The sequence below is a fragment of the Flavobacterium sp. ACAM 123 genome (assembly GCF_000264055.1).
Taxonomy (GTDB): Bacteria; Bacteroidota; Bacteroidia; order Flavobacteriales; family Flavobacteriaceae; genus Flavobacterium.
Map to the genome: position 1 here is coordinate 1 of NZ_AJXL01000025.1, position 41,633 is coordinate 41,633.

Here is a 41,633-nt window from a genome sequence, read left to right on the forward strand (position 1 = left end):
TTNTTTTTTTATCTGCATTTTAAAGTCTAAGTCTTATGAAAAGCTTTTTTGTTGAAAAATATTAATATCCCTACACCTGTAGAGATCGCCATATCAGCGATGTTAAAAACCGCATTAAAAAAAGTAAAATCTCTACCGCCCCAAAGAGGCAGCCAATCAGGCAAATTTCCATGCCAAAATGGAAAATAAAACATATCGACTACTTTGCCGTGAAAATAAGTACCATAAGGTTGTTCTGAAAACAATGTGGCCAATTGAGAATGGCTATCGTCAAAAATAACACCGTAAAAAACAGAGTCTATTATGTTACCGACAGCTCCTGCAAGTATTAATGCGATAGCTACAACTAAGTAATTTGAACTGTGTTTTTTTTCTACTGAATCCCACAACCAATAACCAATTCCGCCTACAGCAACCAGTCTAAATAGCGTTAGAAACAATTTGCCATAAGTCCCTGGAATTTCAGTACCCCATGCCATTCCTTCATTTTCAATGAATAGTACTTTAAACCATTTGAAAACTTCTACTTCCTCCCCTAATACGAAATTAGTTTTAATGTATATTTTCGAAACTTGATCAACGATTAATATAATGAAGATAAGTAGATACGATTTTCGTAATGACATTTTATAAATTTTAAGTGGGGCAAAAGTAGTTAAATTCTAAAAAATAAATTCCAAATCCCAATAATTTTACAAGTTATTATTGGAATTTGGAATTTTACTATTAGAAATTTAAATTTCTTATCGTTGCGAGTTTTTAGCTTCTATACTCATTGTTGCATGAGGGACAATTTTTAATCGCTCTTTGCTAATTAACTTCCCCGTAACTCTGCACAAGCCGTATGTTTTATTCTCTACACGGAATAGTGCGTTTTTTAAATCCCGAATAAACTTCTCCTGACGGATCGCTAATTGTGAGTTCGCTTCTTTAGACATCGATTCACTGCCTTCCTCAAATGCTTTAAATGTAGGTGATGTGTCGTCAGTTCCGTTATTCAAATCATTCATGTAAGCACTCTTAATCAAGTCTAAGTCTAATTGCGCTTTTTGTATTTTATTCAAAATTATTTGTTTGAACTCTGCCAAATCAGCGTCAGAGTATCTTGTTGGTGCCTCTACCATAATCTATTTGTTTGTAATTACTATTTTTGTTTTTATCTCGTCAAATTCTATTTCAGTACCGTCATGGATATTATCTACAAAAACCAATTCTTCTGTTAGTGTTTCTGATTTAATATATTCCACATTCCCTTTTACTGCCTCTTCCAGAGTATCATTTTTTTGCAAATGTACTTTGATTTTATCCGTCACTTCAAAACCCGACTCCTTTCTAATATTTTGAATTCTGTTGACTAATTCCCTTGCAATTCCTTCTTTTTTCAATTCCAGAGAAATAACAATGTCAAGTGCAACCGTTATTCCGTTTGAATTAGCAACCAAGAATCCTTCAATATCTTGGGACGAAATTTCTACATCTTCTGTTTTTAAAGTTATGCTTTTTCCAGCAATAACCACTTCTATACTACCATCGCTTTCCAACTGATTGATTTTATCAGCAGAAAAACCCTGTATCTCTTTGGAAATCAAACCCATATCTTTTCCAAAACGAGGTCCTAATGCTTTAAAATTAGGTTTAATTTGCTTCACTAAGACTCCAGAAGCATCATCTAAAAACAAGATTTCTTTAACGTTTACCTCTGCCTTTATAAGATCAGAAACGGCTTCAATTTCAAGCCTCTGTTTCTCGTCAAGGACTGGAATCATTACCTTTTGCAAAGGCTGACGCACCTTAATCATTTCCTTTTTACGGAGTGATAAAACTAATGACGAAATGGTTTGTGCCTTCTGCATTTTACTCTCTAACAATTTATTAACAAAGTTTTCAACGTGTTTTGGAAACTCTGCCAAATGTACACTGTCGAATTTTTCTGTTTGCGTTGTTAACGTTAAGTCTCTGTAAAGCTTATCCATAAAGAAAGGTGCAATAGGCGCCCCTAATTTACTTATCGTTAATAGGCAGGTGTATAATGTTTGGTAAGCTGCAATTTTATCCTGTGCATATTCTCCTTTCCAAAAACGTCTTCTGCACAAACGAACGTACCAGTTACTTAAATTTTCCTGTACGAAATCAGAAATGGCACGAGCTGCTTTTGTAGGCTCATAATCGGCGTAGAAACTATCTACGTCCTTTATTAACGTATTCAATTCTGAAATAATCCATTGATCAATCTCAGGTCGCTCCTTTAATGGAATTTCAGCTTCTTCATATTTAAATCCGTCGATGTTTGCATACAAGCTAAAGAACGAATAAGTATTGTATAAGGTACCAAAGAATTTTCTGCGAACCTCAGCGATTCCTTCAAGGTCAAATTTTAAATTATCCCAAGGATTTGCATTTGATATCATGTACCATCTTGTGGCATCCGGTCCGTATTCTGCTAGTGTTTCAAAAGGGTCTGCTGCATTTCCTAAGCGCTTAGACATTTTTTGTCCGTTTTTGTCTAAGACTAATCCATTCGAAACTACATTTTTATAGGCTACTTTGTCAAAAACTAAAGTTGCAATTGCATGTAGCGTATAAAACCATCCACGGGTTTGATCCACGCCTTCAGCAATGAAATCAGCTGGAAAATCTTTATTCGCGTCAATTTTCTCCTTATTCTCAAAAGGATAGTGCCATTGTGCATATGGCATCGACCCACTGTCAAACCAAACATCAATCAAATCTGCCTCCCGCTTCATTGATTTGCCCGAAGCAGATACCAAAGTGATTTCATCAACTACATTTTTATGCAAATCAACTAAATCATAGTTGTCTTCGTCCATGTTTCCAATTTCGAATCCTTTAAAAGGGTTTTCTTTTTGGAATCCAGCCTGAATTGATTTTTCTATTTCGTTGTATAATTCTCCTATCGAACCTATTAAAATCTCCTCCTTTTTGTCTTCTGTTCTCCAGATTGGCAAAGGGATTCCCCAAAATCTAGAACGCGATAAATTCCAGTCATTGGCATTTTTTATCCAGTTTCCAAAACGTCCTTCTCCAGTCGATTTTGGTTTCCAGTTAATGGTTTCGTTTAAGTCAAACATTCTGTCTCTAACCTCAGTGATTTTTATAAACCAAGAGTCAAGCGGATAGTATAAAATTGGTTTGTCTGTTCTCCAACAATGTGGATAACTATGGACATATTTCTCTACTTTAAAGGCTTTGTTTTCTTCTTTTAATCGAATGGCGATCTCAACATCAACGGAGCGCTCTGGCGCTTCGCCATCATTATAATATTCATTTTTTACATATTTACCAGCATACTCTCCTACATGTGAGGTAAACCTCCCTTGTAAATCGACTAAGGGAACCGGTGTGCCGTATTCATCAAGAACTAACATTGGCGGAATCTCAGGTACTGCTTCTTTGGCTACTTTGGCATCATCTGCACCAAAAGTAGGCGAGGTATGCACAATTCCTGTTCCATCCTCAATGGTAACAAAATCTCCTGCAATTACTCTAAAAGCATTTTCAGCATTTTGATACGGAAGTACCAATGGCATTAATTGTTCGTATTTGATTCCAACTAAATCGGCTCCTTTACATTCAGCAATGACTTGGTATGGAATTTTCTTGTCTCCTTCTTTGAAATTTTCAAAATCCGCTAAATCTTTACTTTCATAAAATCCTTTCCCGAATTGTTTCGCAACTAGATTTTTAGCCAAAACGACATTTGTATTTTTGAAAGTATATTGATTGAATGTTTTTACTAAAACATAATCGATTCTTGGACCTACTGTCAAAGCTGTATTAGACGGTAATGTCCAAGGAGTTGTTGTCCACGCTAAAAAATGGAAAACACCTCTCATCGAACCTTCACCATGAAAAAGAGGATAACTCAACTTAAAAGCTTTTTCAATAGTGTTATCTAATGTTTCACCATTAGGATAATGTAGTGCTTTAAATTGTGCAACAACAGTGGTGTCAGTCACATCCCTATAGCTTCCAGGTTGATTCACTTCATGAGAAGATAATCCTGTTCCTGCTTTTGGAGAATATGGTTGAATGGTGTAGCCTTTGTACATCAAATCTTTATTATAGATCTGTTTGAGCAACCACCAAACCGTTTCCATATATTTAGGCTTATACGTCACATATGGATCTTCCATATCAACCCAATAGCCCATTTTTTCGGTTAAATCATTCCATACATCAGTATAACGCATTACGGTTTTTTTACAAGCCTCGTTATATTCTTCGATGGAAATAGTCTTCCCTATGTCTTCTTTTGTAATCCCTAGTTCTTTCTCGGTGCCTAACTCAATAGGTAACCCGTGTGTATCCCAACCCGCTTTACGCTTCACTTGGAATCCTTTTTGTGTTTTATATCTACAAAAAATATCTTTAATAGCACGTGCCATTACATGGTGAATTCCCGGTAATCCATTTGCCGAAGGCGGACCTTCAAAAAACACGAATGGTGGGTTTCCTTCACGAGTGGTTACACTTTGTTCAAATATGTTTTCTTTTTTCCAAAAATCTAGTACTTCTGATGCTACGGTTGGTAAGTCAAGTCCTTTGTATTCAGTAAATTTTGTGCTCATTTTATTCTTTTCTTTAATCGATGTGCGAAAGTAAGGAATTTTGAATTATTGTACACTAATTTCATTAATTTTCACAAATCTTAGTTTTTAAATTACGACTAATCTCTCTAATTATTTACAAATTTAAAGCTTGAATCTCTATTTTTCGTCCCCTTCTAATTCGAAGAAATCATTCACAGATTTTCCAAACAACTTTGATAGTTTTAGTGCTAATACTGTTGATGGCACAAAGCGATTGGTTTCAATTGAATTGATTGTTTGTCTAGACACTCCTATTTTCTGCGCAAGTTCCTCTTGGGTAATATTTAAAATGGCGCGTTCTACTTTTAGTCTATTCTTCATTGTAGGATTTTTTTAATCTCCTAAAAACTAAAATTTGAATTATTAGTAAAAGACCAATAACAGCAAGATCTTTACTACCACTATACTCCTGTTCTATTGAGGACTTAAAAAAGAAGATATAATTAAAAAACGGTGTTATTAAATGAACTAGTACTGTCGCTATAACAGCATAGTTATACGATTGCATACGGATTTTCGCAATTAACTCATCTTCAATTTTTTCCTTCGATATTGAAATGACTAGCAGACCCAAAACCACAGTAGTAGAAGCTAATCTGTGAAACAAATAGTAGTATTTTGTATTTTCCAAAAAGGCTGCATTCATCACGATTGAAATAAATGAAATGATAACCAATACCAAACCAACAATTTTAAATTTATTAGGGAGTTGATAACCTGTAAATTTATTAACTTTTTCTATATCTACTTGTGCGTCTGATTTTTGTTTCATAAAGTAAAAAAATTAAAGCTTACTTTCCTTAAAGAATAGTAAACTTGATTAAAAGACAAATATACTTTACTTTTAAACACAAAAACAATTTTTTGAAAAGAATTTCAGCTTTATGAAAAAATCTCTTTTAAAACATCCAACGATTTAGGTTTCTTAAAGCCATCAAGATGATGCATATAATAATTAATCAGGATTTTCAATACCAGCTGTCTTTCGATAACGTGGAAGACTTTTTGATCGGTATCAAATCGTAAAGCGATGAGTTTTTTAAACAAATTGGTTTCATGCTCACTTAAAGAGCTAATCGCCTGAAAGGGAGTAAAAACACCTTCGATCATTTCGAAAAAAGGCATATCCATATCAGAGGTGTCAGGGTAGAATCCTAAATATTTTGTGGTCTCCAGCATTAGAATCAAATGAAAATTAGCCATTTCATCATGATTATCAAGCCAAAGCAAGGCCGCTTCCAAAAAGTCAAAAAGCGATTCGTTATTTTCCTCTTCACGTATTGAATGATGCAAAACTTCAGAAACAAACATCACAATCGTACTCTTATAAATATCGGAATGTATCGAATGAAAAGGAGTACTGATTTTTATTTCTTTAAAGTTCTCCAATGTGCCTTTATTCTTATGCACGGCCTCTATTTCTAGGATCGTTAAGGGTTGGAAATAAGCTATTTTCTGATTGGATTTTCGTCCCGAAAAAGCATCCCGAACAAAATAGGACTTTAATCCATGCGATTGGGTAAAGCATTTTACAATCAGACTTTTTTCCTGAAATTTTATCGACGAAAGAACGATCGCTTTTGTTTTTACCAACATTTAAATTTGGAATTTAATAATTATAATTTAACGGATAATCATTACTTTTTTAACTTTGGTTTCCACTCCGTCCTGTGCCGATATAAAAATCATATATACTCCCGAAGCCACCTTATATTTTCCAAAAGCAGTCGTATCCCACTCTAATGTGCCTCCTTCTGAAATAGCTTCGTACACTAAATTTCCCGCAATATCGGTGATTTTCACATTAGCTCTATTGATTAATCCTGCAATTTTTACCGTTCCGTCATATTCAGGCCGAACTGGATTTGGATAAATATAAGCACTATCTAGATCCTCACTAGCTTTTGTTGCGATTCCTTTAAACGAAAGCAATCCCTTAGTTGTGGCTATAAAGACTTCACCAGTTGTACTGTTTATATCAATGTCATTAATAACATTACTGGGCAAAGGAGAGTTGTTGATTGTAAAATGATATTTGGTCTCCTGTCCATTTGATGAGACTAAAAAAACACCTGAATCAGCTGTACCTATCCATTTATTATTAGCTCCATCAACTGCAATGTCAGTAATAAATTGCTCGTATAATAATTCTTGCGCTAGGTTATCCTCTAAAATAATTACAGGATTAGTCGTTAGCTGATCCCCTGTCTGGAAACTTCCCACATTAGACAATATACGTAGGCCTTTAGTAGTCCCAATCCAGAGTTGGTTTCGATTATCCACAGCTAAAGCTCTAACATCTGAAGCAGGTAAATTTCCAGTATCGGTTCCTACTGTGATTTTTTTAAAAGCACTCCCGCTTTCGTTAAAACCAATAACACCGTCTCTATTTGTTGCCATCCATTTCGTACTATTTTTATCAATGACCATTCTGCCAAAGCTATTATCTTCACTCGCGTCTATTATATTGTCCGTCGAAAAACGCTGCCACTGCCCATCTGTTTTAAAGACTTTTAATCCGTTTTTTACTAAACTATTATTTACCCAAAAATTTCCTGCTTTATCAAATGCGGCACCATTTATTCGCACATCAATATAACTTGGACCTAAAAAGCTAATTGACTCTAATCCACTATTTTTTTGATTAAACAAAAAGACAGGAATATCATTCTCAATTTTCAACAAACCCGAAAAAAAAGAACAAGCATAAACTTCATCTTCATTATTGGGATTTACGGTAATCCTAGACAATGCTTTAGCTCCTAAAACCTCCTCGTAAGGAATGTTGAGCCAACCGGAAGAACTAAATTTACTGATTCCGAATGCTGTAGGGCCACGACCTGGTATGTATTCATAGGGATTGTAACCTACCGAATAGCCGCCGTAAACTAACCAGAGATTACTCGAGGTCGACTGTAATGCAAACACACTATTTTTTGAAGGTCCCATAGGCGTCGTATTTTCAAAAACAGAAACCGTGGCGATCGTGGTGGTTAGTAAACCGTTTTCTTTTGTACCAATGTAAATTATATCGTCAATACTAGTGGCGCAAGTAAAAACAGGGCTGTAATCCGGAATTTGATTATTGTTTATTTGACGTACTAAACTCAATTGCCTATTGTATACGTAGACACTGCCAGCAGTAGTTATCATTAAATAAGCCCCACTTGTCCGAGTGTCGAGAGTAGGTTGAGACAATGTCGCAAACCCTGTGAAAGAATTCGTGCTTGCGTTGTATTTATTCAGATTTCCCGAATCGCTAACTGCAATAAGTTCTGCACCAAAGGCCTCTACTCCCGACCAACTTCCAGTAGCAACCGACCTCCACTGCTTGTAGTCATTTAAATTTTTACTTGAAATGGAAGCGCTACGAACGCCGTTGTTTGTAGCAGCATAAATAAATCCGTTATGAATGGCCGTTTGCCTGACACTTATTTCTGCACCGGTGTCGCCAATGAAATAAGTATCGCCAAAAAGCATACTCTCTAAATTAAATTGCACAATCCCAAAGTCACAGGAAACATATACAATATCCTCAAACTCCATGAAATGATTTACTTTTTTCTTGTTTGCCGGAAGCTGTTTATTGATAATATCAACTACTTTCAACATGGTGCCATCAGCCTCATTAATCACAATTATAAGTCCGTTTTCATAACCGACGAGTGTTTTATTAAAAACAGTGTTGTAGTAAATAGAACTAATCGTTTGACCGGAAAGCCCATCGACCGTATTGGTTGTTACGATTTGATTGTCAATCGTGTTTTTAGAAAACAAAGCATTTTCTGAGGCAACAAAAATTGCTGTAGAAGAGGCTGAAATATCTTTAATTTCATTATATGAAAAATAGCCTTGCCACGACAAATCTTTTTGGGAGAAACCCATTTGTGTGAGTAGTAAAAGTAGAAAGCTATAAAATATTCTTTTCATTGTGGAGGATACTTATGATTCACAAATATAACACAAACCTAAGCATTCGGTTTTTGTTCTAATCAAAAAAATGCCTTCTGTCCAATCCCGAAGTATCGAGATCACAGAAGGCATTTAATTTATTTAAAAAAAGATTTATACCACTCCTTGAGCAAGCATAGCGTCAGCCACTTTAACGAAACCAGCAATATTTGCTCCTTTCACGTAGTCAATATATCCATTTGCATCAGAACCGTATTTCACACAGGAAGAATGAATATTAAGCATGATTTCTTTTAGTTTTTGATCTACCTCTTCAGAAGTCCAGCTCAATCGCAATGAGTTTTGAGACATTTCTAAACCTGAGGTTGCAACACCACCAGCATTTGCCGCTTTTCCTGGAGCAAATAATAATTTAGCATTTTGAAAAACTAAAACAGCATCCGGTGTTGTAGGCATATTAGCTCCTTCAGCCACACAAACACATCCGTTTGCTACCAAAGTTTTAGCTTCCTTTTCGTTCAATTCGTTTTGTGTCGCACAAGGTAATGCAATATCACATTTCACTTCCCAAGGACGTTTTCCAGCAATATATTTAGCGTTTGGATATTTCTTAACATACTCGCTAATTCTTCCTCTTAATTCATTTTTAAGCTCCATTACAAAAGCTAATTTCTCAGCATCAATCCCTTCGGCATCGTAGATGTAACCTGCAGAATCTGACATAGTAACTACTTTACCACCTAATTGAGTCGCTTTTTCAGAAGAATATTGAGCAACGTTTCCAGAACCGGAAACAACAACTGTTTTACCTTCAAAACTACTTCCCTTAGTTTCTAACATACTTTGCGCGAAATACACGTTTCCGTAACCTGTAGCCTCAGGTCTTATTAACGAACCTCCATAAGAAAGTCCCTTACCCGTTAAGATTCCTGTAAATTCATTTCTCAGTCTTTTATATTGACCAAACATAAATCCAACTTCTCTTCCTCCAACACCGATATCCCCAGCAGGTACATCTGTATTTGCACCAATGTGCCTAGACAACTCAGTCATGAAACTTTGGCAAAAACGCATTACTTCATTATCTGATTTACCTTTAGGATCAAAATCAGCCCCCCCTTTTCCACCGCCCATTGGCAACGTGGTTAAGCTATTTTTAAAAGTTTGCTCGAATGCTAAAAATTTTAGAATACTTAAATTTACAGAAGGGTGAAAACGAAGTCCTCCTTTATATGGTCCGATAGCCGAATTCATTTGTATGCGATATCCTCTATTAACTTGAGTAGCTCCTTTATCATCAATCCAAGCTACACGAAACGTAATGATTCGGTCAGACTCAACCATTCTTTCCAAAAGCATTTTGTTTTGGTATTTTTTATTTTCTTCAATGAAAGGAATTACTGTTTCAGCAACTTCTAAAACTGCCTGTAAGAATTCTGGCTCGTTTGGGTTTCTTTTAGTAACCTCTTCAATAAAAGTAGTAATACTTTGTGACATGATTATTAGATTATTAACGTTTAAGAAAACGTTTTCGTTAGTGAGCGCAAATATACGAGTTCTTAGAATATTTCTTAATAATATTTTACTATATCTTAGCGAATTATCTTTTTACCAATAATTCCTTAAAAAAATAGGATCTGAAGTTGTGCTTTATTCCAAAACGTTGTACTTTTCATAAGCAATTTAGCTTTTAATTATCTATCTTTAAATTTATTTTTAATGGATGAATGATGTTTTTTCTATATTTGCAAAGACTTGAAATTTTAACAAAAAATGCTCAAATACTTCTCTATCTTTTTGTTTGTCTTAATGGGTTTTTCATTTAGTGCAAATGCGCAATTCGGATTTTCGCATGAAGTAGGGGTTATAGCCGGACCTGTGGCTTTCCAATCTGACTATGGACAGCGATACAATTTCGATACAAATGCAGGAAATACGGGAATGGGAATCGGGATAATTCATTATATCAATTTTTCCTATAAAGCAGAATGCAACTGCTATACTCGTGATACTTACTTTAATGATCACTTCAAGCTAAGAAGCGAACTTTCTTATAACAAAACCGACTTAGAGCATCTGGGAGAATGGGTAGCCCCTGAACGTACAAGTTTTGGCGCAAAGCAATTGAGGGCAATGAAAGGAAGTACAGCCGTGACCAATATAGGAATGCAATTAGAGTATTTCCCTTTCAGCATCCGTGATTTTACTGCAAGAACAGGTAGTTTAGGACCATTTATAAGCCTGGGAGGTCAATTCAGCTACTACAATGCCAAAGCCTATTCCACCTTAGGCCCTTTGGGTACACCACTAACTACATTTCCAAAATATTTAACTCCTACGGATAATCGCCCTTATGGGTTTTCCACTGAGGGGGGCACAGTATGGTCAATTGTTACTAGTGTAGGAACCCGTTATAAATTAAGCCCATTAAGGGATTTAATGATTGATTTGAGATTTCAATATTTTTTTTCCAATTGGGTAGATGGTTTAAATCCAAATCCAGCGATTTACAAAGAAAACAAGGCCAACGACTGGTTAGTCTGGCTTAATTTTGGTTATATCTACTACCTACAATAGCACTAAAAATTTTATAGAAAAAAGCCTAATTCTACGATTTAGAATTGGGCTTTTTAATGTAATATCACTCTCAAAGAAAGAGACTAAGCCATTTAAGCTAACGCTCGTTTTAGATCGTCTATCAGATCTTCTGCATCTTCGATACCTACGCTCAATCGAACTAAATCATCCGTAATTCCAATTTCTTTTCTTTTATCTTCTGGAATCGATGCATGCGCCATCATTACGGAGTAATTTGCCAGTGACTCTACTCCCCCTAAAGATTCTGCTAGGGTGAATAGTTTTATTTTTTCAAGAAAATCGATTGCATCTTCTTTTTTACCGGATACGAAATTGAAAGAAACCATTCCTCCAAAGCCACGCATTTGCTTTTTAGCAATTTCATGAAAGGGGTCACTTGACAATCCTGGAAAATATACGGTTTTAACTTTTGGATGATTGTTCAAAAATTCAGCTATTTTTTCTCCATTTTCGCAATGTCGTTGCATTCTTAAATGCAATGTTTTTATTCCTCTCAGCACTAAAAAACTATCCATAGGTCCCAATATCGCTCCAGTAGCAAATTGTTGAAAATGCATTTGTTTACCTAGTTCTGCATCTTTCATAATCAAAGCACCTGCCATCACATCAGAATGTCCTGCAAGGTATTTTGTTGCTGAATGCATTACGATATCTGCGCCTAAATCTAATGGATTTTGCAAGTAAGGTGTTGCAAAAGTATTGTCAACGGCAAAAAGCACTTTATGCAATTTTGTGATTTTAGCAATTGCTTCAATATCTACCAATTTCATCATAGGATTTGTTGGTGTTTCTACCCAAACTAGTTTCGTTTTTTCACTAAGCAATGACTTGAATTTTTCCATGTCATTCATATCTATAAAATGGAATAGTATACCTGAATCTTTATAAATTCTTGTAAACAACCTGTAAGTCCCTCCATACAAGTCATCCATAGCAATAACTTCATCACCTGGTTTCAATCCCCGCATCAAACAATCTGTTGCCGCTAACCCAGATGAAAACGCTAATCCTCTTGAGCCATTCTCAATACTCGCCAATGCATTTTCTAAAGCTGTTCTTGTGGGGTTTGCAGTTCTGCTGTATTCATAATCCCCCATAGGATGACCAGGGCTTATTTGTGCATACGTAGTTGTTTGATAGATGGGTGGCATTACAGCCCCAGTGCTTGGATCTGGATGCTGACCACCGTGTATTGTTTTAGTATTGAATTTCATTTGGTTTCCGTTTTTAATGCTTTTACAAACTTACCCATTAATTTATTCTAAGAAAGGAACAAGTTCCTACCTTTGTATTTAATTAACACTTTTTTGAGATGAAAAATTATATCCTTTTTGCCTCTTGTTCTTTCTATTGGCACGTTGTGAAAAAGAACTCGTTTTTGAAAATCAGTCTTTTGAAAAAAAACAAGCTTGAACTGTAAGGATAATTGTCCTTCAATACGTGTTCGAATTCCTATTGCTAAAGGCGTCCCAATAGTATCCGACAGCATCAATAAAAAAGTGTTTTCTGTTTTGAAAGAGATCGTATACTTTGGAGAAAAACCTTATACCTCGAACGATTTTGCGGAGCTAGTCAATTCATTCATTGATTCGTACGAAAAACTGCAAAAAGACTTTCCAAAAGATTCCTTTGGCTGGGAAGCCAAAATTGACGGCGAAATAAAATACCTGTCTGAGAACATTATCAATATAGAAATCAAACATTACACTTACACTGGTGGGGCTCATGGCTATCAAGGACAACGCTCTTTACTATTTGACCCAAACACAGGTAAAACGATTTTACAACATCAATTATTTAAGGATATAAATACATTTAGAGTTTTCGCTGAAAAAAAATTCAGAAGTAAATATAAAATCCCAGAAAACGAATCGATTAATGCAACAGGATTGCTATTTGAAAACGACACCTTTCATTTGCTTCAAAACCTGTTTTATACTGATAAAGGATTACTTTTATTTTACAATTCCTACGAAGCTGCCTCATATGCTGATGGAACAAAAGAGTTATTACTATCGTATAAAGAGATAAGTGACTATTTGTTGATTAAATAGTTATTAGAGATTTATATCTAAAGCATATGTCAGATACCATTTTTTCTCTATTAATTGGAATCTATATTCTGAACTAAATCCAGAATTTTCTAAAGAACATTTCTCAACAAACGACGTTCCTGTTTTCTTCCATTCGGTTTTAAATTCTAATGTGTCAATGTCGTAAATTTTAGTTTTTAATAGTATCCAATTTACTTTTGTCCACTTATTTTTTTCGAAACCATCTCTGTTTTGGCCTTCTAAAGGAAATTTAATCCGAGATATTTGAAACAAACTATCTGAATGAAATTGGTTGTAAAACACTTCAAAATTTTCTACAACAACAGCTGACTTTTGAATGTTCTTTAACTTTTCACTTCTCTTACAATTTATTAAAAAAAATAAAAGACGATACTAAAATCAGTACTCTACTGGGCGTTTTATTCATATCTCACATTAATTTTGACACGTTTATGAGCTACGATTGCAAGCTTTGTCAAAGTTTTGAACTTTGACAAAGCTGTTATAAAAGAAATTGTTCGGTTTTATAACAACCTAAATTTATAAAATACCACAAATCGCGTAGCCCTGATAGCAGCGAAAACCCTTTTGCACTCCACCCTATTTTTTTATGGTAGAAAAGAGCGACCGGAAGAAGCTCCTTTTATAGCTTAGAAAAAAGGGGAGAAGGGCAAGAGGTTGTAGTGGAAAGCGGGATTAGCTGCTCATAGAAATCAACCTAAACAAGCTTGCGGATACTCATTATAACCCCAATGTGCATCCCTTCGTGAAAGTCATTAAAAGCAATCGCATCTAAAGCGCTTTTTAGTACAATCCCTGCAGATGTTGGATATTCTTGATAATTAGTGAAAATTTTATTTTCTAAATCGGTTTCAGTCTGGTTGATGGTTTCCACAAGTAATGTTTGGATTTCATCGACTTCGGCTTGAGTTGCAATATGTTCTGGCTTGGTTCCTTTTTTATATTTCTCGACCATTTCGTTTGAAATCATCATAGGTACTCCTGATAAATTGTAAACTAACATCTGTTGAACGACAATGATATGGGCAATATTCCAAATTAAGTTATTGTTGTATCCTTCGGGAATTTTATTCAACTGGTCTAGGGTATATCCCGCCAGCATTTGAGATACTATTTTTCTACTTGTTCTGGTAATGTCTAATGTTTGTTGCATTTTTCTAATTTTTTGAATAAAAATAATCATTTTCCGTCTCAAATGAATTTTCTTTGCACAAAGAAAATGCAGTTTATTATGAACAAAATATATTACATCGCTTCCTGCGATACTTGTAGAAAAATTATAAAATCGTTACCAAAAGGAAGTGACCTTGTGTTTCGTGACATCAAACAAGATCCACTTACAGCTGAGGAACTAGAGGAAATGTACCAACTTTCAGGAAGTTATGAAGCCTTGTTCAGTAAAAAAGCCCAATTGTATAAGTCTATGAATTTAAAAGACAAGTCCTTGACCGAAGAAGACTATCAAAAATATATTTTAGAGCATTATACTTTTTTGAGCCGACCTGTTTTTGTCATTAACAATGGCGTTTATGTTGGCGGAACCCAACAAAACATGCTTCAAGTCATGAAAGCATTGGCTAATGTCTAAAAGGAATGTTGCACTGTTTGGTGCGACCATTGTTTCCGTAATATACGGAATCACTTTTACCATAGCAAAGGATGTAATGCCAGAGTACATCGATGCTTATGGTTTTATTTTGTTAAGGGTGAGCGGCGCCATGCTTTTGTTTTGGCTGTCTTGGTTGTTTATGCCAAAGGAAAAAATAGCGCTACACGATTTTCCGCGAATTATTGCTGCGGCATTCTTTGGTGTCGCCTTTAACATGCTTACCTTTTTTAAAGGTTTAAGCCTTACTTCTCCCATCTCGGCATCCGTAATTATGGTGACCACCCCGATGATTGTATTAATCCTTTCGGCGATTATCCTGAAAGAGCGTATGCGCAAACGCATGGTCGCTGGTATTATCCTAGGACTTACAGGGACGGCGTTTCTTATATTATACGGCCGGTCAATAGGCAGCGCCACAAATGCGAGTATCGGTAATATGCTGGTTTTAATAAATGCAATTTCCTATGGTTTTTATTTGATAATCGTCAAGAAATTAATGGATAAATACAATGCCTTCACCTTTGTGAAATGGATCTATTTATTCGGGTTTTTGATGGTATTACCTTTTGGCTGGGGCCAATTTGAGGCCGCTAATTGGGCATTGGTGCCAACATTAATTTATTGGAAAATAGGCTTTGTAGTGGTCATCTCCACTTTTATTACCTATTTACTAAATTTGCTCACCATGAAAGAATTAAAACCAACAACAGTTGCCGTTTTTATTTATCTCCAACCCGTATTTGCTACGGTATTTGCTATTGGGTTAGGCAAAGATGAATTGAATCTAGTAAAAATACTGTCGGCAATTTTGATATTTGTCGGTGTCTATTTAGTGACATCCTCCCCCCAGCGCGTTAAAAAGGAGAAATAGACTAGATGTAAAAAAATGGTCAGCAATAATTTCTACATCTTATTAATAAAAATGAAACTGCCTTCTACTAAGACATAAAATGTTTACATTTCCCGCTTTCCCTCCTTCGCGGGTTAGGGGCTTTTTTTTACTACCTTTGCACTCTTTTAGAAAATTATATGATACAATCAATGACCGGCTTTGGTAAAGCAACTATTCAATTACCAACCAAGAAAATAACAGTAGAAGTTAAATCTTTAAACAGTAAAGGTTTGGATTTGAATGTGCGAATGCCTTCGCTGTACCGCGAGATGGAATTGGGTTTGCGGACTCAAATTGCTTCAACACTAGAACGAGGAAAAGTAGATTTTTCTATTTTTATAGAAAGTACCGCTGAGCAAACTTCAACAAGAGTGAATGTGCCGATTGTAAAAGCCTATATGGATCAACTCAAAGAAATTTGTAACGAAGGATACGAAACCGAATTAATGAAAATGGCAATCAGAATGCCAGATGCATTAAAAATTGAACGTGACGAAATTGATGAAAACGACTGGATTCAAATTCAAACCGTTATCGAAGAGGCGCTGCAAAACATCCTGACTTTTAGAAAAGATGAAGGGCTGTCTTTAGAAAAAGAATTTCAATTGCGTATTGGAAACATTCGTCAGTACATGACTGACACTTTAGCATTGGATTCAGAACGCGTTAAGGCAATAAAAGATCGCTTACAAACGGCTATTGGGGAGTTAAAAGTAAATGTAGATGAAAATCGCTTTGAACAAGAATTAATCTATTATTTAGAAAAGTTGGACATCACCGAAGAAAAAGTACGTTTAACAAATCACCTAGATTACTTCTTGGAGACGCTAAATGGAGCAGTAGCTAACGGCAGAAAATTAGGTTTTATTACCCAAGAAATGGGTCGTGAAATTAATACCATGGGATCTAAATCCAATCATGCACAAATGCAAAAGTTAGTCGTTCAAATGAAAGACGAATTAGAAAAGATTAAAGAACAGGTTTTGAACGTGTTATAGCTTATTAGCCCTCAAAGGGGGAATTAAAAAATAAAAAAATGAGCAAAGGAGGAAAGTTAATCGTGTTTTCAGCACCTTCGGGATCTGGTAAAACAACGATAGTCAGACATCTATTAAGCCAAGGAGATTTGAATCTAGAATTTTCTATTTCAGCAGCTTCTCGAGAATCAAGAGGCGAAGAAGCACATGGAAAAGATTATTACTTCATTTCAACTGAAGAATTCAAACAACATATCAAGAATGACGACTTTCTAGAATGGGAAGAAGTGTACAGAGACAATTTCTACGGAACTTTAAAAAGCGAAGTAGACCGTATCTGGGCCAAAGGAAAAAATGTGATTTTTGATATTGACGTTGCAGGTGGCTTACGAATCAAGTCTAAATTTCAGGATGAAACATTGGCCGTTTTTGTAAAACCACCTAGTATTGATGAGTTAAAAATTCGTTTAAAAAAACGCTCCACCGAAAGTGAAGACAAGATCAATATGCGCATTGCAAAAGCATCGGTAGAACTCGCAACTGCCCCACAATTTGACGTAATTATTAAAAATTACGATTTAGATACTGCTTTGGAAGAAGCGCATCAATTGGTGAAGGATTTTGTAGCCAAATAGTTGTTTTAGTGACTAGTCCTAAGTCCCTAGTAATTCTTAGAACGTTAAATAAAAAGAAAACTTATGAGCGGAGTTAAATCGTACAAGGAATTACTTATTTGGCAAAAAGGTATTAAAATAGTTCTGTTAGTTTATAAGCTGACAAAGTATTTTCCAGACGATGAAAAATACGCATTGACGAGTCAGCTGAAAAGAGCCAGCGTTTCAATCCCGTCCAATATTGCAGAAGGTTTTGGACGACAAACCGATAAATCATTTAATCATTTTTTAAATATTGCAAGAGGCTCCTTAAACGAAATAGAAACTCAATTAATTATCGCAAAAGAATTAGAATTTGTTAATAATGATAAGCTATTTAATGAGATTGTTTTCTTAATCGAAGAAGAAAGTAAGATGATTAATGCCTTTGCGAGAAATTTAAAATAATTTTAAAGAGTTAGTCTTAAGCGAATTGATATTATTTAGAGGAGATCTCCACTAAGGACTAATTACTAAGGACTATGGATCAATTACTAAGAACTTAAAAAAATGAAAATAGGACTCTATTTCGGGACATTCAACCCCATTCATGTTGGGCACCTAATCATTGCCAATCACATGGCTGAAAATGCAAACTTAGATCAGGTTTGGTTAGTTGTAACCCCACATAACCCTTTCAAGAAAAAAAGTAGCTTGCTTGACGACTACCATCGTCTGCAAATGGCCCACCTCGCTACTGAAAATTTTCCAAAATTAAAACCCTCCGATATTGAGTTCAAATTAACGCAACCCAATTATACGGTAACTACCTTAGTTCACTTAGAAGAGAAATACCCCAATCATGAATTTTCGTTGATTATGGGAGAAGACAACTTAAAGTCTTTATATAAATGGAAAAATTACGAAGTTATTTTACAAAATCACGCCGTCTATGTATATCCAAGACTCGCCGCGAAGCAACAACCGGGCGAAGTAATTTCATCTGAATCGGAAAGTTTAGATTTAAAAAAAATCCAAGACTTAGGGCCAAAAGTACATTTAATTGATGCTCCAATAGTCGAAATTTCTTCTACTTTTATTCGAAAAAACATTAAAGAAGGAAAAAACATTCAGCCCCTTTTACCTACTAAGGTCTGGGAATATATTGATCATAATAATTTTTACAAGAAATAATCACTCCAGTACAATTTTCAGTTCCGCTACTATCTCTTGAAAAGCGCTAATAAGATTGTCATTTTTGCCCGATAATAAAAAAACCTCCGTAGTAGGCATCTGCTTGCTGTCCCAAACTATTTGGAGTTTTTTATCCTGAATAAATGGCTTAGCGTTACAATTCCACACTACCGCCACGCCTGTTTTTTTCGAAAGTGCTTCTAACATTTCGTACTCAGAAGGAATAATAAAATTAGAAATCATCGAAGGCCTCTTTTTATTAAAAACGTGCAACCAAAACAATTTTACATGCGGAATACCTGAATCATGATTGTACCATTTTTGCTTGTTTAACCAATGTTCCACATCCGTCAACTCTTTGGCTTTAATTTTGGACTTTACTGCTGAGGCATCAATATTAGATGATCCAACGATAATTTGTTTAATATACCCCACCTTCTTCTGGATCGTATCAAATGTGTCAAACTTTTTAGTTACGACCGCAAAATTTAGTTTTTTGTTGTCAACTAATTCAAAAAGCATTTCGTTTTCATGAAAACTAAAATCGATATAATCAAATTTTGATAGTAAGGAAGTGCCGATACTACTGAACAAGTGCTTCGAAATTCCTACAGAAATTAAACTGTTCGTATTCAACGCCTTAGCTCTAAAACCGTTCTCCACGTTTTCCAGTCGGTCTAATGCTTCTATAATTAAATTATTGAGTAACTTAGCATATTCCGTTGGCTCGACGCCTTTAGATTTCCTATTAAACAATTTATAACCAACATGTGCCTCCAGCATTGATATCTGCTGGCTGACTGCTGGCTGACTGATAAACAACTCTTTAGCCGCTAATGAAAAGTTACCGTTTTTATAAACGGATTTAAACGTTCTGTACCATTCTAAATTTACCATGATATAAATATATTTATTGCAAACATAATTTAAATTATTTTTAGTAATACCATATTCGCCTTATCTTTGAATAAAGAAATTAAAACATGAAGAAAATAGCATTATTTGCAATTATAGCATTAACCGCAGGTTGCATCGATGCAACCGCACAAAATAAAAAAGACATGAAAAAAGTATTATTCGTTCTAACTAGTCACTCAGAACTAGGGAACACTGGAGAAAAAACAGGATTTTGGATAGAAGAATTTGCAGCTCCATATTATGAGTTAGCAGACAAGGGAGTGATCATTGATATTGCAACTCCAAAGGGAGGTCAACCACCTATTGACCCAAAAAGCGCAGATCCATCTGCAGCGACAGAAGACACAAAAAGATTTGACAAAGACACTGAATTACAGGCTAAATTGAAAAACACACACAAACTAGTTGATGTTAAAGAGACAGACTATGACGCTGTATTTTATCCAGGGGGCCACGGACCATTATGGGATTTAGCGACAGACAAAAACTCGATTGATTTAATTGCGGCTTTTTATACTAACGATAAACCAGTTGCATTTGTTTGTCATTCACCAGGAGCGCTTAAAAATGTAAAAGTGAACGGCGAATTCTTAGTAAAAGGAAAGAAACTCACCGGTTTTTCTAATACGGAAGAAGCAGCAGTAGGTTTAACAGATGTTGTTCCATTTTTATTAGAAGATGCTTTACAAGCAAACGGAGCTACCTATTCTTCAATAGAAGATTGGCATCCTTATGCAGTACAAGATGGTTTATTGATTACAGGTCAAAATCCAGCTTCGTCTAAATTAGTTGCTGAAAAACTATTACACCAATTAAATACACAAAAGTAAAATGTTAAATTTTGAATTATATAACCCTACGAATCTTGTATTCGGAAAGGGACAAATAGAAAAACTAGGAGATCTTGTACCAAAAGGAGCTAAGATATTATTAGCCTACGGAGGCGGCAGTATATTTAAAAACGGGATTCACGAACAAGTAATCAATAACCTTAAAGGACACGAAATTGTCGAGTTTAGCGGAATTGAAGCTAATCCACATTTTGAAACTTTAATAAAGGCGGTTGCTATCGTTAAAGAACAAAAAATAGATTTCATACTTGCAGTAGGTGGTGGATCAGTAATTGACGGTGTGAAATTTATTTCTGGAGCTGTTAATTATGAGGGTGACCCAATAGAGATTTTGCAAAAACGCATCTTGATTAAAGAAAACGCAGTGCCTTTTGGAACAGTATTAACTTTGCCAGCAACAGGAAGCGAAATGAATTCTGGTGCAGTAGTTACTATTGAAGCGACAAAAGAAAAACTGGCATTCGGTGGTTCTGCTTTGTTTCCGAAATTCTCTATAACTGACCCAACAGTAATTCAGTCTTTACCAAAGAGACAATTGCAAAATGGTGTGGTTGATGCTTACACTCACGTGATGGAACAATACTTAACGTACCCGCATGAAGGATATTTACAAGATAGAATTGCAGAAGGAATTCTACAAACCTTAATTGAAATTGGTCCTAAGGTGGTAGAAAACCCTAAAGATTATGCTTTAGCATCTAACTTCATGTGGAGTTGTACTATGGCGTTAAACGGATTAATACAAAAAGGGGTACCTAGCGACTGGGCAACCCATATGATTGGTCATGAATTGACTGCTATGTATGGAATCGATCATGCACGTACCTTAGCTGTAATCGCACCAAGTTTATACAAAGTTATGTTTGAAACCAAAAAAGAAAAACTGACACAATACGGAAAACGTATTTTCCATCTAACCGGAACTGACGAGGAGATCGCAAATGAGGCAATCAATAAAACAGTTGAATTTTTCCATACCATGGGAATGGATACTAAATTATCTGATTACACAAAAGACTATGATAAAACCGCTGATTTTATCGTTAACCGTTTTGACGAAAGAGGTTGGAAAGGTTTAGGCGAAAAGCAAAATATCACCTTAGACAAAGTGAAATCTATCGTTGAAATGAGTTACTAGTTTAAAGTAATGAAAAACCGACATATAATAAAAAGGCGTTCTTGAATCAAATTCTAGGACGCCTTTTTTGCTAACACCAAAACAAAACCAACTAATTCAAATCTCATATAATGCTAAATAACTTAATTTATAGTGAGTTATAACGTTAAATAAATATCTATATTGCATAAATTTATAATATGTTTTAATTTTTTGTAATTTTTTGCTTTTTTTTCATGGCAAAGCCTGCAGTATGACTTGTTATTTTTTGTTTAATCAATCCATTTTTAAGTACTTTTGGTTAAATTTAATAAACAGATGAACGGAAAAATAAGATTTGCAGTTATTGGCGGTGGAAGTTGGGCAACAGCAATAACAAAAATGTTGTGCGTAAATCTTTCTGAAGTTTCGTGGTATATGCGAAATGAACCGGCAATTGAACACATAAAAAAACACAAACACAATCCAAACTATTTAAGTTCTGTTGAATTTGATACCAAAAAATTAAAGCTAACAAGCGATATTAATGAAGCAGTTGCCTATGCCGATTATATTATCTTCGCCATACCTTCTGCTTTTTTAAATGGCGAATTGGAAAAACTAACTGTTTCGCTAGAAGACAAAGTGATCTTCTCTGCTATCAAAGGAATTGTTCCTGAAACGAGTATGATTGTAGGAGAGCATTTTCACTTTAAATATGACCTCCCTTATCATAACATTGGCGTTATTACAGGTCCATGCCATGCTGAAGAGGTGGCGTTAGAGCGTCTATCCTATCTGACCATCGCCTGCGGTGATGCCGAAAAAGCGAAAATAGTAGCAGAACATCTATCAGGGAATTACATCAAAACGAAGATTACTGATGATATCATAGGAACTGAATACGCCGCGATGCTTAAAAATATTTATGCTATAGCTGCAGGAATGGCTCACGGTTTAGGCTACGGAGATAATTTCCAGTCCGTTTTGATGAGTAATGGAATTCGGGAGATGAAAAAATTCATCAAGAAAGTCCATAAAATGAAGCGTAACATTAATGATTCGGCTTATTTAGGTGATTTATTAGTGACCGGATACTCTATTTTCTCCAGAAATAGGATGTTTGGAAATATGATTGGAAAAGGATACACCGTAAAAAGCGCCATGATGGAAATGAGCATGGTTTCTGAGGGGTATTACGCCACGAAAAGCGCTTACAAACTCAATCAAGGCTATGGTGCAAAAACGCCTATTATAGATGCCGTTTACGAGATTTTATATGAAGGAAAAGACGCCAGAGCCGTCTTCAAGAAATTGACAGATAAACTTGATTAAACAATATTTACTATTCTTTTAATTCAACCGTAAAATAATATGACCATCCCTTTTCTTAAAAGAAGCAATGCTTTCTGTAGCATCACTCTTTTTTTATTCTGTTTTTTGACGTTTTACAACGCTTCCGCTCAAGAGATTAGCGGACAAGAATTATTGGGAAAAGCAATCCATTATCACGACCAAAAAGGCAACTGGGACAATTTTAAAGGCAAACTTTCTGTAGTTATGGAAATGCCTAACGGGAATGAGCGAATAAGTGAAATAAGTATTGATTTGACAAATCAGTATTTTAAACTTAGCACGGTTAAAAACGACAAAACAGTTGAATACGTTGTAAATAATGGTAAATCCATATTTAGCCTGGATGGTAAAAAGGAGTTTACCGAAGAGGAAGTGAAGACTTTTAATCTTACCGAAGCACGAGCTCAATTCATGCAAAACTACTATACTTACTTGTACGGGTTACCCATGAAGCTTAAAGACCCCGGAACCATTATTAATTCAGCGGTAGAAAGAAAGAATTTTTTGGGTAAGGAATATCTCGTTTTAAAAGTCAAATACGAAGAGGGTATAGGTAGCGATTCCTGGTATTTTTATTTTGACCCTAAAACTTATGCTTTAAAAATATACCAGTTTTACCATGATGAAACTAAAAATGATGGTGAATATATCGTTCTAAGTGGCGAAGAAAAGTTTTCTGGAATCAAAATACCCAAAGTTAGGGTTTGGTACTTCAACAAAGACGGAAGCTATTTAGCGACAGATACCTTGAAAAAGGTTAACGATTTATAAAAAATGTCCGCTAATTCTTGCAGTAAAAATAAAAAGCAGCTATCTCCTTTCAAATAAAGGGATAGCTGCTTTTTTTATGATAATTCCGGACATCGCTATCTTATGATAATTCCGTCAACAAATAAAATAGGCACTTCTTCCACCGAAGCTACGTTGATAGAATCCGCTTTAAATACAAATTTTTTATCGTGTAATTTATCTTCAATGAAAAAGGTAACCATGAATTCATTGTTGAGCACTAAAACGCTTTTTTCTAACATTTCAATTTTTACCACCGACACTGGAGGTACTTCCACAAAGGCATGTCGCAATAATGATGTTTTTTTCATTTCGCCATCAATGGTTCCAAATGCTTTAGAAACAACCATCACGCTTTCGATAAGAAAATCACTATCATTCACTAAATAAGCATACCATACTTTTTCCATAAAGTCGTCACTCCATTCTTGGACTGCGGCTACGAAAACGTTCTCTACTTCGGGGATAATAATATCTTTTTTCATTGCTCCTGTTTTGCCTCGATGTCTCGAAGCACTTATATTGTATAATTCAGTATTCCTAGCCCAGATAGAAGTGAAAATCCTTTTCTTGTTTTTCTTTAAAACAAAAAAAGATCGTAACGAATAGCTGGAAATAGATCCAAAATCTTTTTTAAATTTTTAAATAGTGGCTTTAAACTGCTCTAAAAAACGCACATCGTTCTCATAGAACATACGAATATCACCAATTTGATAGTTCAACATAGCGATTCTTTCAATTCCCATTCCGAAAGCGAAACCAGTGTATTCTTCTGGGTCGATACCGCAATTTTTAAGGACATTAGGATCTACCATCCCACATCCACCAATTTCTAACCAACCGGTTCCTTTGGTAATTCTATGATCGGTTTCGGTTTTTAAACCCCAATAAATATCAATTTCGGCACTAGGTTCCGTGAACGGAAAATAAGAGGGTCGCAGGCGTATTTTTGATTTTCCAAACATCTCTTTAGTAAAATGCAGCAAGGTTTGTTTCAAGTCGGCAAAAGAAACATCTTTATCAATATACAAGCCTTCTACTTGGTGAAAAATACAGTGCGAACGGGACGAAACGGCCTCGTTACGAAAAACTCTTCCTGGAGAAATCGTCCTGATAGGTGGTTTATTTTCCTCCATGTACCGTACCTGAACCGATGAAGTGTGCGTGCGCAACAAAATATCTGGATCAGTCTGGATGAAAAAGGTGTCTTGCATGTCCCGTGCCGGATGGTATTCCGGTAGGTTTAATGCTGTAAAATTATGCCAGTCATCTTCAATTTCTGGTCCTTCAGAAACATTGAAACCAATATTAGAAAAAATATCAATAATCTGGTTTTTAACCAATGAAATAGGGTGACGGGAGCCGATAGTTATGGGTTCAGACGAACGCGTCAAATCACCGTAAAACCCTTTAATTTCTTCTTTGTTTTCAAAAGCTTCCTGGATGCTTTTTACTTTTTCTTCAGCAGAAGATTTTAGCAAATTAATTACCTGTCCAAATTCTTTTTTTTGGTCATTAGGCACATTCTTGAACTCAGCAAAAAGATCTTTTAAAAGTCCTTTGCTACCAAGAAATTTAATTCTGAATGCTTCTAATTCTGCTTTATCTTGTGTAGAGAATGCTTGCGCTTCCCCAATATATTCTTTTATCTTGTCTATCATTTTCATGCAATAATTGAGAGTGCAAATTTACAAAAATTTGTTTCAGGTTTAAAGTTTAAAGTTCAAAGTTTAACCAGTAGCTGCATCTGTTCATGCTATTCTATCACAAAAGGATTACTTAATCAACTCTCTTTCAATAAAATAACTAACAATAGCTTCTTTCATTAAAACGGATTGCTCTCCTGCTTTAAGTGTTGGCAACTCCTCTTTGACACTATAATGCGGCCAACCGTCCTCATCAAAAAACTCGAATTCATAGAATCCGTAAGGTTCTAATAATCGGCAAATTGCAATATGCATCAGGTTTAATTTTTCGTCTTTTTTGTATTCACGATGTACTTTCCCTAGCTCCTGGACCCCAATCAAGTAAATGATGGCGTCTAAATCTAGGTCTTCTCCTTGAGAAAATTGATTGGAAAGTATATCTACAAGCTGTTCCCAGCGTTCTTTAAGTTGATTGTCTCTTGACATTTATTTAGAAAATAGAATAAAGAATAAAGAGAAAAAACTCTATCCTTTGGGTTTTAAAAATTTAATTCTGGCAAAGATAAGAACTACGTGTTTGACTTCGGGATTTTCTATTCTCTATTTTCTTTATTCTTTTAATGATTTTAGCTTTTGCTTCTTTTCTCATTCTACATCCCTCTATTTTCTTTATTATTTTATCTTTGCTGTATTTTCTTTATTCTTTAACTATGCGTTTTTTAGATATTGTTTTGGGTGCATTTCTCTTATATGCTTTATTTACAGGCATTAAAAATGGGCTTTTTATTGAACTGGCTTCCTTAATTTCACTTATTTTAGGAATCTATATTGCAATAAAATGCTCTTATATGATAAGGGCAATACTTGCTAATCATGTTTCTTGGTCTCCAAAATATATTGAAATCACCGCTTTTGCCCTCACTTTTATTGGTGTCGTTTTAGCTGTGCATATTGTAGCAAAATTACTAACCGGAATCATGGACTTTGCGTTCTTAGGTGTTTTCAATAAATTAGCGGGAGGCGCTTTTAGTATTCTAAAAACAATTTTACTCTTGAGCATAATCATTAATCTTTTTCAGAAAATCAATATAAACAATATGATTGCTAAAGAGGAGACACTCAATAAATCCTTGTTTTACAATCCGATTCAAGAAGTTTCAAAATACATTTATCCTTCATTAGAGAAGTGGTATACTGAGTTTAAAGAAACCAAGAAATCAGAATAGTATCCGGTTTTGAAGTGTTTGCATGCGATAAGTGCAAGGCTTACTACAAATAAACTACTTCACTTCCCTGATAGCGTCACTTGCAATCCATCCTTCCGTACCATCTGTCAACTGGACTTTTTTCCAACCGGTCACTTTTTCTTCAACATAGACTTTTGCCCCTTCATGAAGCATGAAAATAACGGAACTTCCTTTTTGTGGCTCGCTTCTTATCTCTGTTATTTCATCAAAAACAATTGCCGGTTTTTCATTATCGTAATGGGTTTTTTCAAAAATGGCAGACGAAATCACAATCAGAATAACAAAAATAAGTGCAAACATTACAAAAAATGAAACTCTTTTAATCACCGTAGTTTCTGAAAAATAATAGCCTAAAAAAACTAATAAAAAAGAAATTGCCGATACAACCGCAATCCAGGCCCAAGTATTGTAATGGTAAATTCCGGTGAAATCACGAAGCAACTTTCCAAATCCTACTTTTGGGATTACTTTTACTTCATCAATAGTTCGCTTTTGAGCAAATTTCAGGTTATTTAAGACTTCCCTATCATTTGGACTCAGTACTAAGGCCTTCTCATAGCTATAAATAGCCGGTGCTACTTTATTCAATTTATAATAGCAATTACCGAGGTTAAAATACAATTCTGAAGAATGCTGATTTGTTTTCAACACACCTGCATAAGCGTCGATGGCTTGCTCGTACTTCCCTGCTTTGTATAAAGCATTCCCTTCTTCAAAGCCATTTTGGGCAAAGAAAACTTGAGTAGTTAATAACAATATATAAAAAATATTTTTCATTTTTCGAATGGTCAATTACAAATTATTTATTGTCAATTGTTATATCTGCTTTTCCAAATCAGAAATTATCGACACTGCTTTATCATAATCTTTTTGGATGGTCGCACTGGATGAGGGAGCAAATCTCGCAACTTCACAATTCTCAGTCAAAGTAATAAAATCATCCACTGCCACTGGATTTGCATTCCTAGTCAACAAAAGCTCCTTGATATTATCTTTACTCATTTCTGAGGTTTCGATATGTAATTTAGCTTTCAAAAAGTTATGCATTGCTTTTTCAAGGGCAACATAAAACGGTTCTTTATTATTAATTTGTTTTTTAGCTTGCGACAAATATTTCTTAGCCAATTTATTGTTTCTTCTCACTCTATTCCCTATTACATCTCCATCCATCGCTTCTTTTTTCTTCTTAAGCAAGACAATGACAGGGAGCATTAAAAAGGGAAAAAACAATAACCCAAAAAACAATTTAGAACCAAGGAAATCATCTTCAGCAACAGCCACCAAGTTTGTTTTCAACTTAATGAACTTAAATTGCTCTGAATTTGAAATTTTATTTTTACCCTTTTCTGAATTCGCAGCAGTTGCCTCGGTTGCAGTGGGCCCGTCCAAAACAGTAACCATGACCTCCGGTGCGCTTATGGTTTTGTATTTTCCTAAGCCAAGGTCAAAATAAGAAAACTGCATTGGTTTTACCGGGTAATTTCCTTTGTATTGTGGTATAATAGTGTAACTATCAGAAATTTTTCCTGATGTTCCCGCTAATGAGGTGTTCAAATTTTCACTGTGAACCGGATCATACATTTCTAATGCATTCGGGACAACGGGCTTTGGCAAACTGAATAGCTTCATGTTTCCTTTTCCAGTTACGCTAACAATCAAATCAAGGCTTTCCCCGTTTTTTAGACTTGTTTTTGTGGGTGTCACTTTAAAATCAAAATTACCTACAGCACCTGAAAAATCAATTGGCTTTCCTTCTTCAGGAAGTGCTCTTACAGTAATCGTTTTAGCTCCTGCAGACACTCTTTTACTATCCTCCGCAATCACAACACGACCATAAACATCTCTACGGTTAGTGGGCAACTGCACATCGATATCTAATGATAGTGGCTCGATGGTCAATTTCCCTGATTTTTGCGGATATAAAACTGCTTTTTTAAGTACTATATAACGATAATTCTCCCCTTTAAACATCCCTTCTTCGGCAGTCAGTTGTTTAATCTCAATGTTTTGACTCCAAAAGTCATTGTATTTTGGTTTGTTAAGTTCTCTAAAATTGCTTATCCCAATATTATTACTGAAATACAATTTATAAACCACCGTTATAGGCTCGTTCACATAAGGATTTGTTTTAGAAATATCAGCTATTAAATGCAAGTTATCATCTACTGAAATACTGGTGTCATTAGGGTCTCTGGGTTGTTCAACGGCAGCAGTGACTGTTATTTTTACTGGAGCGGTTTTATATACCTGCCCATTGTATTCAATAGTAGCCTGCTTGATCGTTAGGTTTCCTTTTTGAGTGGGTACAAGGTAATAAGAGTATGCTTTTTCAAAGGTACTTCTTCCGTTAATCCAAGATTGACTCACTTGTTGACTGGGCCCAGCAATAACCCTGAATCCCTCAAAAGAAGGTTCATTAAAATTATCCCCATCAATATTCATGGCAAAGTCAACTCGCAGTCTTTCGTTTATGCCGAGCGTGGATTTACTTACTTTAGCGTCAAACTGTACTTGAGCTAAAAGTCCTTGAAAACTAAATAGTATTAAAATTAAATATCTTTTCATCTTTTATTCAATCCTTATCTTTCCTTTTGGCTTTATTATATTCTCTGTTTTATTACCGCATTCTGATTCCTACCGCAAACAAACCTGAATTACCAATCTTTCTCCGTTTTTGTTGGTTTTCCTTTTACTTTTTGAGCATTCACTTTATCTTGAATTTTCTTTTCTTCGTTGTTCACCGCGTCCAAAAGATTTTCTAATCGCTGTTTAGAAATTTCGCCTGGTTTTGGTTTTGGTTTTTGCTGATCTTCGGGTTTATCATCCTTGTTCTTTCCGTCTTTTTTATCCTTATCTTTATCATCGTCCTTCTTGTCCTGATCTTTTTTGTCTTGATCTTTTTTGTCTTTATCTTTATCTTTTTTATCCTTATCCTTTTTATCGTCCTTAGGCGGATTTTCTTTCAGCATCTTTTTTGCCAATGCATAATTGTATCTTGTTTCCTCATCCGAAGGTTTGTTACGCAAGGCCTCTTTATAGGCTTCGACAGCTTGCGTATAATTTTTTTCTTTCATGAACACGTTCCCTAAATTATGGTAGGCTTTGTGTTTTTGAGGTCTTGATTTAGCGTTTTTTATTGCTTTTGCATAAGCATATTTAGCTTCAGACGCTTGGTTCTGTTTGTAAATGGCATTTCCTAAATTATAAGGCGCAGCAGTTCTATTTGGGAATTTTGAATTTGAAATCCTATAATTAGCTTCTGCATCAACAAATTTATTGTCTGCATATTCCGCGTTTGCCATCGGTAAACTTTTATCTTTCTCTTGTGCTAATGCTCCTACCAGCCCTAAAAAGAGAAGCGAAAAAGACGTAAATATATATTTTTTAAAATTCTTCATTTTTATTAAATTATGCTATTCCTAACAAGTTCGACACCTCAAGAAACAGACATTTATTTTCCTTCATTAAATAAATTCAACTTGCTCACCCAATTGGTTTTCTTTTCCAGCAAAAACAGATCCAAAAACAACAAAACGAATGCAAATCCAAGAAACCATTGAAACTGAGATTGAAAGTCGGCCATTTGCGTAGACTCAAATTCGGTTTTTTGAATATTGTCTAACGAGCTCTTGATAGATGTTAGCACTTCTTTAGTGTTATTCCCATTGATATAACCACCTTTTGTCGCTTTAGCAATCGTCTCTAGACTGGCGCGGTTCAATTTTGTCACAACAACTTCGTCATTGTTGTCTCTTTGGTAACCTTCTATGACACCGTTTTTCTTTAAGGGAATAGTCCCTCCTTTTTCTGTTCCTATCCCGATGGTAATGATTCTCATTCCCTGCTTATTCGCTTCTTCTGCAGCTGCTTGCGCACCTTCAGAATGGTCTTCTCCGTCAGAAATCAGAATCAGCAACTTACTGGTTTTGCTCTTGTCGTCAAAATAAGTAGAAGACAGTTTTATAGCTTCATCTAAGGAGGTTCCTTGAGAAGACACCATTTCGGTATTCATGCTTTGCAGAAACATTTTTGCCACACTATAATCAGTAGTAATCGGCAACACCGGAAAAGCACTACCAGCATAAGCTACAATCCCTATTCTGTCATTCCCCAATTGATTGATAATTTGTGAAACGATCTGTTTACTTTTTTCTAATCGGCTTGGAGCAACATCTTCAGCGAGCATACTTTTGGATACATCCATCGCAAAAACGATATCAATTCCCTCTCGTTTCACTGTCTCCATTTTAGTCCCAATTTTTGGGTTTACCAATCCAAAGATCAATCCTGCCAAAGCTGAAAGAATCACAACCAGTTTAAAAATAGGTTTGAAAACAGAACGTTCTGGACTTAGTTTTTTTATAATTTCTAAATCCCCAAATTCACGTTGCTTTTTTCTTTTCCAATAGGAATTGAAAAGGAATAACACCACCACTAACGGCAGTAAAAAAAGTAAGTATAAATATTTTATTTCGTCTAATTCCATATTTCTTTTTTAACCACGAAGGGCACTATAACTATATTTAGTGTCCATCTATAAAATCCCATTTATTACTCTTTTGACACCATTCTTTAATAAACTGAAATCAAAATTAATTAATAATCCTAATTTACAGTTTGACAATCTTAAATAAGTCAACAGTTGAACTAAATGAACATCATTCAGCGATTCGACCGATTTAACTTCAACAATAAATTTATTTTCTATGATAATATCTATTCTATAACCAACATCAAATTTGACCTCTTCATATATCAAAGGCAAAGCTTTTTGTTTTTCAATGTTTAAACCAAACTTTTTAAGTTCATAAAATAAACAATCTTCATATGCGCTTTCCTATAAACCCGGTCCTAAAATTTTATGAAGTTTTAATTCACATCCAAAAACAATTTTTGATATTTCATTTTCATCCATTTTTCATCTAATTAACTTTTAAACTTAGTGACCTTCGCGACTTCTTAGTGACCTTAGTGTTTAAAAAACTAAATAAAGCTTCTGTAAACCGTGTTCCTCAAAACAATCTCAGCTAACAATAAAAATACCGCAAGCCAAACAAAAGGTCTGTATTTCTCATCATAGTCGTAAAATTTTAACTCCTCAACTTCGGTCGTTTCTAGCTTATTGATTTCGCCGTAAATTTCAGCGAGTTTAGTATTACTTGTTGCTCTAAAGTAGCGTCCTTCGGTTTTATTGGCGATACTTTTCATCAGTTTTTCATCAATTTCGACTTTCATCATTTGGAATAAAAACTGACCGTTTGCGCCCACTGCGTAGGGGAACTCTGCCATCCCGTTTGTCCCAATTCCAATGGTATATACTTTTATACCGTATTGCTTCGCAATATCTGCTGCCGTTTCCGGTTCAATAAAACCAGCATTGTTCACTCCATCTGTCAACAGGATAATCACTTTACTCTTGGCTTTGCTGTCTTTTAAACGGTTTACCGCTGTAGCCAATCCCATTCCTATTCCGGTTCCGTCCTGTAATACATTATCGTATTTTATGCTTCTAATGGCCTCCAGAACCACTGCTTTATCGCTGGTGACTGGTGTTTTTGTATAGGCCTCAGAAGCATACACAACAAGTCCTATCCTGTCGTTGGGTCTTTCATCTGCAAAATCAGCGGCCACCCTTTTCAACGCTTCCATTCTGTTAGGCTTCAAATCTTTGGCAAGCATACTACCTGATACATCGACTGCCATAACAATGTCTATCCCTTTTGTCGTTTTTGTTTTATTGCTTATGTCCACTGTTCTTGGTCTAGCCATAGCCACAATCAAAGAACTCAACGCAACTAATCTTAATACGCTCAAATAAGGTTTTAGCTTTGCCAATAAAGATTCCGAAGATTTAAACCCCTTAATTGAACTTATTTTCAAAGTTGCTGATTGCTGGTTTCTTTTTAAAACCAGCCACACTATCGCCATTGGTATTAAAAGAAACAACCAGAAAAACTCAGGATTTAAAAATGTGATATTTCCCATTATTTACTTACTTGTATTAATTCGACAGAGCTCAAAACTCGATATGCTATTTCATTCGCATACGAATCTTCTTCTTCGTGAAAAATCATGATTTGCTGCAATCCGCCTTCTTGACTGAATAACACTACTTCATAATAGAGCTTTTCGCTGCTTTTAGAATCCATATTGAATCTCGAAAACGTCCCGTATGATTTTATACCGCTGACTCCTTCTTCGGTTTCAAAATCTTCTTGTTTCACAATCATATTTTGTGCTCCTTGTGATTCTAATGTCTGCAAGGTAACTTCCATTGATTTCTTCAAATCAATTTCTGCTTCCTGTTTATATTTAATAGTAGAAACCATCAGATAAAAGTTATCCATAAAACTACCGTAGGCAAAAGACTGCATTTCTTTAACCAGCTGTAATCCGTTTTTAGGAAGCGATTTTGTTAAATCAATTCTTTTAAGCACTTTCGGGGTTTCGATGGCGATCCCAGGGTTTCCATAGGTGCTTTTTATCCATTCTCCCTCGAGCAATTCTTTTGTGGGGTGCCCAATTATAGTGTCTTTAACATAATCAAATCCTTTAGTCGCAATGAAATAAGTAGTCGTTGCTAACAATAAGAAAACCACAGAAGCTATTGCAATAAGAATGCGTTTGCTTCTCTTTTTCTTTAATAAGATCTGAATCTGTTTTTGTTTTTGTACTTCATTCAGCAAAGCATCCTCTTCGATTTCAATTTCTACCGGAATTGAACTGTCCAATGTGAGAATTGCCTTTTGTAGTTTATTTCGATCCTCTGTAATCTCGTAATCTAAGGGTTTAGATTTGGCAAATTTCACTAAATCGGCTTGTTTTAAAACGCGTTCTAAATTCTCTATGGTCTCTTGCGAAACTGTCATTTTCTTTCTCACCGAGGCCGCTCTAAGACCCGTAATTAACTCGGAGGTAGTGCTTTCCATCGCAGGAATATCTATTGCCTCTTCAATATAGTTACGGGCAATATCTGTCAATTCACTGTAGTAGGCTTTCACTTCTCCTTTTTGCCAAAGCTCCTTTTGTTCTAAGGTGTTCAGTAAGCTAGTTGCTCTTTCTATTGGTGTTCTGTACACCTCTTCTTCAATTTTTTTCTTTTGTTTTCTTTTAACAAACCAATACACTACTGCTCCAACTCCAATAATCAGCGTTGCTAACAAAAGGTATTTCCACCAGTCACCTATCGAGCCCTTTACTGGAACGATGTCTTTAATGTCATACATCTTTTGTTTTAAAGTATCCACGGCAACATTAGCTACTTCAACCGAAATTGAATCTGTCAAATACGACTTATTATTGATGAAAATCTTTATACTCGGAATGGTATATTTCCCGGAATCAAACTGTGTTAATCCGTATTTCTTAATTAATTCGTAACGATCGTTATTTTTGACCGTGTCTATGGGATAAGACCGAATTACTTCGAGAGCTCCTATGTTTTTGAGATTTGGAAATTTAACTTTAGAAAGGGTGTCTACCGACGTTTTTACCGTCAATTTAAACTCGGCTCCAATTTTGTTCTTAGTCGTGTCTATACTAGTCTCTACTCGCTTTTGCTGAGCAAAAACGGAAGTAGATAGAATCAATAAAAGTAAATAAAAATATTTTTCATGTATAATGTTTCCGTTTTTTGATTTTCGATTGCCCCGCCAGTTTGCAAAAGCTCGGGTACAGATTAGCAATTTTTGATTTCAGAATTTAAAGCTGGCAATGCTCCCAAAAGAACTATTTGGCCTGCAAAGTGATTTCCCGAATATTTTTTTCAAAATTATTAGCAACGTTAATAATTCAAGCTGCAAAATCTATCAACTGGTCTTCTAAAATCTGTTTGTTCCTCTTTAATACAAGATCTTAAATCTTTGACCAAAAATCTTTGATCGTTACCTTGATTTAAAGTAGCTTAATAATTTAGTCACATAGCTTTCGTCAACCCTGGTATTTACAACCCCGGAACCTGACTTACTGAATGTATCCTTGAAATAATTTAATTTCTCATTGTAATGTTTCTCGTAATTGAATCGAATTGTTTTTGAACCGGTATCAATTAATTGCGTTTCCCCTGTTTCAGCATCGAGCATCGACACCATACCTATATCCGGCATTTTTTGTTCGCGAACGTCATACACCCGAATTCCTGTAATATCATGTTTTTTAGCTGCGATTTTCAACGTATGCTCATAATCCTCCGCCATAAAATCAGAGATAACAAATACGATCGCCTTCTTCTTCTGAGTGCTTGATAAAAACTTTAAGGCTTGAGCAATATCCGTTTTAAGGCTTTTAGGTTCAAACTCTATCAATTCACGAATAATACGCAAAACGTGTGACCTCCCTTTCTTTGGCGGAATATATAATTCGATTTGGTCTGAAAATAAAATCAACCCTATTTTATCATTATTCTGTGTAGCAGAAAAAGCCATGGTTGCAGCGATTTCCGTAACAATATCTTTTTTGAATTGGTTCTTAGAACCAAAACTTTCCGACCCTGAAATGTCCACCATCAGCATCATAGTCAATTCGCGTTCTTCTTCAAAGACTTTTACGTGGGCTTCGTTGTAACGTGCCGTCACATTCCAGTCAATCGCACGGATATCATCCCCATATTGGTACTGTCGTACTTCACTAAAAGTCATGCCGCGCCCCTTGAATGAGGTATGATATTCTCCTGAAAAGATATGATCACTCAATCTTCGGGTTTTAATCTCTATTTTTCGTACTTTTTTTAACAGCTCTTTTGTATCCATATATTTAGTCATTAATCATTAGTCATTAGTGATCAGCACTAAGTAAAAACTAAGGACTAATCACTGTGTACTATGAACTATTATGGTACTTCTACTTCATTTATAATTTTATTGATAATATCGACAGAGGTAATGTTTTCCGCTTCCGCTTCGTATGTAATACCAATTCTATGACGCAGTACATCGTGAACAATCGCACGCACATCTTCCGGAATTACGTAACCACGACGTTTTATAAAAGCATAACATTTGGCCGCATTGGCTAAATTGATACTACCACGTGGAGAAGCTCCAAAACTGATTAACGGTTTCAGCTCGGCGAGTTTATATTTTTCTGGGTATCGCGTGGCAAAAACAATATCAAGTATGTATTTCTCGATTTTTTCATCCATGTATACTTCGCGCACCGCTTCCTGTGCTCGTAGAATTTGTTCTACCGAAACAACTTGATTTACTTTCTCGTAGCTTCCTTTTAAGTTTTGACGAACAACCATGCGCTCTTCATCCATTTTAGGGTAGTCAATAACCGTTTTCAACATAAAACGATCGACTTGCGCTTCTGGAAGTTGGTAAGTTCCTTCTTGTTCAATTGGATTTTGAGTTGCCAATACCAAGAAAGGTCTTTCCAGTTTAAAAGTAGTATCACCAATAGTCACTTGTTTTTCCTGCATGGCTTCTAATAATGCGGATTGTACCTTAGCTGGTGCACGATTAATCTCATCTGCTAAAACGAAATTGGCAAAAATAGGCCCTTTTTTTATTGGAGAATTCATTTTGTTTAATGTTGTAAATCATTGTTCCCACAACATCTGCCGGCAATAAATCCGGTGTAAACTGTATTCTACTAAACGATCCGTGTATTGCCTGGGAAAGTGTGTTTATGGCTAATGTTTTTGCTAATCCTGGAACACCTTCCAGCAAAATATGCCCTTGTCCAAGAAGTCCAATCAATAATCTCTCAATCATGTGCTTTTGACCCACAATCACTTTATTCATTTCCATTGTCAAGAGATCGATAAATGCGCTCTCTCTTTCTATTTTTTCATTGATTGCTCTAATGTCTAAAGTCGATGTATTTTCTTCCATATCGTTTTATTTAAAACCTTGAATTTAATGCCTCCTATTTGAGAGTGCAAATTGAATTATTTTTTAGAGGTAAGATGTTAAAAAATGGTTAAAACTTCGAATAAAGCGCCAATTTTATGGTCGAATTATGATACAATTTTTATATTTTTAAGAACTTTGGAAAATATACTTTGAAATAAGAAAATTACGCGTTTCAGTAAAAATTAAAAACCATGAGCAAAACGACATTATCGCCCATTATCGCAGGCACTATGAATTGGGGAGTTTGGGATAGAAACCTAACTTCAAAGGAAATGCTAAACATGATTCATGTCTGTTTAGAAAACAAAATCACCAGCTTTGACCATGCAGATATTTATGGATCTTACACCACTGAAGCAGAATTTGGAAAAGCGTTTACTTCGAGCAAAATAGCCAGAGAAACAATACAACTGATATCCAAATGTGGGATCCAAATGCTAGCTGAAAACCGAGACAACAAAATCAAACATTACGACTACTCTAAGTCACACATTATCTGGTCCGTTGAACAATCGTTAAAGAATTTAGAGACTGATTATTTAGATGTATTTTTGTTACACAGACCAAGTCCATTGATGCAGTCAGATGAAATTGCCGAAGCGGTAGAAAAACTAAAATCAGAGGGGAAAATAGTCGACTTTGGACTCTCTAATTTTACCAATTCCCAAACCGAATTGATTCGTCACAAAACAGAAGTCGCCTACAATCAAGTACAGTTTTCAGCGACTAATTTTGAACCTATGCTCGATGGGAGTTTTGACTATATGCAACTAAATAACATTCGTCCGATGTCATGGAATCCGTTAGGATTTGTTTTTAAAGAAGACATTCCGCAAACCCATCGGTTGAAAAAAATATTAGCAACCTTGGCTTCAAAATACAATTTGGGTGCCGATACGATTTTACTCTCTTGGGTTTTACAACATCCAGCCAAAGTGATTCCCATTGCAGGCACGGTAAATGTTGCCAGAATACAGTCGTTGATGAAAGCAGTCGAATTAGACCTTGAAAAAGAAGATTGGTTTGCTATCTGGGCAGAAAGCATGGGCGAGGATGTACCTTAGATTGAGTGTAAATTAAAATTCGAAAAAAGTAATAATGAAATCCAATAGTACTGATTTCTACAGAAAAAACAAACCATGAGTAAAACAGCCCTAATAACCGGTGCAACTAGCGGAATCGGCAAGGCAACCGCCGAAATCTTAGCAAAAAACAATTATAAAATTATCCTTTGTGGAAGACGTGAAGACCGAATGGCCGAACTTGAAAAAAAACTTTCTAAACTGACAGAAGTGCACACGTTACTTTTTGATGTACGCGATAAAAAAGCAGTTTCAGACAGCATCGCCTCTTTACCTGAAACCTTTTCTGCCATCGACATTCTTATTAACAATGCCGGAAATGCGCATGGCTTAGATCCCATTCAAAATGGAGATTTAGACGATTGGGACGCCATGATTGATATCAACATAAAAGGCTTGTTGTATGTTTCGAAAGCCATCATCCCCCAAATGGTTGAAAGAAAATCAGGTCACATTATCAATATCGGCTCGACTGCCGCAAAAGAAGTATATCCAAACGGGAATGTGTATTGTGCCACAAAACATGCGGTTGACGCCTTAAATCAAGGAATGCGAATGGATTTAAATCCGTTCGGAATACGAGTGGGCGCAGTTCATCCTGGAATGGTGCAGACTGAGTTTAGTGAAGTGCGTTTTAAAGGAAATACCGATAGAGCCGAAAAAGTGTACCAAGGGTTCACTCCCTTACAACCAGAAGATATTGCAGATATCATTCACTTTGTAGTATCAAGACCATATCATGTCAATATCGCCGATTTAGTACTAATGAGTACTGCACAAGCTTCTTCGACGATTATAAAAAAGAATTAAAGCAAAGCATTTGATGTAATTAGCTTTTTTAAGCACATAGAAACAAAGTTTATATTCTAATTTTTGTCGACGTCTCACTTTTTTTAAAGTAAAACTTAGCTTTTTAAATAGAGACTACAGGTCAAGCAAACTATACTTTCATTATTTTTTCTATGTTTCTATGTGTTTTAATTTTTAAATATTTTTCAGCCTACGGGTCAATAAATAATAATAATCGTAATCTAAATGATCAACAAGCGCCTTTTAATTAAAAATCTGCTCGCTCAAAATGATGAGAGTAGCTTTTATGACAAAAAGCGCCAGTTGAATTTGCATACTCGTGAAGGAAAGGCAAAATTTTTAAAACACATTTGTGCCTTATCGAATTCCAACTCTGCCAACAATTCTTATATTGTTGTAGGTGTCGAAGATCAAGACAATGAAATTGTGGGCGTGGATTTTTTTGATGATAGCCACATTCAGAATTTAGTGAATGCCTATTTAGAAAACCCGCCCAAAATTCAATATGAAAATGTTCCTTTCCCAAACTTACCAAAAGACAAAGTGATTGGGTTAGTCACCGTAAAACCAAAAAACAATACCTCCTACTTTAAAAAAGGAATTCATACTATTCCAATCAATAGCGTATTTATTAGACACGGCAGTAACACGATGCCGACAGAAGAAAAAATTAAGAAGAATTTTCAAAACTCGGAAACCGTAATCGGGATTGAGAATAATGCCAGAAACAATATCAAATATACACTAGACGGCGTATTTGATTTTATGAATTTTCGCCATAAAGACATGGCACCCATGTACAAAGTCTTCAAAGAATTATTTGTTATTTGCTGGGCTGGAACTCCAAAAAAAGTGCGAGACAAAACGTTTTTGTCCCGTGTGGACATTGAACTGATAAACGAACAAATAAAATTGTTTTATTCTGATCAAGATGTAGTTACGATTACATATGACGAAGATACTTTCACCATTATTGAGTATCTTTCTTTGGGTCTCAATGACAAAACAAGTTATTACCCTTTAGAGAAACAGACCATCTACTTTTATGAAAATGGCTATTACAAAATAGAGAATGAGATGTTGTTCCAACCACCGGAATTCAGTCGGAAAATGCTTTATCACATTTACAACTCCAATCTTGCTGTATTAGAAAAACTAAAAAAAGGACTAACATTAACAGCGAGTGAAAATAAGGACTTAGAAAATGTACCCTCCACATTTATGATTTGTTACCTCAACGGTTTTGAGGAGGCAAAAGAAAAACTGATAAATGCAAAGGCCCTTTTAAAGCCTTTTCCACAAATATACTTATCCTTTAAGGAGGCCATGCGGATTTTGAGAAAGATGAAGTATGATGTACATTAAAAAATTTAAGCTAGAATGGCTGAAACAACGATAGCGTACTTAGCAACTTGATTTTCGGGTTAGTCAAGGCTTTAGAATTTAAAAAAGATATTGCAGTATTTGAAGGAAAACATCATATTAATGATGTTCCTTTAAAAAGAAGTCCCTTCTACCGCTTTGTCTTAAAGATGACAGGCGATAACAAAAAAATCATTGATGAAGCTGGCAATCATTTGAATAATTAAAAGCGATAAGACGATAAGTGTATTCATTGCTTGAAAATTTGTTTTCGTAAAATTACCGAAAAAAAATACAGTAAACAATCACTAAAACTAGTGATATTTTTATAATGAAAAATTAACCTTTATATTTCAAAATCAATACCTTAAAAAACAAATCGATATCCTATTCCGTTCTAATCTTAGACCATACTCCCCTTTGATTTCAAACATCTTTTTTCTGCAAACTACTTTTTCCTGCTTCGTTTTTTTTAATATTCCTCATGGGAAAAGCCGACATGGTACTGCAATATGAAAATTATTACCCTTCAATGAAACCCTTCAAACTCAATGAGAGTTATTTTATTTCGCATGCTACTTCCCGCTCGCATTTATTTTTAAAATAAAAAATTAACTAAAAATTCTCACTTCCCAACTCTTTTCCTTATTTTTATGGATTAGAAAAACAGCAGGGTTGTTGTTTTTTATAATCCAGATTGACAATACACAAAATGAGAACATTAGTTATAGGGGACATACACGGAGGCTTACGTGCACTACACCAAATCATGGAAAGAGCCAAGGTTACCGCAGAAGACTCCCTGATTTTTTTAGGTGATTACGTAGATGGCTGGAGCCAATCGCCACAGGTCCTTAATTACTTGATTGAATTGAATACCACAAACAACTGCGTTTTTATTCGCGGTAATCACGATGAATTATTATTGCATTGGCTAAAAGACAGCAAAGACAATCTTATGTGGTACAAGCATGGCGGCGAAGCAACCGTTTTAGCGTATCAAAAAGTAGATGCCATTACAAAACAATTACACGTTGACTTTTTGCTCTCGTTAAAAGATTATCATCTTGACTCTAAAAATCGCCTTTTTGTTCATGCCGGATTTACGAACGTGAATGGGGTCGCTTATGAATTTTTTTCCAAGTTATTTTACTGGGACAGAACCTTATGGGAAACGGCACTTTCCTTAGACCAACGAATTAAACCTAACGATTTTTTTTATCCGAAACGATTGACGCTGTATGATGAAATCTATATCGGACACACCCCTGTGACCCGAATTGGCAAAACAGAACCCGTACAAAAAGCTTGTGTCTGGAATATAGATACAGGAGCCGCTTTTAAAGGGCCTTTAACCATACTAGATGTGGACACAAAGGAATTCTGGCAAAGCGAACCCTTAAGCACTTTGTATTTTGACGAAAAGGGAAGAAATTAAAATTTAATACGGCAATTTTGTCGGAATAGCTTTAAACATCTATAAATATGAAAAAAGTCATTACGTTATTATTACTATCCTCCGTTTGGCTTACAAGCGCGCAAGCATTCAAGGGAAATGGAGATGTGAAAGGTCAGGTGGGTTTAAATATCCAAGAAGGAGGAACAGGTATCTTTTTATCTTCTGACTTTGGTATTGGTGAAAACATGTCCTTGGGACTAACCGCTAACTATTTATTGTCGGTTAACGAAGATGAATTTGGAAACATTCCGGATTTTGTACAACGGGTAGATTTGAAAGCACGCTTTAATGCTAATTTAGGGAATGTATTGAAAATGGAGCCACACATGGATATTTATCCGGGTTTGGATTTAGGTCTGCATAACTTTGGTGCACATCTTGGTTTTCGTTATTTCTTTACTGATGGTTTTGGAGTATTTGGAGAAGTTGGCATACCAATCGCCAAATACGACAAAAACGGAACTGGATTTGACCGTTTAAATAATCAATTTGTTTTAAACATTGGAGCATCATTTAATTTGTAATACCGATTGTGAATTCAATATAATCCAATTACATTGTACTATATTAAGATTGCATAGTTGTCGAGTTTCACAACGTTATTGATGCAAGTTGATTAAATCAGATTGTAAAATTAGGATATTATTTTTAAATTCATCGGGTGTTATTTTGAATAATTCTGGTTTTAGTATGTACCATCTTT

General features: G+C 35.3%; 40 protein-coding genes and 2 pseudogenes. 19 read left to right on the forward strand and 23 right to left on the reverse strand.

Annotation, left to right across the window (positions count from 1 at the left end):
* Positions 1-26 precede the first annotated feature (26 nt).
* The 8 genes from A3SG_RS0106325 to gdhA all read right to left on the reverse strand — a co-directional run bounded on the left by A3SG_RS0106325 (position 27) and on the right by gdhA (position 10,019).
* Positions 27-626, reverse strand: coding sequence for a lipoprotein signal peptidase (locus tag A3SG_RS0106325; RefSeq protein WP_016989183.1), 600 nt, complete (start codon positions 624-626; stop codon positions 27-29).
* Between the two features lie 117 nt (positions 627-743).
* On the reverse strand, positions 744-1,124 hold the full coding sequence (locus A3SG_RS0106330; RefSeq protein WP_016989184.1) for a TraR/DksA family transcriptional regulator: 381 nt from the start codon (positions 1,122-1,124) through the stop codon (positions 744-746).
* 3 nt (positions 1,125-1,127) lie between these two features.
* A complete protein-coding gene (gene ileS / locus A3SG_RS0106335) occupies positions 1,128-4,589 on the reverse strand; it encodes an isoleucine--tRNA ligase (RefSeq protein WP_016989185.1) in 3,462 nt (1,153 codons plus the stop codon).
* Positions 4,590-4,727: 138 nt separating this feature from the next.
* A complete protein-coding gene (locus A3SG_RS0106340; RefSeq protein ID WP_016989186.1) occupies positions 4,728-4,931 on the reverse strand; it encodes a helix-turn-helix transcriptional regulator in 204 nt (67 codons plus the stop codon).
* Positions 4,921-5,382: a hypothetical protein gene (locus tag A3SG_RS0106345; RefSeq protein WP_016989187.1), complete on the reverse strand. Its 462-nt coding sequence runs from the start codon at positions 5,380-5,382 to the stop codon at positions 4,921-4,923. The genes A3SG_RS0106340 and A3SG_RS0106345 overlap by 11 nt, the downstream gene beginning before the upstream one ends.
* A gap of 110 nt (positions 5,383-5,492) precedes the next feature.
* On the reverse strand, positions 5,493-6,206 hold the full coding sequence (gene recO, locus A3SG_RS0106350) for a DNA repair protein RecO (RefSeq protein ID WP_016989188.1): 714 nt from the start codon (positions 6,204-6,206) through the stop codon (positions 5,493-5,495).
* Between the two features lie 27 nt (positions 6,207-6,233).
* Complete coding sequence (locus A3SG_RS0106355) at positions 6,234-8,540, reverse strand: T9SS type A sorting domain-containing protein (protein WP_029596643.1); 2,307 nt, start codon at positions 8,538-8,540, stop codon at positions 6,234-6,236.
* A 135-nt stretch (positions 8,541-8,675) separates the two neighbouring features.
* Positions 8,676-10,019: an NADP-specific glutamate dehydrogenase gene (gene gdhA, locus A3SG_RS0106360; protein WP_016989190.1), complete on the reverse strand. Its 1,344-nt coding sequence runs from the start codon at positions 10,017-10,019 to the stop codon at positions 8,676-8,678.
* A 276-nt stretch (positions 10,020-10,295) separates the two neighbouring features.
* Between gdhA and A3SG_RS0106365 the strand changes: the two genes are divergently transcribed.
* Positions 10,296-11,099 (forward strand): THC0290_0291 family protein, encoded by an 804-nt coding sequence (locus tag A3SG_RS0106365; protein ID WP_029596644.1) that lies wholly within the window; start codon positions 10,296-10,298, stop codon positions 11,097-11,099.
* Positions 11,100-11,191: 92 nt separating this feature from the next.
* On the opposite strand, the gene A3SG_RS0106370 is transcribed toward A3SG_RS0106365, so the two are convergent.
* Positions 11,192-12,334 (reverse strand): cystathionine gamma-synthase, encoded by a 1,143-nt coding sequence (locus A3SG_RS0106370; RefSeq protein WP_016989192.1) that lies wholly within the window; start codon positions 12,332-12,334, stop codon positions 11,192-11,194.
* 195 nt (positions 12,335-12,529) lie between these two features.
* Between A3SG_RS0106370 and A3SG_RS19250 the strand changes: the two genes are divergently transcribed.
* Positions 12,530-13,174: a DUF3298 and DUF4163 domain-containing protein gene (locus A3SG_RS19250; protein ID WP_016989193.1), complete on the forward strand. Its 645-nt coding sequence runs from the start codon at positions 12,530-12,532 to the stop codon at positions 13,172-13,174.
* A gap of 718 nt (positions 13,175-13,892) precedes the next feature.
* Here A3SG_RS19250 and A3SG_RS0106385 read toward each other — a convergent pair.
* Entirely contained in the window at positions 13,893-14,348 is a 456-nt protein-coding gene (locus A3SG_RS0106385; protein WP_029596645.1) for a DinB family protein, read from the reverse strand.
* A gap of 78 nt (positions 14,349-14,426) precedes the next feature.
* Between A3SG_RS0106385 and A3SG_RS0106390 the strand changes: the two genes are divergently transcribed.
* The 6 genes from A3SG_RS0106390 (at position 14,427) to nadD (ending at position 18,460) form a co-directional block, all read left to right on the forward strand.
* Positions 14,427-14,783: an arsenate reductase family protein gene (locus tag A3SG_RS0106390; protein ID WP_029596646.1), complete on the forward strand. Its 357-nt coding sequence runs from the start codon at positions 14,427-14,429 to the stop codon at positions 14,781-14,783.
* The gene (locus tag A3SG_RS0106395; RefSeq protein ID WP_016989197.1) at positions 14,776-15,675 is read left to right on the forward strand and encodes a DMT family transporter; all 900 of its coding nucleotides are present in this window, start codon (positions 14,776-14,778) and stop codon (positions 15,673-15,675) included. The genes A3SG_RS0106390 and A3SG_RS0106395 overlap by 8 nt, the downstream gene beginning before the upstream one ends.
* A 158-nt stretch (positions 15,676-15,833) precedes the next feature.
* A complete protein-coding gene (locus tag A3SG_RS0106400; protein WP_035663532.1) occupies positions 15,834-16,694 on the forward strand; it encodes a YicC/YloC family endoribonuclease in 861 nt (286 codons plus the stop codon).
* 38 nt (positions 16,695-16,732) lie between these two features.
* Positions 16,733-17,308 (forward strand): guanylate kinase, encoded by a 576-nt coding sequence (gmk, locus tag A3SG_RS0106405; RefSeq protein WP_016989199.1) that lies wholly within the window; start codon positions 16,733-16,735, stop codon positions 17,306-17,308.
* Between the two features lie 63 nt (positions 17,309-17,371).
* Positions 17,372-17,734, forward strand: a complete 363-nt coding sequence (locus A3SG_RS0106410; RefSeq protein WP_016989200.1) for a four helix bundle protein — start codon at positions 17,372-17,374, stop codon at positions 17,732-17,734.
* A 102-nt stretch (positions 17,735-17,836) separates the two neighbouring features.
* Complete coding sequence (nadD, locus tag A3SG_RS0106415; protein WP_016989201.1) at positions 17,837-18,460, forward strand: nicotinate (nicotinamide) nucleotide adenylyltransferase; 624 nt, start codon at positions 17,837-17,839, stop codon at positions 18,458-18,460.
* Here nadD and A3SG_RS0106420 read toward each other — a convergent pair whose 3' ends face one another.
* Complete coding sequence (locus A3SG_RS0106420) at positions 18,461-19,357, reverse strand: LysR family transcriptional regulator (RefSeq protein ID WP_016989202.1); 897 nt, start codon at positions 19,355-19,357, stop codon at positions 18,461-18,463.
* Positions 19,358-19,443: 86 nt separating this feature from the next.
* Here A3SG_RS0106420 and A3SG_RS0106425 point away from each other — a divergent pair, with 86 nt between their 5' ends.
* The 4 genes from A3SG_RS0106425 (at position 19,444) to A3SG_RS0106440 (ending at position 23,452) form a co-directional block, all read left to right on the forward strand.
* Positions 19,444-20,208, forward strand: a complete 765-nt coding sequence (locus A3SG_RS0106425; protein ID WP_016989203.1) for a type 1 glutamine amidotransferase domain-containing protein — start codon at positions 19,444-19,446, stop codon at positions 20,206-20,208.
* A gap of 1 nt (position 20,209) precedes the next feature.
* Positions 20,210-21,367, forward strand: a complete 1,158-nt coding sequence (locus A3SG_RS0106430) for an iron-containing alcohol dehydrogenase (protein ID WP_016989204.1) — start codon at positions 20,210-20,212, stop codon at positions 21,365-21,367.
* Between the two features lie 297 nt (positions 21,368-21,664).
* Complete coding sequence (locus tag A3SG_RS0106435) at positions 21,665-22,660, forward strand: NAD(P)H-dependent glycerol-3-phosphate dehydrogenase (protein WP_016989205.1); 996 nt, start codon at positions 21,665-21,667, stop codon at positions 22,658-22,660.
* Positions 22,661-22,699: 39 nt separating this feature from the next.
* Entirely contained in the window at positions 22,700-23,452 is a 753-nt protein-coding gene (locus A3SG_RS0106440) for a DUF6503 family protein (RefSeq protein ID WP_016989206.1), read from the forward strand.
* A 95-nt stretch (positions 23,453-23,547) separates the two neighbouring features.
* Here the strand turns inward: A3SG_RS0106440 and A3SG_RS0106445 are convergent, their stop codons facing one another.
* The 3 genes from A3SG_RS0106445 to A3SG_RS0106455 form a co-directional block, all read right to left on the reverse strand.
* On the reverse strand, positions 23,548-23,955 hold the full coding sequence (locus tag A3SG_RS0106445; protein WP_016989207.1) for a hypothetical protein: 408 nt from the start codon (positions 23,953-23,955) through the stop codon (positions 23,548-23,550).
* A gap of 156 nt (positions 23,956-24,111) precedes the next feature.
* Complete coding sequence (gene pheS / locus A3SG_RS0106450) at positions 24,112-25,131, reverse strand: phenylalanine--tRNA ligase subunit alpha (RefSeq protein ID WP_029596647.1); 1,020 nt, start codon at positions 25,129-25,131, stop codon at positions 24,112-24,114.
* 114 nt (positions 25,132-25,245) lie between these two features.
* Positions 25,246-25,602, reverse strand: coding sequence for a hypothetical protein (locus A3SG_RS0106455; protein WP_016989209.1), 357 nt, complete (start codon positions 25,600-25,602; stop codon positions 25,246-25,248).
* A gap of 224 nt (positions 25,603-25,826) precedes the next feature.
* Between A3SG_RS0106455 and A3SG_RS0106460 the strand changes: the two genes are divergently transcribed.
* Positions 25,827-26,342, forward strand: a complete 516-nt coding sequence (locus A3SG_RS0106460) for a CvpA family protein (protein ID WP_029596648.1) — start codon at positions 25,827-25,829, stop codon at positions 26,340-26,342.
* A 54-nt stretch (positions 26,343-26,396) separates the two neighbouring features.
* On the opposite strand, the gene A3SG_RS0106465 is transcribed toward A3SG_RS0106460, so the two are convergent.
* The 9 genes and pseudogenes from A3SG_RS0106465 to A3SG_RS19260 all read right to left on the reverse strand — a co-directional run bounded on the left by A3SG_RS0106465 (position 26,397) and on the right by A3SG_RS19260 (position 36,196).
* Complete coding sequence (locus tag A3SG_RS0106465) at positions 26,397-27,140, reverse strand: tetratricopeptide repeat protein (protein WP_016989211.1); 744 nt, start codon at positions 27,138-27,140, stop codon at positions 26,397-26,399.
* A 39-nt stretch (positions 27,141-27,179) separates the two neighbouring features.
* Entirely contained in the window at positions 27,180-28,928 is a 1,749-nt protein-coding gene (locus A3SG_RS0106470) for a BatD family protein (protein ID WP_016989212.1), read from the reverse strand.
* Positions 28,929-29,017: 89 nt separating this feature from the next.
* Entirely contained in the window at positions 29,018-29,761 is a 744-nt protein-coding gene (locus tag A3SG_RS0106475; protein WP_016989213.1) for a tetratricopeptide repeat protein, read from the reverse strand.
* Between the two features lie 53 nt (positions 29,762-29,814).
* The gene (locus A3SG_RS0106480) at positions 29,815-30,849 is read right to left on the reverse strand and encodes a VWA domain-containing protein (RefSeq protein WP_016989214.1); all 1,035 of its coding nucleotides are present in this window, start codon (positions 30,847-30,849) and stop codon (positions 29,815-29,817) included.
* Positions 30,850-30,897: 48 nt separating this feature from the next.
* Positions 30,898-31,188 (reverse strand): annotated as a pseudogene (locus tag A3SG_RS19255) (GxxExxY protein); the annotation flags it as partial.
* A 158-nt stretch (positions 31,189-31,346) separates the two neighbouring features.
* Positions 31,347-32,348, reverse strand: a complete 1,002-nt coding sequence (locus A3SG_RS0106490) for a vWA domain-containing protein (protein ID WP_016989216.1) — start codon at positions 32,346-32,348, stop codon at positions 31,347-31,349.
* Complete coding sequence (locus A3SG_RS0106495) at positions 32,348-33,985, reverse strand: hypothetical protein (protein ID WP_029596649.1); 1,638 nt, start codon at positions 33,983-33,985, stop codon at positions 32,348-32,350. The genes A3SG_RS0106490 and A3SG_RS0106495 overlap by 1 nt, the downstream gene beginning before the upstream one ends.
* Before the next feature lie 261 nt (positions 33,986-34,246).
* On the reverse strand, positions 34,247-35,110 hold the full coding sequence (locus A3SG_RS0106500) for a DUF58 domain-containing protein (RefSeq protein ID WP_029596650.1): 864 nt from the start codon (positions 35,108-35,110) through the stop codon (positions 34,247-34,249).
* Between the two features lie 80 nt (positions 35,111-35,190).
* Positions 35,191-36,196 (reverse strand): annotated as a pseudogene (locus tag A3SG_RS19260) (AAA family ATPase).
* Positions 36,197-36,408: 212 nt separating this feature from the next.
* Here A3SG_RS19260 and A3SG_RS0106510 point away from each other — a divergent pair.
* From A3SG_RS0106510 to A3SG_RS0106535, 6 genes are all read left to right on the forward strand, one after another.
* On the forward strand, positions 36,409-37,281 hold the full coding sequence (locus tag A3SG_RS0106510; RefSeq protein WP_016989219.1) for an aldo/keto reductase family oxidoreductase: 873 nt from the start codon (positions 36,409-36,411) through the stop codon (positions 37,279-37,281).
* A 75-nt stretch (positions 37,282-37,356) separates the two neighbouring features.
* Positions 37,357-38,109, forward strand: coding sequence for an SDR family NAD(P)-dependent oxidoreductase (locus A3SG_RS0106515; protein WP_016989220.1), 753 nt, complete (start codon positions 37,357-37,359; stop codon positions 38,107-38,109).
* 225 nt (positions 38,110-38,334) lie between these two features.
* Complete coding sequence (locus tag A3SG_RS0106520) at positions 38,335-39,474, forward strand: ATP-binding protein (RefSeq protein WP_016989221.1); 1,140 nt, start codon at positions 38,335-38,337, stop codon at positions 39,472-39,474.
* Between the two features lie 47 nt (positions 39,475-39,521).
* Positions 39,522-39,698, forward strand: a complete 177-nt coding sequence (locus tag A3SG_RS21530) for a hypothetical protein (RefSeq protein WP_016989222.1) — start codon at positions 39,522-39,524, stop codon at positions 39,696-39,698.
* A 485-nt stretch (positions 39,699-40,183) separates the two neighbouring features.
* On the forward strand, positions 40,184-40,909 hold the full coding sequence (locus A3SG_RS0106530) for a metallophosphoesterase (RefSeq protein ID WP_016989224.1): 726 nt from the start codon (positions 40,184-40,186) through the stop codon (positions 40,907-40,909).
* Between the two features lie 47 nt (positions 40,910-40,956).
* Entirely contained in the window at positions 40,957-41,454 is a 498-nt protein-coding gene (locus A3SG_RS0106535; RefSeq protein WP_016989225.1) for a DUF6646 family protein, read from the forward strand.
* Positions 41,455-41,633 lie beyond the last annotated feature (179 nt).

What these genes read in the sequence shown, in the direction of transcription:
- A3SG_RS0106325 (WP_016989183.1), bottom strand. Translation starts at nt 626, where the DNA reads ATGTCATTACGAAAATCGTATCTACTTATCTTCATTATATTAATCGTT.
- A3SG_RS0106330 (WP_016989184.1), bottom strand. Translation starts at nt 1,124, where the DNA reads ATGGTAGAGGCACCAACAAGATACTCTGACGCTGATTTGGCAGAGTTC.
- ileS (WP_016989185.1), bottom strand. Translation starts at nt 4,589, where the DNA reads ATGAGCACAAAATTTACTGAATACAAAGGACTTGACTTACCAACCGTA.
- A3SG_RS0106340 (WP_016989186.1), bottom strand. Translation starts at nt 4,931, where the DNA reads ATGAAGAATAGACTAAAAGTAGAACGCGCCATTTTAAATATTACCCAA.
- A3SG_RS0106345 (WP_016989187.1), bottom strand. Translation starts at nt 5,382, where the DNA reads ATGAAACAAAAATCAGACGCACAAGTAGATATAGAAAAAGTTAATAAA.
- recO (WP_016989188.1), bottom strand. Translation starts at nt 6,206, where the DNA reads ATGTTGGTAAAAACAAAAGCGATCGTTCTTTCGTCGATAAAATTTCAG.
- A3SG_RS0106355 (WP_029596643.1), bottom strand. Translation starts at nt 8,540, where the DNA reads ATGAAAAGAATATTTTATAGCTTTCTACTTTTACTACTCACACAAATG.
- gdhA (WP_016989190.1), bottom strand. Translation starts at nt 10,019, where the DNA reads ATGTCACAAAGTATTACTACTTTTATTGAAGAGGTTACTAAAAGAAAC.
- A3SG_RS0106365 (WP_029596644.1), top strand. Translation starts at nt 10,296, where the DNA reads ATGCTCAAATACTTCTCTATCTTTTTGTTTGTCTTAATGGGTTTTTCA.
- A3SG_RS0106370 (WP_016989192.1), bottom strand. Translation starts at nt 12,334, where the DNA reads ATGAAATTCAATACTAAAACAATACACGGTGGTCAGCATCCAGATCCA.
- A3SG_RS0106385 (WP_029596645.1), bottom strand. Translation starts at nt 14,348, where the DNA reads ATGCAACAAACATTAGACATTACCAGAACAAGTAGAAAAATAGTATCT.
- A3SG_RS0106390 (WP_029596646.1), top strand. Translation starts at nt 14,427, where the DNA reads ATGAACAAAATATATTACATCGCTTCCTGCGATACTTGTAGAAAAATT.
- A3SG_RS0106395 (WP_016989197.1), top strand. Translation starts at nt 14,776, where the DNA reads ATGTCTAAAAGGAATGTTGCACTGTTTGGTGCGACCATTGTTTCCGTA.
- A3SG_RS0106400 (WP_035663532.1), top strand. Translation starts at nt 15,834, where the DNA reads ATGATACAATCAATGACCGGCTTTGGTAAAGCAACTATTCAATTACCA.
- gmk (WP_016989199.1), top strand. Translation starts at nt 16,733, where the DNA reads ATGAGCAAAGGAGGAAAGTTAATCGTGTTTTCAGCACCTTCGGGATCT.
- A3SG_RS0106410 (WP_016989200.1), top strand. Translation starts at nt 17,372, where the DNA reads ATGAGCGGAGTTAAATCGTACAAGGAATTACTTATTTGGCAAAAAGGT.
- nadD (WP_016989201.1), top strand. Translation starts at nt 17,837, where the DNA reads ATGAAAATAGGACTCTATTTCGGGACATTCAACCCCATTCATGTTGGG.
- A3SG_RS0106420 (WP_016989202.1), bottom strand. Translation starts at nt 19,357, where the DNA reads ATGGTAAATTTAGAATGGTACAGAACGTTTAAATCCGTTTATAAAAAC.
- A3SG_RS0106425 (WP_016989203.1), top strand. Translation starts at nt 19,444, where the DNA reads ATGAAGAAAATAGCATTATTTGCAATTATAGCATTAACCGCAGGTTGC.
- A3SG_RS0106430 (WP_016989204.1), top strand. Translation starts at nt 20,210, where the DNA reads ATGTTAAATTTTGAATTATATAACCCTACGAATCTTGTATTCGGAAAG.
- A3SG_RS0106435 (WP_016989205.1), top strand. Translation starts at nt 21,665, where the DNA reads ATGAACGGAAAAATAAGATTTGCAGTTATTGGCGGTGGAAGTTGGGCA.
- A3SG_RS0106440 (WP_016989206.1), top strand. Translation starts at nt 22,700, where the DNA reads ATGACCATCCCTTTTCTTAAAAGAAGCAATGCTTTCTGTAGCATCACT.
- A3SG_RS0106445 (WP_016989207.1), bottom strand. Translation starts at nt 23,955, where the DNA reads ATGAAAAAAGATATTATTATCCCCGAAGTAGAGAACGTTTTCGTAGCC.
- pheS (WP_029596647.1), bottom strand. Translation starts at nt 25,131, where the DNA reads ATGATAGACAAGATAAAAGAATATATTGGGGAAGCGCAAGCATTCTCT.
- A3SG_RS0106455 (WP_016989209.1), bottom strand. Translation starts at nt 25,602, where the DNA reads ATGTCAAGAGACAATCAACTTAAAGAACGCTGGGAACAGCTTGTAGAT.
- A3SG_RS0106460 (WP_029596648.1), top strand. Translation starts at nt 25,827, where the DNA reads ATGCGTTTTTTAGATATTGTTTTGGGTGCATTTCTCTTATATGCTTTA.
- A3SG_RS0106465 (WP_016989211.1), bottom strand. Translation starts at nt 27,140, where the DNA reads ATGAAAAATATTTTTTATATATTGTTATTAACTACTCAAGTTTTCTTT.
- A3SG_RS0106470 (WP_016989212.1), bottom strand. Translation starts at nt 28,928, where the DNA reads ATGAAAAGATATTTAATTTTAATACTATTTAGTTTTCAAGGACTTTTA.
- A3SG_RS0106475 (WP_016989213.1), bottom strand. Translation starts at nt 29,761, where the DNA reads ATGAAGAATTTTAAAAAATATATATTTACGTCTTTTTCGCTTCTCTTT.
- A3SG_RS0106480 (WP_016989214.1), bottom strand. Translation starts at nt 30,849, where the DNA reads ATGGAATTAGACGAAATAAAATATTTATACTTACTTTTTTTACTGCCG.
- A3SG_RS0106490 (WP_016989216.1), bottom strand. Translation starts at nt 32,348, where the DNA reads ATGGGAAATATCACATTTTTAAATCCTGAGTTTTTCTGGTTGTTTCTT.
- A3SG_RS0106500 (WP_029596650.1), bottom strand. Translation starts at nt 35,110, where the DNA reads ATGGATACAAAAGAGCTGTTAAAAAAAGTACGAAAAATAGAGATTAAA.
- A3SG_RS0106510 (WP_016989219.1), top strand. Translation starts at nt 36,409, where the DNA reads ATGAGCAAAACGACATTATCGCCCATTATCGCAGGCACTATGAATTGG.
- A3SG_RS0106515 (WP_016989220.1), top strand. Translation starts at nt 37,357, where the DNA reads ATGAGTAAAACAGCCCTAATAACCGGTGCAACTAGCGGAATCGGCAAG.
- A3SG_RS0106520 (WP_016989221.1), top strand. Translation starts at nt 38,335, where the DNA reads ATGATCAACAAGCGCCTTTTAATTAAAAATCTGCTCGCTCAAAATGAT.
- A3SG_RS0106530 (WP_016989224.1), top strand. Translation starts at nt 40,184, where the DNA reads ATGAGAACATTAGTTATAGGGGACATACACGGAGGCTTACGTGCACTA.
- A3SG_RS0106535 (WP_016989225.1), top strand. Translation starts at nt 40,957, where the DNA reads ATGAAAAAAGTCATTACGTTATTATTACTATCCTCCGTTTGGCTTACA.